48 protein-coding genes, 1 tRNA gene, 5 pseudogenes and 2 riboswitches (2 of these 56 cut by a window edge) are annotated in these 57,671 nt (G+C 40.5%); of the genes and pseudogenes, 29 read left to right on the forward strand and 25 right to left on the reverse strand.

Annotation, left to right across the window (positions count from 1 at the left end; genetic code table 11):
* Both ACU5DF_RS18610 and ACU5DF_RS18615 read left to right on the forward strand, forming a co-directional pair.
* Positions 1–786, forward strand: the end of a protein-coding gene (locus ACU5DF_RS18610; protein WP_446713838.1) for an aminopeptidase P family protein. It extends 1,008 nt beyond the left edge of the window; 786 of the gene's 1,794 nt are visible here — the last part of the coding sequence; the start codon falls outside the window, past its left edge; the stop codon is at positions 784–786.
* A gap of 260 nt (positions 787–1,046) precedes the next feature.
* Positions 1,047–3,495: pseudogene (locus ACU5DF_RS18615) on the forward strand (family 20 glycosylhydrolase).
* A gap of 304 nt (positions 3,496–3,799) precedes the next feature.
* Here the strand turns inward: ACU5DF_RS18615 and thiH are convergent.
* The 13 genes and pseudogenes from thiH to ACU5DF_RS18680 form a co-directional block, all read right to left on the reverse strand.
* Positions 3,800–4,936: a 2-iminoacetate synthase ThiH gene (thiH, locus tag ACU5DF_RS18620; protein ID WP_446713839.1), complete on the reverse strand. Its 1,137-nt coding sequence runs from the start codon at positions 4,934–4,936 to the stop codon at positions 3,800–3,802.
* 14 nt (positions 4,937–4,950) lie between these two features.
* Positions 4,951–5,721: a thiazole synthase gene (locus ACU5DF_RS18625; RefSeq protein WP_446713840.1), complete on the reverse strand. Its 771-nt coding sequence runs from the start codon at positions 5,719–5,721 to the stop codon at positions 4,951–4,953.
* A 1-nt stretch (position 5,722) separates the two neighbouring features.
* Complete coding sequence (gene thiS / locus ACU5DF_RS18630) at positions 5,723–5,935, reverse strand: sulfur carrier protein ThiS (protein WP_446713841.1); 213 nt, start codon at positions 5,933–5,935, stop codon at positions 5,723–5,725.
* Positions 5,928–6,785 carry a HesA/MoeB/ThiF family protein gene (locus ACU5DF_RS18635; protein WP_446713842.1) on the reverse strand — a complete coding sequence of 286 codons (858 nt, stop codon included), beginning with the start codon at positions 6,783–6,785 and terminating at the stop codon, positions 5,928–5,930. Before ACU5DF_RS18635 ends, thiS begins: the two co-directional genes overlap by 8 nt.
* Positions 6,778–7,431, reverse strand: a pseudogene (gene thiE, locus ACU5DF_RS18640) (thiamine phosphate synthase); the annotation flags it as partial. The gene ACU5DF_RS18635 and the pseudogene thiE, both read right to left, overlap by 8 nt.
* A gap of 111 nt (positions 7,432–7,542) precedes the next feature.
* Positions 7,543–9,477: a phosphomethylpyrimidine synthase ThiC gene (thiC, locus tag ACU5DF_RS18645; protein WP_446713843.1), complete on the reverse strand. Its 1,935-nt coding sequence runs from the start codon at positions 9,475–9,477 to the stop codon at positions 7,543–7,545.
* A gap of 190 nt (positions 9,478–9,667) precedes the next feature.
* A riboswitch (TPP riboswitch) is annotated at positions 9,668–9,779 on the reverse strand.
* Between the two features lie 123 nt (positions 9,780–9,902).
* A complete protein-coding gene (locus ACU5DF_RS18650; RefSeq protein WP_446713844.1) occupies positions 9,903–11,282 on the reverse strand; it encodes a voltage-gated chloride channel family protein in 1,380 nt (459 codons plus the stop codon).
* A 124-nt stretch (positions 11,283–11,406) separates the two neighbouring features.
* Positions 11,407–11,474: riboswitch (Fluoride riboswitch) on the reverse strand.
* Positions 11,475–11,576: 102 nt separating this feature from the next.
* Positions 11,577–11,771 carry a hypothetical protein gene (locus tag ACU5DF_RS18655; protein ID WP_446713845.1) on the reverse strand — a complete coding sequence of 65 codons (195 nt, stop codon included), beginning with the start codon at positions 11,769–11,771 and terminating at the stop codon, positions 11,577–11,579.
* Positions 11,772–11,854: 83 nt separating this feature from the next.
* Positions 11,855–13,243, reverse strand: coding sequence for a glycoside hydrolase family 1 protein (locus ACU5DF_RS18660; RefSeq protein ID WP_446713846.1), 1,389 nt, complete (start codon positions 13,241–13,243; stop codon positions 11,855–11,857).
* 1,026 nt (positions 13,244–14,269) lie between these two features.
* Positions 14,270–14,346: transfer RNA gene (locus ACU5DF_RS18665), tRNA-Trp, on the reverse strand.
* A 118-nt stretch (positions 14,347–14,464) separates the two neighbouring features.
* Positions 14,465–14,989 (reverse strand): menaquinone-dependent protoporphyrinogen IX dehydrogenase, encoded by a 525-nt coding sequence (gene hemG, locus ACU5DF_RS18670; RefSeq protein ID WP_446713847.1) that lies wholly within the window; start codon positions 14,987–14,989, stop codon positions 14,465–14,467.
* 32 nt (positions 14,990–15,021) lie between these two features.
* A complete protein-coding gene (locus ACU5DF_RS18675) occupies positions 15,022–16,479 on the reverse strand; it encodes a TrkH family potassium uptake protein (protein ID WP_446713848.1) in 1,458 nt (485 codons plus the stop codon).
* Between the two features lie 53 nt (positions 16,480–16,532).
* On the reverse strand, positions 16,533–17,147 hold the full coding sequence (locus ACU5DF_RS18680; protein WP_446713849.1) for a YigZ family protein: 615 nt from the start codon (positions 17,145–17,147) through the stop codon (positions 16,533–16,535).
* A 243-nt stretch (positions 17,148–17,390) separates the two neighbouring features.
* On the opposite strand from ACU5DF_RS18680, the gene fadB reads away from it, so the two are divergent.
* From fadB to acuI, 3 genes are all read left to right on the forward strand, one after another.
* A complete protein-coding gene (gene fadB, locus ACU5DF_RS18685) occupies positions 17,391–19,568 on the forward strand; it encodes a fatty acid oxidation complex subunit alpha FadB (protein ID WP_446713850.1) in 2,178 nt (725 codons plus the stop codon).
* Between the two features lie 13 nt (positions 19,569–19,581).
* On the forward strand, positions 19,582–20,745 hold the full coding sequence (gene fadA, locus ACU5DF_RS18690; RefSeq protein WP_446713851.1) for an acetyl-CoA C-acyltransferase FadA: 1,164 nt from the start codon (positions 19,582–19,584) through the stop codon (positions 20,743–20,745).
* 782 nt (positions 20,746–21,527) lie between these two features.
* Positions 21,528–22,508 (forward strand): acrylyl-CoA reductase (NADPH), encoded by a 981-nt coding sequence (gene acuI, locus ACU5DF_RS18695; RefSeq protein ID WP_446713852.1) that lies wholly within the window; start codon positions 21,528–21,530, stop codon positions 22,506–22,508.
* Between the two features lie 151 nt (positions 22,509–22,659).
* Here acuI and yiaA read toward each other — a convergent pair whose 3' ends face one another.
* The 3 genes from yiaA to ACU5DF_RS18710 form a co-directional block, all read right to left on the reverse strand.
* Entirely contained in the window at positions 22,660–23,094 is a 435-nt protein-coding gene (yiaA, locus tag ACU5DF_RS18700) for an inner membrane protein YiaA (RefSeq protein WP_446713853.1), read from the reverse strand.
* Positions 23,095–23,266: 172 nt separating this feature from the next.
* Positions 23,267–24,208: a LysR family transcriptional regulator gene (locus ACU5DF_RS18705; RefSeq protein ID WP_045100844.1), complete on the reverse strand. Its 942-nt coding sequence runs from the start codon at positions 24,206–24,208 to the stop codon at positions 23,267–23,269.
* A gap of 176 nt (positions 24,209–24,384) precedes the next feature.
* The gene (locus tag ACU5DF_RS18710) at positions 24,385–24,576 is read right to left on the reverse strand and encodes a hypothetical protein (protein ID WP_045100843.1); all 192 of its coding nucleotides are present in this window, start codon (positions 24,574–24,576) and stop codon (positions 24,385–24,387) included.
* 189 nt (positions 24,577–24,765) lie between these two features.
* Between ACU5DF_RS18710 and tusA the strand changes: the two genes are divergently transcribed.
* Complete coding sequence (gene tusA, locus ACU5DF_RS18715; protein WP_045100842.1) at positions 24,766–25,017, forward strand: sulfurtransferase TusA; 252 nt, start codon at positions 24,766–24,768, stop codon at positions 25,015–25,017.
* A 60-nt stretch (positions 25,018–25,077) separates the two neighbouring features.
* On the opposite strand, the pseudogene ACU5DF_RS18720 reads toward tusA, so the two are convergent.
* From ACU5DF_RS18720 to glyQ, 4 genes and pseudogenes are all read right to left on the reverse strand, one after another.
* A pseudogene (locus ACU5DF_RS18720) lies at positions 25,078–25,340 on the reverse strand (hypothetical protein).
* Positions 25,341–25,448: 108 nt separating this feature from the next.
* On the reverse strand, positions 25,449–27,113 hold the full coding sequence (locus ACU5DF_RS18725; protein ID WP_446713854.1) for an alpha-amylase: 1,665 nt from the start codon (positions 27,111–27,113) through the stop codon (positions 25,449–25,451).
* Between the two features lie 154 nt (positions 27,114–27,267).
* A pseudogene (gene glyS, locus ACU5DF_RS18730) lies at positions 27,268–29,350 on the reverse strand (glycine--tRNA ligase subunit beta).
* Positions 29,351–29,352: 2 nt separating this feature from the next.
* Positions 29,353–30,285 carry a glycine--tRNA ligase subunit alpha gene (glyQ, locus tag ACU5DF_RS18735; RefSeq protein ID WP_060993456.1) on the reverse strand — a complete coding sequence of 311 codons (933 nt, stop codon included), beginning with the start codon at positions 30,283–30,285 and terminating at the stop codon, positions 29,353–29,355.
* 218 nt (positions 30,286–30,503) lie between these two features.
* Here glyQ and ACU5DF_RS18740 point away from each other — a divergent pair, with 218 nt between their 5' ends.
* Positions 30,504–31,751, forward strand: coding sequence for a valine--pyruvate transaminase (locus tag ACU5DF_RS18740; RefSeq protein ID WP_446713855.1), 1,248 nt, complete (start codon positions 30,504–30,506; stop codon positions 31,749–31,751).
* Positions 31,752–31,984: 233 nt separating this feature from the next.
* Here the strand turns inward: ACU5DF_RS18740 and ibpA are convergent, their stop codons facing one another.
* From ibpA to dnaA, 5 genes and pseudogenes are all read right to left on the reverse strand, one after another.
* Entirely contained in the window at positions 31,985–32,419 is a 435-nt protein-coding gene (ibpA, locus tag ACU5DF_RS18745; protein ID WP_023604444.1) for a small heat shock chaperone IbpA, read from the reverse strand.
* Between the two features lie 426 nt (positions 32,420–32,845).
* Positions 32,846–35,263, reverse strand: coding sequence for a DNA topoisomerase (ATP-hydrolyzing) subunit B (gyrB, locus tag ACU5DF_RS18750; RefSeq protein ID WP_446713856.1), 2,418 nt, complete (start codon positions 35,261–35,263; stop codon positions 32,846–32,848).
* A 17-nt stretch (positions 35,264–35,280) separates the two neighbouring features.
* Positions 35,281–36,362: pseudogene (recF, locus tag ACU5DF_RS18755) on the reverse strand (DNA replication/repair protein RecF).
* A gap of 14 nt (positions 36,363–36,376) precedes the next feature.
* Positions 36,377–37,477 (reverse strand): DNA polymerase III subunit beta, encoded by a 1,101-nt coding sequence (gene dnaN / locus ACU5DF_RS18760; protein WP_045100834.1) that lies wholly within the window; start codon positions 37,475–37,477, stop codon positions 36,377–36,379.
* A 31-nt stretch (positions 37,478–37,508) separates the two neighbouring features.
* Positions 37,509–38,918, reverse strand: a complete 1,410-nt coding sequence (gene dnaA, locus ACU5DF_RS18765; protein ID WP_045100833.1) for a chromosomal replication initiator protein DnaA — start codon at positions 38,916–38,918, stop codon at positions 37,509–37,511.
* A 298-nt stretch (positions 38,919–39,216) separates the two neighbouring features.
* Between dnaA and ACU5DF_RS18770 the strand changes: the two genes are divergently transcribed.
* The 22 genes from ACU5DF_RS18770 to ACU5DF_RS18875 all read left to right on the forward strand — a co-directional run.
* Positions 39,217–39,969, forward strand: a complete 753-nt coding sequence (locus tag ACU5DF_RS18770; RefSeq protein WP_446713857.1) for an amino acid ABC transporter substrate-binding protein — start codon at positions 39,217–39,219, stop codon at positions 39,967–39,969.
* A 153-nt stretch (positions 39,970–40,122) separates the two neighbouring features.
* Entirely contained in the window at positions 40,123–40,794 is a 672-nt protein-coding gene (locus tag ACU5DF_RS18775; RefSeq protein WP_045100831.1) for an amino acid ABC transporter permease, read from the forward strand.
* On the forward strand, positions 40,791–41,528 hold the full coding sequence (locus ACU5DF_RS18780; RefSeq protein WP_045100830.1) for an amino acid ABC transporter ATP-binding protein: 738 nt from the start codon (positions 40,791–40,793) through the stop codon (positions 41,526–41,528). The genes ACU5DF_RS18775 and ACU5DF_RS18780 overlap by 4 nt, the downstream gene beginning before the upstream one ends.
* 184 nt (positions 41,529–41,712) lie before the next feature.
* On the forward strand, positions 41,713–41,847 hold the full coding sequence (rpmH, locus tag ACU5DF_RS18785; protein ID WP_012548915.1) for a 50S ribosomal protein L34: 135 nt from the start codon (positions 41,713–41,715) through the stop codon (positions 41,845–41,847).
* Between the two features lie 16 nt (positions 41,848–41,863).
* On the forward strand, positions 41,864–42,217 hold the full coding sequence (gene rnpA / locus ACU5DF_RS18790; protein WP_045100829.1) for a ribonuclease P protein component: 354 nt from the start codon (positions 41,864–41,866) through the stop codon (positions 42,215–42,217).
* A complete protein-coding gene (yidD, locus tag ACU5DF_RS18795; protein WP_080889771.1) occupies positions 42,184–42,441 on the forward strand; it encodes a membrane protein insertion efficiency factor YidD in 258 nt (85 codons plus the stop codon). Before rnpA ends, yidD begins: the two co-directional genes overlap by 34 nt.
* Before the next feature lie 2 nt (positions 42,442–42,443).
* Positions 42,444–44,069 carry a membrane protein insertase YidC gene (gene yidC / locus ACU5DF_RS18800; protein ID WP_045100828.1) on the forward strand — a complete coding sequence of 542 codons (1,626 nt, stop codon included), beginning with the start codon at positions 42,444–42,446 and terminating at the stop codon, positions 44,067–44,069.
* 98 nt (positions 44,070–44,167) lie between these two features.
* Positions 44,168–45,535 (forward strand): tRNA uridine-5-carboxymethylaminomethyl(34) synthesis GTPase MnmE, encoded by a 1,368-nt coding sequence (gene mnmE, locus ACU5DF_RS18805; protein WP_446713858.1) that lies wholly within the window; start codon positions 44,168–44,170, stop codon positions 45,533–45,535.
* Between the two features lie 73 nt (positions 45,536–45,608).
* Positions 45,609–46,043 (forward strand): FMN-binding protein MioC, encoded by a 435-nt coding sequence (gene mioC / locus ACU5DF_RS18810; protein ID WP_446713859.1) that lies wholly within the window; start codon positions 45,609–45,611, stop codon positions 46,041–46,043.
* Positions 46,044–46,466: 423 nt separating this feature from the next.
* A complete protein-coding gene (mnmG, locus tag ACU5DF_RS18815; RefSeq protein ID WP_446713860.1) occupies positions 46,467–48,356 on the forward strand; it encodes a tRNA uridine-5-carboxymethylaminomethyl(34) synthesis enzyme MnmG in 1,890 nt (629 codons plus the stop codon).
* 1 nt (position 48,357) lies between these two features.
* Positions 48,358–48,987 (forward strand): 16S rRNA (guanine(527)-N(7))-methyltransferase RsmG, encoded by a 630-nt coding sequence (rsmG, locus tag ACU5DF_RS18820; RefSeq protein ID WP_045103236.1) that lies wholly within the window; start codon positions 48,358–48,360, stop codon positions 48,985–48,987.
* A gap of 15 nt (positions 48,988–49,002) precedes the next feature.
* Positions 49,003–49,800, forward strand: a complete 798-nt coding sequence (locus ACU5DF_RS18825) for a ParA family protein (RefSeq protein WP_446713861.1) — start codon at positions 49,003–49,005, stop codon at positions 49,798–49,800.
* Complete coding sequence (locus tag ACU5DF_RS18830; RefSeq protein WP_446714278.1) at positions 49,793–50,683, forward strand: ParB/RepB/Spo0J family partition protein; 891 nt, start codon at positions 49,793–49,795, stop codon at positions 50,681–50,683. Before ACU5DF_RS18825 ends, ACU5DF_RS18830 begins: the two co-directional genes overlap by 8 nt.
* A 181-nt stretch (positions 50,684–50,864) precedes the next feature.
* Positions 50,865–51,254 carry a F0F1 ATP synthase subunit I gene (locus ACU5DF_RS18835; protein WP_446713862.1) on the forward strand — a complete coding sequence of 130 codons (390 nt, stop codon included), beginning with the start codon at positions 50,865–50,867 and terminating at the stop codon, positions 51,252–51,254.
* A gap of 8 nt (positions 51,255–51,262) precedes the next feature.
* Positions 51,263–52,060: a F0F1 ATP synthase subunit A gene (atpB, locus tag ACU5DF_RS18840; RefSeq protein ID WP_446713863.1), complete on the forward strand. Its 798-nt coding sequence runs from the start codon at positions 51,263–51,265 to the stop codon at positions 52,058–52,060.
* Between the two features lie 45 nt (positions 52,061–52,105).
* Positions 52,106–52,363, forward strand: coding sequence for a F0F1 ATP synthase subunit C (gene atpE / locus ACU5DF_RS18845; protein ID WP_004411110.1), 258 nt, complete (start codon positions 52,106–52,108; stop codon positions 52,361–52,363).
* Between the two features lie 56 nt (positions 52,364–52,419).
* The gene (gene atpF, locus ACU5DF_RS18850) at positions 52,420–52,890 is read left to right on the forward strand and encodes a F0F1 ATP synthase subunit B (protein WP_045103231.1); all 471 of its coding nucleotides are present in this window, start codon (positions 52,420–52,422) and stop codon (positions 52,888–52,890) included.
* Positions 52,891–52,907: 17 nt separating this feature from the next.
* On the forward strand, positions 52,908–53,441 hold the full coding sequence (gene atpH, locus ACU5DF_RS18855) for a F0F1 ATP synthase subunit delta (protein ID WP_446713864.1): 534 nt from the start codon (positions 52,908–52,910) through the stop codon (positions 53,439–53,441).
* A gap of 13 nt (positions 53,442–53,454) precedes the next feature.
* Positions 53,455–54,996: a F0F1 ATP synthase subunit alpha gene (gene atpA, locus ACU5DF_RS18860; protein WP_045103229.1), complete on the forward strand. Its 1,542-nt coding sequence runs from the start codon at positions 53,455–53,457 to the stop codon at positions 54,994–54,996.
* A gap of 45 nt (positions 54,997–55,041) precedes the next feature.
* Positions 55,042–55,908, forward strand: a complete 867-nt coding sequence (gene atpG / locus ACU5DF_RS18865) for a F0F1 ATP synthase subunit gamma (RefSeq protein WP_045103228.1) — start codon at positions 55,042–55,044, stop codon at positions 55,906–55,908.
* Between the two features lie 33 nt (positions 55,909–55,941).
* Positions 55,942–57,345 carry a F0F1 ATP synthase subunit beta gene (gene atpD / locus ACU5DF_RS18870; protein ID WP_045103227.1) on the forward strand — a complete coding sequence of 468 codons (1,404 nt, stop codon included), beginning with the start codon at positions 55,942–55,944 and terminating at the stop codon, positions 57,343–57,345.
* 18 nt (positions 57,346–57,363) lie between these two features.
* Positions 57,364–57,671, forward strand: the 5' portion of a protein-coding gene (locus tag ACU5DF_RS18875; RefSeq protein WP_045103226.1) for a F0F1 ATP synthase subunit epsilon. Its footprint extends 115 nt past the window's final position; the window shows 308 of its 423 coding nt (coding positions 1–308); its start codon is at positions 57,364–57,366; its stop codon lies off the right edge, out of view.

The following is a 57,671-nucleotide window of genomic DNA, read 5'->3' on the forward strand; positions in this document are numbered from 1 at the left end:
TTACATAATGAAGCGGTTCTTGCTGACAAACTTCAAGGCTTCCGTGAAGAAGATAAAACACTGGTCGATCTAAGCTTTGATACTATCTCAGCAGCTGCTGGCAATGCAGCAATGTGTCACTACAATCATGAAAACCAGCCAGAACCAGGTAAGCTGCAAATGAACAGTTTGTACCTTGTTGATTCAGGTGGTCAATATCCTGATGGCACAACAGACATCACTCGCACACTCCCTGTTGGTACACCAAGTGATGAAATCAAACAGCAATTTACTTTGGTATTAAAAGGTCATATTGGTTTAGCTTCAGCTCGATTCCCTAAAGGTACCTGTGGTCACCAATTAGATATCCTTGCTCGTCAACATTTATGGGCACAAGGCTACGATTACGATCACGGTACTGGTCACGGTGTTGGTCATTTCCTAAGTGTTCACGAAGGCCCTCAAGGGATTTCTAAGAAAGTAAATACCGTCGCTCTACTTCCAGGTATGGTGCTATCTAACGAACCAGGTTATTACCGTGCTGATGAATTTGGTATTCGAATTGAAAACTTAGAGCTTGTAGTTGAGATTGAAACTAAAGGAGATTTCTCTGTACTTGGTTTTGAATCATTAACACGCTGCCCTATAGATAAGCGTCTAATTAATGTTGATATGCTAAATCGTCCAGAACTAACATGGTTAAATGAATACCATCAGAAAGTATGGAGTGAAGTCAGCCCATTAGTCGACGGTGAAGTAAAAGAGTGGCTTAGACAGGCCACTGCTGAATTAAGTTACAGCAATTAATTACGCACAAAAAAACAATTTAAAGCCACGCTAATAGCGTGGCATTTTTTTTGACGAAAATAAAGGTTCCACGTGAAACATGCTACAGTTCAAATTTATTATGTAATCTGATGTATCAAAAAAAATACCTTGCCGCACAACATCTCATTAATGACAAGACACTCAATATCACTGATACAGAACGATAAACGGATCACATACAGATAACCTATTATAAGTAATCCTTCTCTCGAACTTAAAGGATTATAGGATTACACATAATGAAAAAAACACTTTTAACTCTTACCGTTTCAAGCCTTCTTTTTAGTGCATCATCAATCGCCTCAGCACCAAATACCGACTTAAATTTGATGCCATATCCACAATCTGTAGAGTTAAAATCAGGTCAAGTATCTATTAATAGTGATTTCAGTATTTATATTGATGGTTACAAATCTGAACGTATTCAACAACTAGCGCAACGTATCATTCAGCGTGTAGAAGCTCAAACAGGATTACCATTACTAACACCATTTGCAACCTCAAAAAAAGAAGCCACATTAGTTATTGATGTTAGCAAGGCAGCAAAAAACAAAATCCAAGATAACGATATTGATGAATCGTATGAGTTAACCATTAATAAAAACCAAATCGTCTTAGAATCAGATCGCCCTTACGGTGCAATTCGTGGCGCAGAAACATTTCTTCAATTAATTAACACAACCAAAGATGGTTACTTCGTTCCTCAAATTAATATTGAAGATGAACCTCGCTTCCCATGGCGTGGGGCTTCATTTGACTCTTCTCGTCACTTTGTCACCATCGATACAATTAAACGTCAAATCGACGGCTTTGCTTCAGCAAAAATGAATGTCTTCCATTGGCAACTTATGGGATGACCAAGCTATCCGAATTCAAATCGAAAGCTACCCTAAATTATGGGAAAAAACCGCGGACGGTGATTTCTATACCAAAGATGAAATAAAAGACGTTGTTGAATATGCACGCCTACGCGGTATTCGAGTGATCCCAGAAATCTCACTACCAGGTCACGCCTCAGCAGTTGCACACGCTTACCCTGAATTAATGTCTGGTGAAGGAAAGCAATCGTATGACCAACAACGCGCTTGGGGTGTATTTGTTCCTCTAATGAATCCAATTAATCCTGAACTCTATGTCTTCTTCGACAAAGTATTCAGTGAAGTGACTGAACTATTCCCTGATGAGTATATTCATATTGGTGGTGATGAACCAAACTACCAACAATGGAGTGACAATAAAGAAATCCAAGCATTCATCAAAGAGAACAATATTGATGGCAACCGTGGCCTACAGTCATACCTAAATGCACGTATTGAAAAAATGCTAAACGGCAAAGGTAAGAAGATCATGGGGTGGGATGAGATTTGGCATAAAGACCTACCAACCTCAATTGTGATTCAAAGCTGGCGTGGTCATGACAGTATTGGTCGAGCAGCAAAAGAAGGTTATGCCGGGTTACTATCAACTGGCTTCTATTTAGATCAACCACAACCAACAAGTTATCATTATCGTAACGACCCTATGCCAAAGGGCCCGCAAGTCGATGACCAACTGAACACTGGTGAAACATTCGAAACCTACACTTGGCAGAAACCAAGAGGTAAAGGTGGCCCGCGTAAAGGGACGCTAACCATTATTACTGATAAGAATGGTGATGCTCGTGCCTTTACCGATTACAACGGCAAGTCACGTGCAAAAGTCGATATCATTGAATATACCAAAGGTGAATCATTCCGTGGTCACTTTGATAACTTCATGTCTTACACTGAATTTAATCTAACCTTTGATAATGGCAGCATTGAAAAAGAGAGCTACCAACTTGTTGGCAATGTTCGTTGGCCAACAACAGGTGAAATGACAGCAAGCTCATCAATCAAAGACTCAGAGATCCCAACACCTAATGGTGGTTACCCTGTTGCTTTAGATAAGAATGAACAAAAACTTATTCTTGGTGGCGAAGCCGCTATCTGGGCAGAGAACTACGATGACCTGACCGTTGAAGGTCGAATTTGGCCTCGTACTTATGCGGTTGCTGAACGTTTATGGTCTGCTGAAGAGTTAACAGATGAAGACAGCATGTATCAACGTCTTCAAGCAATGGACAACTGGGCAACTATTTCTGTTGGTCTACAGCATCAAACTAACAGTTATAAACAATATCTACGAATAGCCAATGGTGGTGATGTCTCTGCATTAATGAGCTTTGCAAATTACGCAGAACCCGCGCAGTACTACGCACGTAATTGGGCGAAGTTTAATTCAACCGAGCCTAAGGGTGAGCTATACAATCAATATGAAAGATTGAATCGTTTTGCTGACGCCGTTCCTGTAGAAAGCTTTGCGGTATTAGAGATGATGAAACTTGCAGAAACAGCAGTAAACAATAAGGCTGATTTAAAAGCGTTGAAGCAGCACTATCAAACCGTTCTAGAAAGTTCACAAACATCAGAAGTGATCTTTAGCAATAATATCGCCTCTATTGATACTGTACCATTAGCTGCAAAACATATTGAAGTAGCTACAGCAACATTAGCCGTTATTCAAGAGCTTGAAAAAGGTAAGAAGCCGACATCAAAGCAGCTGGATAACCTATTAACCATCACTACCAATGCATCAGGAATGTACGATGAGATGATTGTCGCTATTGTTCGTCCGACAGAAGAGTTAGTTCGCCAATTACGTAAATAGCATTTTAACTAGCCTGTAATCAAACGACATAAGTACCACTCACATTGAGTGGTACTTTTATTTACTGAGTAGCCAAAGACATTCGATTACCGTTTCACTCTGGAAGCGACATTTTTTAAACTCAATCACCTCATCTGCGTAAATAAACACATACATAGGTACCATGATTAAAACAATAAAAAAAATCGATATAATGAAATTACCAGGTGATATTATCATTTGATGCCCTAACGAGTACTTAAACTTAGCATAGGATAATGAATACGAAAGGCAACAATAATAAGTACACTCAATTCACAGTTTATTATTTTTCATACTGAGCCGCTTCTATACTTTGAAATTCTCGCTCCCAATCTTTCCATACTGGCTCAAACCCCCTAGCCTGAACCGCACTAGCAACAGACAAAGCAGACCTTTCATCATTAATAGAGAACTGTTCAAGCTCTTGCTCATCATTAGCGTACCCACCAGGTTGTGTTTTCGACGCAGCTGAAATTGAAGTGATACCTAATGGTAATACATTATCCCTAAAATGTGCAGATTCTCGAGTAGATAGCGACAATTCAACTTCAGAATTTAATAATCGGTGAGCGCAAATTAACTGCACTAATTGCTTATCACTCATGATTGACTTGGGTTGCAATGCCCCTTCACACGGACGCAACCTTGGAAATGAAATCGAATAACGTGTCTGCCAGTATCGTCGCTCTAAATAATCCAAATGTGCGGCTACAAAAAAGCAATCCGTTCGCCACTCTTCTAACCCAATCAACGCACCAATACCAATTTTGTCTACCCCAGCTTTTGCTAATCTATCTGGTGTTTCTAAGCGATATTCAAAGTCCATTTTATTACCACGAAGATGATGTTCAGCGTACGTCGATGGATGGTAAGTTTCTTGATAAACCATCACCGCATCTAAACCTAGTGTTTTTAGTTCTGCATACTCCTTTTGTTCGAGCGGCTGAACTTCCATTGCCAAGTAATTAAACGACTGCTTTATTTGTGGCAATGTTTGGCGAAAGTAATCCATTCCCACTTTGGTTTCATGCTCTCCTGTCACCAAAAGAACACTGTCAAAGTTCATCGCTTTAATTGCTGTAATTTCTTGTGCTATTTCATCTTGGTTAAGTGTCTTTCTCTTAATTCGGTTCTCCATTGAAAAACCGCAATAAGTGCATGCGTTAGCACAAAGGTTAGAAAGGTATAAAGGAATATAAAACCCAATGGTATGTCCAAAGCGCTGACGAGTTAAACGAGCTGATTCTTGTGCCATTTGCTCAAGATAACTTTCTGCCGCAGGGGAAATCAACGCTTTAAAATCCTCAAGATCGCGTTTAGGTTTATTCAGAGCTCGCTCTACATCTTTTGTCGTTTTACTGTAAATAGAGAGCTTCACATCATCCCAATTCAACTTTTCCCATTCATCGGTAAATGTCATTTTCACTCACCTTATCAATCTAAAAATGCAGTTAATGGACTGGATGCTACTGCTTGGGTATTTACTGGCGCTAAACCATTCTCGTAAGCGAGTCGTCCTGACTGAACCGCCAACTTAAAAGCAGTTGCCATTGCTATGGGATTTCTTGCTGCGGCAATAGCGGTATTCACAAGTACCGCATCAGCTCCCATCTCCATTGCAAATGCAGCATGAGATGGCGCACCAATACCAGCGTCAACCACAACAGGAACCCGAGCCTGATCGATAATAATTTCTAAAAAATCACGACTCGCAATTCCTTTATTTGATCCAATAGGAGCGCCTAAAGGCATCACGGCTGCACAACCGACTTCTTCTAAATGTTTACACAAAACAGGGTCAGCATGACAATAAGGTAAAACGATAAAACCTTGGCGAACTAACTCTTCAGCTGCTTTTAATGTCTCAATTGGATCCGGCATTAAATATTTAGGATCAGGGTGAATTTCTAATTTTAGCCAGTTAGTGCCTAATGCTTCACGGGCAAGTTGAGCAGCAAAAATAGCCTCTCTCGCATTCTTTGCTCCTGACGTATTCGGCAATAAATTGATACCAGCATCAACAATTGGTTTTAGAATATTGTCTTCTGGGTTATTCACTTCAACACGCTTTAACGCCATGGTTGATAATTCAGTACCAGATTCTATAAGTGCTTTTTGCATAACATTTGAATTAGGAAACTTTCCTGTCCCCGTAAATAAACGTGATGAAAATAATTTTCCAGCAATGGTTAACCGTTCACTCATCTTAGCCTCCTGCTATCGCTTGAAATAATGAGATGCTTTCACCATCAGAAAGCCCACGAGTCTGCCACTCTGCTCTTGGTATTATTTGGTTATTCATCGCTAATGCGCAACCTTGAGTGTCTACCTTATACTGGGCAAAAAAAGAATGAATGGAGTGTATTCTCTCTATCCGATAAGCCACAGTATTCAACTCTATTGTTATTAGATTACTCATAGACAAATTCTCCATTAATACACTCTTTGCTTTGCAATACTTCACGTGAAACATGATGAAACGCTTGAGATGGACAACAGACAGAGCAAGTGTTGTCTTTAGGGATATCAATGCAGGACCACTGCAGTGTTCTGCCATCAAACTGATGAATGGTGCTCCACTTAATCCAGTTTGGCTGAGTAAGATATTTGATGGCTTCTAACGCCTGTAGATTTCCTATCATGCCAACTACTGGACCAACAATACCAAATGACTGACAATTTTCCGTTTGCTGGCTTTCAGTAAATGGAAACAAGCAATGGTAGCAAGCAGATGCTTTTTGATTACCCCGTTGCTGATTAGAGAACATCATCAACTGCCCTTGCCATCCAATTGCAGCCCCAGAAATAAGAGGAACCTTATTCTTCACACAGGCTGCATTAATTTCATGACGAGTAAATAAGTTATCACTACAATCGAGAACGACATCAACTTGGTTAATGAAACGAGACAATTCAGGTTCGTTTAAACGGTGACTGATAACCTCAACCGTAACAGCACTGTTTAGTTCTTTTAATTGTTGCGCCATCGCAATGGCTTTGTTTTGACCAAGGTTAGATTTACGGTAAACCACTTGACGTTGTAAGTTGCTTATTTCAAGTTTATCGCCATCCGCAATAATTAAGGTTCCAATGCCAGCAGCCGCCAGATACATACTAACGGCAGAACCAAGGCCTCCACTACCAACCATTAATACCGTACTGTTTCTTAACGATAGCTGACCTTTTTCACCAATGTCAGGTAACATGATTTGGCGGCTATATCGAAGGAAGTCTTGATCATTGAGCCCTTCCATTAATAAGTTACTCATAAGCAACCTCTGGCTCTTTCATCTCTCTTGGCGTACTAAGGATCGCAGCAAACTTGGTTACCACTTTTTCGACGTTACTCGCCTGAGTGATGGCTCTAACTACCGCAATACTGTCTACTCCGGTTTGCCATACTTGTTCCGCTACAGAAAGGTCAATACCGCCAATCGCAACGGTTGGAGTATCCCCCGCTAACCGTTGGTTTTTTGCCAAGTTAACTAGGCCTTGCGGCTGTGATGGCATATCTTTGGTTGGTGTTGGGAATATATGACCAAGCGCTAAATAGCTTGGATTTAGGGCTTTTACTTTTAATAACTCACTATCATCATGAGTAGATAAACCCAAACAAATACCAGCATCCGATATTGCCTGCAAATCTGCTATTTCTATATCTTCTTGCCCAAGGTGAATACCAAAAGCACGGTGTTTAATCGCTAGCTGCCAGTAATCATTAATAAACACTTGAGCGTCATATTGTCGGCCAAGCTCTATCGCTTTAACTATTTGTTCTTCTAAATCTAACTGTTCTGGATTCTTAATACGTAACTGAATGGTTTTCACCTCAAGCTTAAGTAAGGTTTCAATCCATGACACATCATCAACTACAGGGTAAAGACCAAATTTATTTCTATCAATCTTAGGAAAAGTAAACATACTCATCTCTCCTCATTTCTTCGATAAACAAGTGATGTTTCACGTGAAACACCACTGACTATTATTGATACAACTTCAATATTGATTTCAAAGAAAGATGATGAGCTATTCAGTTTCTACCGCTGGATGATAAAGCTCAGAACCTGAGGCTTTAAACTCTTTGGATTTCTGACGCATACCTTCAAGTGGATCATCTATCATTTTAATCTCAATGGCTTGGTCTAATGCCACTTGCTCAGTATCTTTAGCGTATTCACGAACTTCTTGTGAGATTTTCATTGAACAGAACTTAGGTCCACACATGGAACAGAAGTGAGCAACCTTGCCAGACTCTTGCGGCAGTGTTTCATCATGAAACTCACGTGCTGTGATTGGATCAAGTGATAGATTAAACTGGTCTTCCCAGCGGAATTCAAAACGTGCTTTTGATAAGGCGTTATCTCGGATTTGAGCTCCCGGATGCCCTTTAGCTAAATCTCCTGCGTGTGCTGCTAACTTATAAGTAATCAAGCCTGTCTTCACATCGTCTTTATTAGGTAAGCCTAAATGCTCTTTTGGCGTTACATAACAGAGCATTGCACAGCCATACCATCCAATCATGGCGGCACCAATACCTGATGTAATATGATCATACCCCGGAGCAATATCTGTGGTTAATGGGCCTAAGGTATAAAATGGCGCTTCATGGCAATGCTTAAGCTGCTCGTCCATGTTCTCTTTAATCATATGCATAGGAACATGGCCAGGGCCCTCGATGATAACTTGCACATCGTAATCCCACGCGACTTTGGTTAACTCTCCTAAGGTTCTTAATTCAGCAAATTGCGCTTCATCGTTAGCATCGGCAATAGAACCGGGACGTAAGCCATCCCCCAAAGATAAGGCAACATCGTACTTAGCACAGATTTCACAGATCTCGCGAAAGTGCGTATATAAGAAGCTTTCTTGGTGATGAGCCAAACACCACTTCGCAATGATTGAGCCACCGCGCGAAACAATACCCGTCACTCGCTTTGCCGTCATTGGAACATAACGAAGCAGTAAACCGGCATGAATGGTAAAGTAATCAACGCCCTGTTCTGCTTGCTCAATTAAGGTATCTCGCATCACTTCCCAATTTAGGTTTTCAGCCACACCGTTCACTTTTTCAAGTGCTTGGTACATAGGAACAGTACCAATTGGCACAGGACTATTACGTAAAATCCACTCACGCGTTTCGTGAATATTTCGCCCAGTAGATAAATCCATTACGGTATCGCCGCCCCAACGCGTTGACCAAACTAGCTTTTCAACTTCTTCTTCAATTGATGAGCTCACTGACGAGTTACCAATATTGGCGTTAACTTTAATTAAGAAGTTACGACCGATGATCATTGGTTCCGCTTCTGGATGATTAATATTTGATGGGATAATAGCGCGGCCTTCTGCCACTTCTTTACGAACAAATTCAGGGGTAATTTCTTTAGGTAAGTTAGCCCCAAAACTGTGTCCGGGGTGTTGATGATTTAACTGTTCATCTGCAAACTTTTGACGCCCCATATTTTCACGAATCGCAATGTATTCCATTTCTGGGGTGATGATTCCCTGACGAGCGTAATGCAGTTGAGTTACACACTGCCCTTGCTTAGCTCGTCGGATCGTTGGTAGGTTTCCATAACGAAGCTCGTCTAAGGTATCATCTGCCAATCGTTCTTGAGAATAAACCGAACTAACGCCATTCAGCATTTCGGTATCTCTACGTTCTTCAATCCAACGCTCACGCAGTTTCGGTAAACCTTGATAAACATCGATATCGTAATTTGGATCAGTATAAACACCAGAGGTGTCATAGACTTGAATAGGTTCATTTGCCGTTAGTGTTGGATTCTCTTTTGTCCCACCAACTAAACTGTCAGCCAAAGAGATTTCACGCATAGGGACGCGAATATCAGGACGAGATCCTTCGATATAGACTTTACTTGAGTTTGGGTATGGTTGAACCGACAGCGATTCAATATTGGTTTTAGCATCTAAACGTGCTTGTTTGCGACTTGACGACATAGCAAAATTCCTTGATAAAAATAGAATAATTGCTTGTCGGATTTGAGTTGTAGCAAGAGGTTCTTAGTTTGAGATACAACAGAGGGTAAACCTGCGTATCTATATGCTATGAATTAAACAAATAAATTAACGCTAAAATTTAGCTACAATTTATCATTAAATCATTCGGTTAGTGACTAACAAACTAAGATAAAAATTATCTCTTGTTCCCTTCGCAGGTATTAGCCTGATCAGGTTCTACGGATCCCGCAATGCGGTCTCAGCTCGTACTATAAAAGTACTAAGCACTCCGACAAGTTTCTTTCAGATCTTAGAATCAAAATCTGAACGTGTTCGGAGTATAAAGAAAGTATGGAAGAAATGAAATGTTCTTTTTGTCGAGAAGCACATTAGGTTCTAATCTATAGAATACGTTCCACGTGAAACTATTTCTCTTTCTTCGTTAGCTTTTTTGCTAAATGTTTTAACCATGAAGAATTATAATCACGGTATGATCCAATTTTATTAGAACCATCATGATCGCGACCATGCTCTAATGTCTTAGATACAGCAACACGCTGAGAAGAATAGATACCAGTATGACCACTAAAGTAATACGCGGTATAACACGCTAATGCAAAGTAAGGTAAGTAATCAGCACCAAACAACTCAACCCCCATAATAGTGCAAGCTAAAGGTGTATTAGTAGCAGCTGCAAATACCGCTAAGAACCCTAACGCAGCAAACAGATCAACGGGAGCACCCATCACCCACGCTAAGAAATTACCTAAGGTTGCCCCAACAAAAAATAACGGGGTTACTTCACCGCCTTTATAGCCAGCCGCCAACGTAATTGCTGTTAATAACAGTTTTAGAATCCAGCTATACCACTCAGCACCACCCGCAGTAAACGCCGAGGTTATACTCACACCGCCATCACGGCTTGGATATACGCCGATACCAATGTAATCGTAATTACCAATAAGTTGAGTAATTACAATAACCATTAAGCCACCAACCACTACGATTAAATATGGATTTTTAAGCGTGGCATTGAATAAATCTTTAAAGCCGTGAGTTAATTCACCAAACAAGTAACCAGCCAAGCCAAACGCAATCGCAGCCACAATGACTTTAGCCATTAGTACCAAATCAATATCAACCGCATGACCAAACAAAGTACTTACTTGATCAAAGCTAATTAAGTAATGGGTATGATGAGCACCCCATGCAGAAGCGACTACATTAGCTAAAATTGCAGCAAGTAACGCAGGTATAATCGCATTGAATTTAATACGCCCAATAAATAACACTTCAAGCGCAAAAATAGCACCAGTAAACGGGGTACCAAAGATAGAGGCAAAACCTGCTGCAACACCAGCAGTGAGCATCATTCTTCGATCTTGCTCTGAGAGCTTCAATACTTTAGATAACCAATCGGTCGTTGCTCCACCGATTTGAACCGCCGTACCTTCTCGACCAGCCGAGCCACCAAATAGATGCGTAATTACAGTAGTAATTAAAACCAATGGTCCCATACGAACAGGGACACCCTCACCTGCTTGATGGATCTCATCCATAATTAGGTTGTTTCCACCTGCAGAGTTTTTGCCCCAATTACGGTAACTATAGACAATCACTAAACCTGCCAACGGTAAAAGATAAATTAACCAAGGATTGGCAACACGAGCTTGAGTTGCTTCACTTAACAGCCATAAAAAAAAGGCATTAAATGAGCCGACTAGCAAAGCGACAGGAATGACAAGTAATGACCAACGGATCACTTGAAATAGATTTTGAAAATTACGATTAAGAGGATGTGCCATGAGTTCTATCTTTTAATAGTGATGAATCAAAAGGATAGACTATCTTAGGAGAGAAGAGAAATAACAAACGGCTCTACTATAGACGGATCTACCCCATAATGATCAGAGTCATCCGATCGGGTACGCTACAGTAGGAATCATTATCTCTAAAATTAGAGCGGTTAAAGGTGGAAATCCATCACCCGTATTTGGTATCACAGCCAAATAACAAGTTAAATGCTACTCCTATCCTTTAATGATGGCAAACAAAAAGGCGCTAAATTTAAGCACCTTTTGTATTATTCAGTAAATCATTTACCAAGTTAATACCGGAGTATAGCCACTCACCATGTTTGCCATTTTAGTATTAACGCTTTCGAATCCTTTCCAAAGTTTTTTTGTTACGTCTGTTTTTTTATTTCTTGGTTGTTGCGAACCGAACATTACTTCATTCAGCATTTTTTTTGCCGCGATTTCACCAAGATAAACAGAACCTAAATCGTAACCCATTTTATAAAACCCTAGAAGATTAATTAAGCTGCGAATTCTACTACCTACGCCCCAAAAAACAAGACATAGATCACATTAAATAATTAGATTAATGAATTTCCATTAGTTTTAATTACATTCTGATACCAGTAAAAGCTCTTTTTAGGGAGCCGTTGTAAGTTTCCCTCACCGTTATCATTACGATTGACATAAATATAACCATAACGCTTATCAAGTTGAGCTTCTGAGTTACTGACTAAATCAATCGGTCCCCACGAGGTAAACCCCATCAACTCCACACCATCAAGAACCGCTTCGCGAGCCTGAACTAGATGATCATTCAAGTAGGCGATTCGATAATCATCTTCAATGGTATTTTCTTCTGTTACTGTATCTTTCGCACCTAAACCGTTTTCAACAATGAACAGTGGTTTTTGATAACGATCGTGTAAGAAGTTTAATAAGATGCGTAAGCCTTTCGGATCAATCAACCATCCCCACTCACTTGCTTGTAAATGTGGGTTAGGAACACTCGCGATAATATTACCAACCTCTTTTTTCTTTGGATCTGCACTTGCACATCCGCTGGCGTAATAACTAAATGAAATAAAATCAACGCTTGCTTTGGCTAACTCTTCTAAATCGCCATCTTCCATATCAATTGTGATCTCGTTTTCACGGAAGTAGCGCAGCATATAACCTGGGTATTTCCCACGAACTTGTACATCACCAAAGAATAGCCATTGGTTATTCTCATGCATTGCAGCCAACACATCATCAGGGTGACAAGTGTATGGGTAGTTAATTGCACCAAGTAACATATTGCCAATTTTAGACTCTGGCAGCATTTGATGACATAAGTTAACCACACGAGCACTCGCCACTAATTGATGATGTATCGCTTGATAGATACTTTGCTCATCAGCCTCATCAGGTAGCCCTACACCGGTAAATGGTGCATGTAATGACATATTGATCTCATTGAATGTCAGCCATAATTTTACTTTGCTTTGGTAACGTTCAAACACTACCTTGGCGTATCGTTCAAAAAAATCAATAACCTTTCTATTGCTCCATCCGCCATAATTTTCAACTAAAGCGTAAGGCATTTCATAATGTGAAAGAGTCACAAACGGCTGAATGTCGTACTTAGCTAATTCATCAAAAATAGCATCATAGTAAGCAAGCCCTGCTTCATTTGGTTCTGCATCATCTCCATTTGGAAAGATACGTGTCCACGCGATAGACAGACGTAGACAGTTAAATCCCATTTCATCAAACAATTGAATGTCTTCTGGATAACGATGATAGAAATCAATAGCTAGATCTTTTATGCCATCAGTTCTATTTTCTCTTGTTTGTGACGGGCTAAGAATACCATTAGGGAGCATATCTGATGTTGATAAGCCTTTACCATCCGTTTGAAATGCGCCTTCAATTTGGTTCGCAGCAATTGCCCCGCCCCATAAGAAGTCTTTTTGAAATGTAGTCATGAGTTGTCTCTGCTTATACTCAATAAATTAATTCTATTATGAATATAGTCAATAAGTAAGAATAAGTCTGAGAGCCCACTCTCATCACATGTTCTTTTCTCAAACTACAAATAGCAAAAAGGCTCATACCTTTCGATACAAGCCTTCTCTAAATATGACAGAAATTCAAACTCCCAGCACGCGCGTTCTTATGGCGGGGGAATCCGCGGCTCTTTTCTCAAACTCCAGATAGCAAAAAGGCTCATATCTTTCGATATGAGCCTTCTCTAAATATGGCAGGGGTGGAGAGATTCGAACTCCCAACACGCGCGTTCTTATGGTGGGGGGAATCCGCGGCTCTTTTCTCAAATCGCAAATAGCAAAAAGGCTCATACCTTTCGATATGAGCCTTTTCTAAATATGGCAGGGGTGGAGAGATTCGAACTCCCAACACGCGCGTTCTTATGGTGAGGGGAATCCGCGGCTCTTTTCTCAAATGCCAGATAGCAAAAAGGCTCATATCTTTCGATACAAGCCTTCTCTAAATATGGCAGGGGTGGAGAGATTCGAACTCCCAACACGCGCGTTCTTATGGTGGGGGGAATCCGCGGCTCTTTTCTCAAATCGCAAATAGCAAAAAGGCTCATACCTTTCGATACAAGCCTTCTCTAAATATGACAGAAATTCAAACTCCCAGCACGCGCGTTCTTATGGCGGGGGAATCCGCGGCTCTTTTCTCAAACTCCAGATAGCAAAAAGGCTCATATCTTTCGATATGAGCCTTCTCTAAATATGGCAGGGGTGCAGAGATTCGAACTCCCAACACGCGCGTTCTTATGGTGGGGGGAATCCGCGGCTCTTTTCTCAAATCGCAAATAGCAAAAAGGCTCATACCTTTCGATATGAGCCTTTTCTAAATATGGCAGGGGTGGAGAGATTCAAACTCCCAACACGCGCGTTCTTATGGTGGGGGGAATCCGCGGCTCTTTTCTCAAATCGCAAATAGCAAAAAGGCTCATACCTTTCGATATGAGCCTTTTCTAAATATGGCAGGGGTGGAGAGATTCGAACTCCCAACACGCGGATTTGGAATCCGCTGCTCTGCCAGTTGGAGCTACACCCCTGTTGTGCGTGCTATTGTAATGACTTTCACAAGAAAATCCATAGCTAACATGCTAAAAAACAGCATCTAAACTAAAATTTCTATCTCTATCGCACAATTCTTTTCAAAACGAGTGAAAATTAACCTTTTTTAATCTTTTCAACAAATTGATCGACACGCAACCAGTTTGTATATTCAACTTCTTTGGTTGGATCCGTCTCCCCACCCGTCATTCTCATGATGAGTTGAATCATAAAGCGATCAAAAAAATTATAACGAGGATAAAATAACGCACCAGCAAACGTATCTTGCAAAGCGGGAACCCAAGAAGACTTCAATAAGAACTTCTTAAAATATGCACTGGTTTCTGGGGTATCTTTACCCTCTTTACGAGCAGTCAGATTCACAATAAAAAATGCAGCTTGAGCTTGTTCCAAAGCCACTTGATGCTGAGTGATAAACTGATACAACTTCTTATTCAAGTGACCGTAACGGATAGAAGCACCGATCACTACACGATCATAATCTGAAAATGAAACCGTTAACGGCTGATGTAAATCTACTAATTCACATTGGACACCACTTCCTAACTTAGTCGCAATGTAATCCAATATCTTAATGGTTTGACCTTCACGGCTTGAGTGAAGAAGCAATACTCTTTCCACAGTAACCTCTTAAAACTTTTTAATACTAAAAACTAACTACGCCAAAACGTCGGCGTGAACAAAATAAGTAAGGTAAAAACTTCCAAACGACCAAATAGCATTGAGATAATTAAAATCCATTTTGCAGAATCATTTACCTCACCAAAATGCACCGCAACCTCACCCAAACCTGGGCCTAAGTTATTTAATGTCGCCGCAACCGCAGAGAAAGCGGTTAACTCATCAAGACCTGTCGCAATTAATGCCAGCATACAGATAACAAACACCAAAGCATAAGCAGAAAAGAACCCCCATACCGCATCAACCACTCGTTGAGGTAACGCTTTACTACCAATTTTAATAGTAAAAATAGCTCTTGGATGAATAAGACGCTTTAACTCACGCATACCCTGAAGTGACAACAGTAAAATACGAATAACTTTCATGCCGCCGCCCGTTGAGCCAGCACAACCACCAATGAAAGATGAAAATAACAGTAATACAGGTAAAAACAGTGGCCACTCAGAAAAACTGGTTGTTGTGAAACCTGCAGTTGTTGAAATTGATACGGTCTGAAATAGAGCCTGATCAACCGCTGTCCCTATCGAATCATAAGTACTGTGTTTGAGTAACAATAAAAAGGTGATAAGAAACAATAGTACCTGAATAAAGATGAACGCTCTAAATTCTGGGTCTTTCCAATAATATTTAGGATGTACGCCACCAGAAGCAAATGCGGCAAAATGCAATGAGAAGTTACAGGCAGAGATAAGCAAAAATACCACTGTAATTCCATTAATCACTGGGCTATTGAAATACCCCATACTCGCATCATGAGTAGAAAATCCACCAATAGCAATGGTTGAGAAACTGTGAGAAATCGCATCAAACCAATCCATGCCTGCAGCCCAAAACGCTAAAGTACAAGCAATCGTTAAGGTTAGGTAGATATACCAAAGTACTTTTGCAGTTTCTGCAATTCGAGGGGTCATTTTAGAATCTTTCACAGGGCCTGGAATTTCGGCACGATATAACTGCATACCACCGATACCCAACACAGGAAGAATCGCAACAGCCAAAACGATGATACCCATACCACCAAACCATTGAAGAAGTTGACGATAAAATAGAATCGCTTTTGGCAAATGGTCTAACCCCGTAAGAACGGTCGCCCCTGTTGTCGTTAACCCAGAAAATGATTCAAAAAAGGCATTGGTTATCGAAATATCAGGAGAGCCAGAAAGCAAAAATGGCAACGCACCCGCACTGCCGATTACCATCCAAAAAAGTACAACGATGAGAAAGCCATCGCGAGATTTTAATTCGCGTTTATGCTGTCGGTTTGGAAACCAAAGCGCACCGCCTCCAGCCAATAATAAGAAAAAGGTAATAACAAACGGAACACCTGCACCATCACGATAAATAAACGCGACAAGAGCTGGAGCCAGCATAAAAAAACTAAAAACCGCGAGTAAAATACCCACGATTCGAATAATTGAACGAAACTGCATGATTTATTGAACGCTTCGCGTCACTCACATCCTAATGGTTTATATGAACTGAATTACTGGGTTGGAAATTCAATTTTGGCACCGCTTTTGTTAATTAGCGCGGTTTTAAATTCACTAATAACGCGTCTTTCTAACTCGACAGTCATGATCACTCTATCACTATAATCCGCAGCCACTTGTTGTCCTTCAAATTGATGCAACAAGGTTTCGACTAAACTCACTAAATTATAATCACAATGTAAAACCACAGTATCGGTAATGCGTTTTTCTTCAGTTTCAATTAGCTTTAATGCTTGTTGTACACCGCCGCCATAAGCTCTTACTAGCCCACCAGTACCAAGCTTGATCCCACCAGAGTAACGAGTCACCACCGCTGTAATTTCACCAATTCCACTGCCACTTAGTTGAGCAAGGATAGGTTTCCCTGCTGTGCCTGAAGGTTCGCTATCATCACTAAAGCCCCATTTCATGGAATCGTCAGGTCTTCCAGCCACAAAACCCCAACAGTTATGCCTAGCATCAGAATGTTTCGTTTTTATTTCTGCCACAAACGCTTTGGCTTCATCAATAGATGATGTTCTAGCGAGATAGGTAATAAAGACACTTTTTTTTATCTCTTCTTCAAATACTGCCATCGCTTTTGGTACTTGATATGGCTGATCATTCATAGACTACACTGATACTAGAAATGGAACCTTAAAGTGTATCACTTATAACGACATTTACGCTTTCTATGCTGATATTTATTCGCTAATCGAAGAAAGTAAATTTGTGATCAACCAAGACAAACGTAAACAAAATGTTAAATTTAGTTTGATATCTGTGCACTTTAACACCACTATTAACTGGTCAAACCAGATTATTATAATAACGAATACTCGGATCTGGTTCTTATTTCATGGAGATAGAAAATGATTTATCAAGGTGAAAACCTCTCTGTAGACTACATCGAATCAGGCATTGCTCACTTAGTGTTTAATGCGACAGGCAGTGTAAATAAGCTCAACCTTGCCACTATACATTCACTTGGTGAAGCTATTGATGCGCTTTACGAACAAAAAGAATTAAAAGCACTCTTACTTTCATCAGGTAAAAACGCCTTTATTGTGGGAGCAGATATTACTGAGTTTCTTGGATTATTTGATACCCCACCAGAAGAACTGAGTGAGTGGCTTCACCAAGCCAATGTCATCTTTAATAAACTAGAAGACCTTCCTGTTCCTACATTAACCGCGATTACTGGGTTTGCTCTGGGTGGCGGTTGTGAATGTGTATTAGCTACCGATTTTCGTTTAGCAGATGAAACAGCATCTATCGGATTACCTGAAACACAACTTGGTATTATGCCTGGCTGGGGTGGTTCAGTTCGTTTACCTCGCTTAATTGGTGCCGATCCAGCGATGGAAGTAATCACTACAGGTAAACCAAAACGAGCTAAAGACGCATTAACATTAGGTATGGTTGATGGTGTTGTTTCACGTGAAACCTTGATAGACGCGTCTGTTTCTATGCTTAAACAAGCTATTGCAGGTGAGTTGAATTGGCAACAACGTCGAGAACAAAAGAAAGCACCTCTGCAACTGTCTCCACTAGAAGCCGCAATGTCATTTAATGTCGCTAAAGGCATGATCATGAAAATGGCAGGGAAACATTACCCTGCACCAATTACCGCAGTTAAATCCATTGAACAAAGTGCTGGCATGAGCCGTGATGAAGCACTTGCCATTGAGAACAAACACTTTGTTGCCCTCACTCGAACCGAAGTGGCTAAATCATTGGTCGGTATTTTCTTAAACGACCAATTTGTTAAGAGTAAAGCAAAACAAGCGGTTAAAAACAGTGAACCAGTCACAAGTGCAGCCGTACTCGGCGCTGGGATCATGGGCGGTGGTATCGCTTATCAATCAGCCTCAAAAGGCGTTCCTGTTTTAATGAAAGACATTGCTCAACCTTCGTTAGATTTAGGCATGAACGAAGCCTCTAAACTCTTGAATAAGCAATTAGAACGCGGACGTTTATCTGGTTTGAAAATGGCACAAACACTTTCTTCCATTACTCCATCTTTAAACTATGGTGGAATCGAAACTAAAGACATCATTGTTGAAGCAGTCGTTGAAAATCCAAAAATCAAAGCGGCTGTTTTAGCTGAAGTAGAAGGTGAAGTTAATGAGGGAACCATTTTAGCCTCGAATACCTCGACCATTCCGATTTCATTGCTAGCTAAATCATTAAAACGTCCAGAAGACTTCTGTGGTATGCATTTCTTCAACCCTGTACATCGCATGCCTCTGGTTGAAGTTATTCGTGGTGAAAAAACCTCACAACAAACGATTGATCGCGTCGTTGCGTACGCTTCACAAATGGGAAAAACCCCGATTGTTGTTAATGATTGCCCTGGCTTCTTTGTGAACCGCGTACTTTTCCCATATTTTGCAGGCTTTAGTTTACTGCTCCGTGATGGTGGAGATTACCAACAAATCGATAAAGTGATGGAAAAAGAGTTTGGCTGGCCAATGGGACCTGCTTACTTACTTGATGTTGTTGGTATTGATACAGCTCATCACGCCCAAGCTGTCATGGCACAAGGTTTCCCTGATCGTATGGCAAAAGACGGACGCGATGTGATTGATGCGATGTTTGAAGAGAGCCGTTACGGTCAGAAAAATGGCACTGGATTCTATGCTTATACCGTCGATAGAAAAGGAAAACCAAAGAAAAACGTAGATGAAGGCACCAGTGCAATCATCGCAACAGTAACAGACACTACTCAACCTTATACCTCAGAGCAGATCAGCGCTCGTATGATGATCCCAATGATTAATGAAGTGATCCGTTGTTTGGATGAAGGCATTATTGCTTCACCAGCAGAAGCTGACATGGCATTAGTGTATGGATTAGGTTTCCCTCCATTCAAAGGTGGCGTTTTCCGCTATCTTGATGCGATTGGATTATCAACCTATGTAGAGATGGCGAAAGAGTTTGAACAACTCGGTGCGGTTTACCAAGTACCAGAAAGTATCAAACAAAAAGCAGCGGCTGGAGAATGTTATTACCCTGCCCCTAAATCACCATCACCTGCATCAGTTTAAGGAAGAATTTATCATGAAAAATGTCGTTATTGTTGATTGTATCCGAACACCGATGGGGCGTTCTAAAAATGGGGTATTCCGTCATACTCGTGCCGAAGACCTATCTGCACATTTAATGAAAGGTCTAATAGAACGAAACCCAAAGGTCGATCCAAATCAAATCGAAGATATCTATTGGGGCTGTGTTCAACAGACCTTAGAGCAAGGCTTTAATATTGCTCGTAATGCGTCGTTATTAGCAGGCTTACCCAAGTCTATCGCTGCAACTACCGTAAACCGTTTGTGCGGTTCATCGATGCAAGCTCTACATGATGCCTCTCGTGCCATTATGGTGGGTGATGCTGACATTTGCATTATTGGTGGTGTTGAGCACATGGGTCATGTACCTATGAATCACGGCGTTGATTTCCATTCTGGATTATCAAAAAGTGTTGCTAAAGCGTCTGGCATGATGGGGTTAACCGCTGAAATGCTAGGTAAGATGCACGGTATTACTCGTGAGCAGCAAGATGCGTTTGCCGTTGCTTCACACCAAAAAGCACACAAAGCAACGATTGAAGGTCACTTTGATTCTGAAATTTTACCGATTGAAGGTCATGATGAACATGGTGCTCTAACATTAGTAAAGCACGATGAAGTTATTCGCCCTGAAACAACGCTTGAAGGTTTGGCTGCCCTACGACCTGCATTTGATCCCGCTAATGGAACGGTCACTGCAGGGAGTTCATCTGCTCTGTCTGATGGCGCTTCAGCAATGCTAATAATGAGTGAAGAGAAAGCCAATGAACTCGGTTTAACCATTCGAGCTAAAGTTCGTTCAATGGCGGTATCTGGTTGTGATCCATCAATCATGGGTTACGGACCTGTACCCGCCACTCAAAAAGCCCTTAAACGAGCAGGTTTGTCGATTGATGAGATTGATTTGTTCGAATTGAATGAAGCGTTTGCAGCTCAATCACTACCATGTATCAAAGACTTAGGCTTGATGGACGTTATGGAGGAGAAGATTAATTTAAATGGTGGAGCAATTGCTTTGGGCCACCCATTAGGTTGTTCTGGCTCACGTATTGCCACTACGTTAATCAATAACATGGAACGTACAGGTGCTAAACTGGGTGTCGCAACCATGTGTATTGGTCTTGGACAAGGTATTGCTACCGTGTTTGAGCGCCCTTAAATATCTTGCACTAAAAAAACAAAACGTAAAAACTAAAAAAGTCGCCTTCTTGGGCGACTTTTTTCGAGGTGATACTTTAATTTAGTATCAATTTTTCATCTTATTTTTTTAAGATGATTTTTGTATCACGCGCTTGGTGGAACCAAAAACGCTTTCTGCCTGTTGATTTAGACATGAGATATCCTTCTTAACTTTAGTATAAACATGCATCAATACGATGCGCTTGTTTAGCCTGAGAAGAGATATTTATCTTATGTAATTTATACATAGAGAAGTTGTACGTTCTTTACCTCATCAATCTACTTATCTTTAAAATAACGGTTTAAAAAAGTAGATAGCCCAATAACGATATTAGGTATAAAGCCAACGTATTTCACAACTTCGATAGCACACGGTCATATTACATTATAAATAGATCCAGTTAGGCTTATTCGCTGCTAACGATCTGCTGAAATGTTCAATTATTAATAATTGGAAAAGTGAAATGAAACACGGAGATAATAGCTTTTTCGAAGATATTTTTCTGAGGGTTTTACTTGTACTTATTGCTTGTATTAATAACTCTATACATCAGAGCAAGGAAGCAAAATAGCACGATCTAATAAAAAGTAAAGATCTTATTTTCTTTTTATTGCAAAAAATATCGCCAGAAGATCTATGCAAAAAATGCATATTAGTCATGTTTAAGTATCATTTTTTTTATTTGACTAACTCACCTACACTTATCTCATTGGTCAAACACACCGTTTGATAGTCGTTATTTATCCTTATTGGAGTTCGTTATGTTTAAAGCACTAGTTCTGAATCAAGAAGAGAGAAATACCATTGCTGCCGTTACTGAGATCGACGAGTCTCAACTGCCTGAAGGTAACGTGAAAATCGATGTAAACTACTCTTCTCTAAACTATAAAGATGGCTTAGCGATTACTGGTAAAGGACGCATTGTTCGTAACTTCCCTATGGTTCCTGGTATTGATTTAGCCGGTATTGTGTCTCAATCAGATGATCCTCGTTATAAAGCAGGCGATGAAGTTGTACTTACTGGTTGGGGTGTTGGTGAAGGTCACTGGGGCGGCATGGCTGAAAAAGCGAGCCTAAATGGTGATTGGTTAGTGCCTATGCCAAAAGGCTTAGATGCAAAAAAAGTAATGGCTATTGGTACTGCAGGCTTTACAGCTATGTTATGTGTTCAAGCGATTGTTGATGCAGGCATCAAACCAGAAGATGGTGAGATCCTAGTAACAGGTGCAAGTGGCGGTGTAGGTAGTGTATCTATCACTCTTCTTAACCAATTAGGTTACAAGGTTGCAGCGGTAACTGGCCGAGCTTCTTCAAATGGCGAGCTGCTTAAATCATTAGGCGCATCGCGCATTGTTGAGCGTAGTGAACTAGAAGAGCCAGCAAAACCATTAGAAAAACAACTATGGGCAGGCGCAATTGATACAGTTGGTAGCAAAGTCTTGGCTAAAGTCTTAGCGCAAATTGATTATAACGGTGCAGTAGCAATATGTGGTCTTGCGGGTGGCTTTGATTTACCAACAACGGTAATGCCATTCATTTTACGTAATGTTCGCCTACAAGGTGTAGATTCAGTAATGTGTCCTCGTGAAAAACGCATCAAAGCATGGGAACAACTGTCAACTCTTCTACCTGACTCATTCTATGCTCAAGCAACTAAAGAAGTCTCTCTTGATGAGGCAATTCAAGCAGCAGAAGACATCACTAACGGTCAGATCACTGGTCGTGTAGTAATCAAAATTTAGTCTTATCAACTAAAAAAGAATTTAACGCTAAGCCCTACCTAGCTGAGCGTTAATGTGAAAACATCAGTAAACCAAGGCAGCCTAATCGCTGCTTTTTTTATTTCGAGTTCAAATTAGGTGATACCTATGTAAGGCTTGAGTAGTCCTAGTATTACTCTATGATCTCTTCGGTGGTTTCTATTATTTCATCACCACTTGCTGCAATGTCTCTCACATTTTTTTGCACTGTCACAACGGAGAATAAAGAGAGTGTATAGGCCATTGCAAAGAATCCCTTTTCACTTAACAGTAGTTCTGCATTTCTTAATCCAACGGCAAGTAAGGCTATCGCAGCAATTAGAGCAACTCGACAGCACATGGTGTACATGACTGTAATATTCATGCCTTCTTGCTTATCTCTTATGGTTTTTTGTAGAGAAATCGCAGCAAATAAGCCTAATAGCAGTAAAGAGAGATAATACCCTTTTTCATTTAACTCCATATTTGAGTACCACAATCCGAATAAATACGCTGTAGTACCAATAATAAAAGCCCCCCACGAAGCCATAACAAATGAATTGGTTGGTTTCTGGTATATCTGTTCCATCACTCTCTCCCTCAAAATCACTACGTTAGGACAGAGCTAACCCAAAATCGAATTAAGTTCATAACTCTGGGAAGCATTATTCAATATGGATATTATCAATTACATTTAAATACGGGATCAATGCTGCTATACCGCCCCACTATAATACCAATCAAGATAAGCAGTAGTCGTCTTAAACAAAGCCAATATCTTCAATGCGCTTTTCAATTAACTTTCCACACTCTTCTTTTACTACGCGTCTAAGCCATGTTTGTGCTGATGAAGAGTCACAACGAGAATGCCAGATCAAAGAGTAATCAAATGGAATGAACTCAAACGGTAAAGGTTTAATGACTAGCTCATAACGATCTGCCACTAAATAAGCGAGATCAGCCGGAACCGTAATTACTAACGGCATTTTATCTACAATCGCGAGGGCCGCTTCTAAATGATAAGCTCTCAGCACAAGTCTTCTCTCTCTTTGTCCCAATAGTGCATTATCCAATAATGCTTTTACACCATCACTAATAGCTATCATTGCATGAGGTAATGATAAGTAATCATCAAGAGTTAAACGAGTTCCAGCAAGCGGGTGGTTTTTAGAAAGCAAACATAGCACCCCTACTTGCCCTAATACTTCTTGTTTCAATGGTAATACGGAACCAATCGGACGGCAGATCGCCATATCCACTTTTTCTGTACTTAATTGTTTAAACAAGTTCTCATGATTAAGAGAAGTAAACTCCAATGATATGTTCGGTGCTTGTTCGTAAATCTTAGGAAGAGCGTAAGGCAGGATCGTTTGCATCGCATAATCTGTGGTCGCAATTAAAAAATGCTGATCACAATGCATTGGGGTAAAGTCACTAGGGGTTAGTAACTGACGTAAAGATTCTAAAGGTTGATTTATCTGTGCATTAATCTCTAGTGCTTTTTGGGTAGGAACTAGGTGTTGCCCTTGACGGGTAAATAACGGGTCACCAAGCAAATCTCTTAATCGACCTAAAACACGACTCATTGCTGATTGGCTTAAACTCAATCTTATGGCCGCTTGGCTAACACTGTTCTCTTCTAATAAGACTCTGAGTGCAATAAGTAAATTCAAATCTCGACGATAAACTTCTTCTAATTCCATTATCTAACCTAATCAGCATAACTGTTCAGTGAGTGTAACTGTTTTTTGAACAAAAAAAATCCCGCAATTTATACACTTCTTATTTAGAACTAAGAGTGATAAAAAACGGGAAAGCTGGAGAGTAAATATATATATTGGTTTATCTGTTGGCTATTGTTACGTTGTAAGGCGTGCTTCTAATAATCTTGCTCTTCTGCTGCTTCACTTTCTGTCCATGTCTTTAGCTCTACGGTTAAGGCAATCATTACCGAGGCAAGACTTACTAATGGGAACAGACTCATGTTCTCAGGTGTACGTAGAACTAAAGAGCAAATAGTTACAAAGCACAATACACAATAAATAGTTAGGCGATCAATTTGAGTAAGCATAATGGCGATCCTTCTGTTGCTTTTTCTATCCATAACTAGAATGGCTAAGACAACAAACTAATCGTCCAATGTTGAATTTGTTGTTAACAAAATAATTTACTCTCTTTTCAGTTCTTTGCCAACGTGTATTGATTATTTTTTTTACAGCAGTATGATCTTAGTCGCCTTTAATTGTAATGAGATACAGTAATGACCATCAACTTTGATACAGCAACCAAAACACTAGAAGCAGAAGGACTACGCTGTCCTGAACCTGTAATGATGGTTAGGAAAACAATTCGACAGATGCAGGATGGGGAAACGTTACTAATTAAAGCGGATGACCCATCTACCACTCGTGATATTCCAAGTTTTTGTCGCTTTATGGATCATGAACTTATAACGGAAGATACCAGTACTCTTCCTTATCGGTTTTTAATCCGCAAAGGACTTCCAGTTTAGAAATGATAAAGGCGACTGCACTTGTCGCCTTTATTTACACAACTATCATAAGTAGTCGATTTATTGAGTTTGTGTACTGATATCTCGTACTTGCTTTTGAATATTTTCAATCTCATGTTGCAAGTTACGCATCTCTCTTTTTTCATTGGTAATACATAGTGAACACGAACCCAAGCATCCACAGATAATGCAGTAGTGACAATCGCCCCGACTACCATGGGCACCCACATATCGGTTAACACCATACCTAATAAATTAAGCGCTAACGCTACTGTAAATAAGTAACATTGGCTTTGCGGTGATATAGCTAAAAAGCGAGTCATGATAAGCTCCTTTCCTTAAGAAACATCTACCAATACAACCTGTCCTAAAGATAGATTATCACCTCTAGAATAAAAGCAATATGGCAAGCATCACACTCTGATTTTTAATTATTCTCCGGTGTATACCACCATCACTTTATCTGTCGAATTTTCACGAGTAAAAGCATAATATAGGCTGTTTTTTACCATTTTCTTCTCACCATTTGATAATGAAGAGTGATTTGATCTAAACGCTAATAGCTTTTTCCAGTGAGATTGTAATGATAAACGTAGACCTGTCATTTCATCCCAATTCATTTCACTATAAATATCACCAGATTTTGCACTTTCATCGCCATACCAGATTAAAGCACTGCCTTCTGATAACAGTAATGCTGAGGCACTGTCGCGATATTGTGCATAATTACCACTACTTAACTCTGGCTTATTCTCTTGGTCAAACCACGTTAATGTCGTCAAACTTGGTAAGCTTTGTTCCATCTCTTGATAATTAGAAATAGTTAAGCAACCTTGTTGGTATTGTTCAATAGGAAAACTTTTAACAATAGAATGATTAGGTTTGTCTAAATCAATTACTTGAAAAGAAGATAACTCTACCGCCTTGTATGGATTGCTCTCTTTCCACTGTTTAAATGCATCATTACCTGCCTGCTCTATTTTGTATGTTAACTCAGGAGTAGATTGAGCTAAAACTATGCCATCAATGCCAAATTCAGTAACCCAAGAGGTGATCCATTGCGTAAGAAGTTCATCTTTAGTTTGGTGACTAAGTGTCACCTTCGTCGTTGGTTTATTAAAGAAAAATTCAGGTACTACACTATCGTTGAACTTTGTATTTTCAGAAGCTATCTTTTTTGATTGAGAATGAGTAAACCATACCTCTGGCCACCACTCAGAGACTTGACCATTCTCATCCTTAAATTCATCAAGATAATGAGTTAGATTTTCACCTTCTTTAGGTTGCCATTCATTCCAGTAACTTGGCAAGTTAGCCTCTTGATTTGGCTGAATGTCAAATTGTTGTAAATCAGCCAATGTCGGTTTAGACGGTTCAGTGTCCATGCTCCATATAACTTTCATTCCTAACTGGTGCGCTAAGTCAACAAAGGCACGCATCTCTTGTTCGCTGCCCATATTTGTATCTAACTCAGTCCAATCTAACGTTGAACCTCCTACATACGGATACACGGGATTATTACCATATTCACTTGGTAACCATCCATGTACTTGTTCTAAAGGGGTTGATATCCACAATACATCAACACCTAACTCTGCTAGATAATCTAGCTTTTGAGTCAACCCAGCGATATCGCCACCTTTAAAACCGTACTTCGATTCCTGACGTCCGTAGCTATGATCATTCCAACTGTTACCATTATAAAAACGATCAGTTGCGACATAATAAAAAGTTGCACTATGCCAATCAAAAGAAGATTTTTTAGCTTGAGACTCTAATAAGAGCACTCCTCCACTATGACGACTAGGGGTTAATGTCACTGTTCCATTTTTAACTGGTGCGATATTGCCGGAGTACGCATCAGTAATTACCTCACCTTCGGACCAAAAATCTGATACCGAAACTGTAACTGGTTGGATCCCTAACGTTGGGCAAATCTGCTCATAAGATTCAGAAACTTGAACTGGAGTTTGGACTGCTGAAATCGGTTCAGGAATTGAGATCGATGTTGAGCTATCTGTTGATGGTAATGACGTGCTTTGACATCCAACCATTAAAGACAGAGAAATAAGGGTTGCACATACAGATAATTTCATCGAAATCAGCAGCCTAAATAAAAGAGAAGAAGCTCAATTGTAGTCACTGTTATCTCGATTATTAACCTCTAATTCTCGAAAATATGATATTTGAGCAAAATTGAGCAAAAAAATACCCCGCAAAGCGAGGCATTTCATTAAATAAAGCTATTTATTACTTCTGAAGCAATGAAATATCTGCAATATCTAAGAACAAGTTACGTAGCTTATTAAGCAGCGTTAAGCGGTTAATCTTAAGCGCTTCATCATCAGCCATAACCATAACACCATCAAAGAAGGCATCAACAGGTTCACGTAGCTCAGCTAGGCGGCTTAATGCTTCTTGATAATTACCAGCAATAAATACTGGTTCTAGTGCTTCAGCTAGGATCTCAACTTTCTCTGCCAATACTTTCTCTGCATCTTCTTGAAGAAGAGCCAGATCGATTTCTTGAGCCAGTTCACCATCGAATTTAGCAAGGATATTACCTACACGCTTATTCGCAGCCGCTAGGGATTCAGCAGCGTCTAGTTCACGGAAGTGAGATACCGCTTTCACACGCTTATCAAAATCAGCTGGCTTAGTCGGACGACGAGCAAGTACCGCTTGGATGATGTCTACGCTGAAACCTTCATCTTGATACCATGCGCGGAAACGACCTAGCATGAAATCAATCACGTCAGTGTCTACGTTTGCATTCGTTAGCTTAGTTGTACCATCTTCTAGAGCAAATAGAGATTGCGCTTTAGCCACTAGATCAACTAGGTCTAAGTTGTAATCTTTTTCAACGATGATACGTAGGATACCAAGAGCTGCACGACGTAGTGCAAATGGATCAGAACCTTTTGGTGCTTGACCAATACCAAAGATACCTACAAGCGTATCTAACTTATCAGCCATTGCTACTGATGCAGATACGTCAGTACTTGGTAGATCATCACCAGCGAAACGAGGCATGTATTGCTCGTAAAGTGCTAGTGCAACTTGTGCATCTTCACCATCGTGAGTTGCGTAGTGCATACCCATAACACCTTGAGTATCTGTAAATTCAAATACCATTTGATGTCATTAAGTCACATTTAGCAAGTAGACCTGCACGTTGAGATTTCTCAACATCTGCACCGATTTGTTCAGCGATGTAGCCAGCAAGCTCAGTAATACGATCTGTTTTGTCTTTGATTGTACCCAATTGCTTCTGGAAGATAGCTTGCTCTAATTCAGGAAGACGGTCGATAAGCGGACGCTTACGGTCTGTATTGAAGAAGAATTCAGCATCAGCAAGACGCGGACGAACCACTTTCTCATTACCTTCGATAATGTGACGAGGTTCTTTAGATTCGATGTTAGTAACAAAGATGAAGTTAGGAAGTAGGTTCTTCTCTTGATCGTATACTGGGAAGTACTTTTGATCGCCCTTCATTGTATAAACTAGCGCTTCTGAAGGAACGTTTAAGAACTCTTGCTCGAACTTAGCGGTTAATACCACTGGCCATTCAACAAGAGACGTTACTTCTTCAACTAACTCATCTTCTAGATCCGCAATACCGCCAACCGCTTCTGCTGCTTTTTTAGCACCAGCAAGGATGATCGCTTTACGCGCATCGTAGTCAGCCATTACTTTACCGCGCTCTTCTAAGATCGCAGGGTATTGGTCAGCAGAATCAATCGTAAACTCGCTTTCACCCATGAAACGGTGACCACGGATAGTACGAGCAGAAGCAACACCTAGGATAGAGCCTTCAACTAATTCATCACCCAATAGGATAGTCAGTGTTTTTACTGGACGAATAAATTGAATGTCTGAGTTACCCCAACGCATTGCTTTAGGAATTGGTAAGCCAGCAAGTGCTTTTGCTGCTAATTCAACAACAAGCTCTTGTACCGGTTGGCCTTTCACTGATTGCTTATGAAGCAGCCATTCGCCTTTGTCTGTTTTTAGACGCTCAGCCTGTTCAACCGTAATACCATTACCACGAGCCCAACCTTGAGCTGCTTTGGTTGGATTACCGTCAGCATCAAATGCAGACGCGATAGCTGGACCACGTTTCTCAACGATTTTATCCGCTTGGCCTTCATCTAATTCAGCCACTTTAAGCGCTAAACGACGAGGAGTTGCGTACCATTTAACACCTTGGTGTGCTAAATCAGCCGCTTTAAGACCTGCTTCAAAATTAGCAGCAAACGCTTCAGCTAATGAACGAAGTGCTTTTGGTGGAAGCTCTTCAGTACCTAATTCGATTAAAAAATTCTTCGCCATGATTACTTCTCCTCAGTTGCTGTCGGTTTATTAGAACGACACATAGGGAAGCCTAGCGCTTCACGTGATGCATAGTATGCTTCTGCAACCGATTTAGTTAGGTTACGAATACGAAGAATATAACGCTGACGCTCTGTTACAGAGATAGCTTTACGAGCATCTAACAGGTTGAATGCATGACCTGCTTTTAGAATGCGCTCGTACGCTGGAAGAGGTAGCGGCTTTTCAAGCTCAAGCAATTCTTTACACTCTTTCTCACACTGATCGAAGAAACCAAATAGGAAATCAACATCTGCGTGTTCAAAGTTGTAAGTCGATTGCTCAACTTCGTTTTGGTGGAAGATGTCACCGTAAGTAACCACACCTTGAGGACCATGGTTCCATACAAGATCGTAAACCGAATCTACTTCTTGGATGTACATAGCAAGACGTTCGATACCATAAGTGATTTCACCAGTAACAGGTTTACACTCAAGACCACCAACTTGTTGGAAGTAAGTAAATTGCGTTACTTCCATGCCGTTTAGCCAGATTTCCCAGCCTAGACCCCAAGCGCCCAATGTTGGGTTTTCCCAGTTGTCTTCTACGAAACGAATATCATGAACAAGTGGATCGATACCAAGCACTTCTAAAGAACCTAAGTACAGCTCTTGAATGTTATCTGGAGAAGGCTTTAACGCTACCTGAAATTGATAGTAGTGCTGCAGACGGTTTGGGTTCTCACCATAACGGCCATCCGTAGGACGACGAGATGGTTGAACATAAGCGGTAGCCATTGGCTCTGGGCCAAGTGCACGCAGACATGTCATTGGATGAGATGTACCTGCACCCACTTCCATATCTAGTGGCTGTACAATAGTACAACCTTGTTGTGCCCAATAATCCTGCAGCGCGAGGATCATTCCCTGGAAGGTTTTGATATCGTATTTTTGCATAATTTAATTCGCGCGATGGTTGATAAATATAACCAAGAAGTATACCTCGCTGACCCCTTTGGGAGTAGCAAAAATAAGCACTTTATGTAAAATCACGTTGAGTTTACAGCCTAATGAGTGAAATAAGGGCTCATCTTGGCTCTTTATCTCTGTTTGGCGTTGAGGTATGTTGTTAAAACAATCAATACATCCACTCTCTAATTATCACGGTAGTCGTAATGAAGTTTACTCAATTTGGCGAAAAATTTACTCGTTACAGCGGGATCACCCAACTAATGGATGACCTAAATGATGGCCTACGCACTCCTGGAGCAATCATGCTCGGTGGCGGTAACCCTGCAGGCATTCCCGCCATGCTCGACTACTTTAAAGACGCCTCACAAAAAATGCTCGATTCTGGTGAATTGGTTGCAGCGATGGCTAACTATGATGGCCCGCAAGGTAAAGACAGCTTTGTGAAAGCACTAGCTAACCTACTTAAAGAAACCTACGGTTGGGATATCAGCTCTAAAAATATCAGTTTAACTAATGGTTCTCAAAGTGCATTTTTTAGCTTATTCAATTTATTAGCGGGTACTTATGCTGATGGATCTAAAAAGAAAATTTTATTGCCTCTAGCACCTGAATACATTGGTTATGCAGACTCTGAATTAGAAGTTGATAGCTTCATTTCTTATCGTCCAGAGATTGAGTTGCTCGATAATGGTCAGTTCAAATACCATGTTGATTTTAGTCAACTGAAAGTCGATGACTCGGTTGGCGCTATCTGTATTTCTCGCCCGACCAACCCTACTGGCAATGTAATTACTGATGATGAAGTGATTAAGCTGGATAAACTAGCGCGTGAAAATAATATTCCATTAATTCTCGATAATGCTTATGGCACCCCTTTCCCGAATATTATCTTTGAAGAAGTCACGCCATTTTGGAATGAAAATACCATTCTTTGTATGAGCCTTTCTAAATTAGGTTTACCGGGCTTACGCTGTGGCATCGTGATTGCCAATGAGAAAATGACGGAAGCGATGACCAATCTAAACGGCATTATCAGTTTAGCACCAGGAAGCATGGGACCAGCATTAGGCCTGCACATGATTGAGTCTGGTGATTTATTGCGTTTAAGTGAAGACGTAATACAGCCGTTCTACCGTCATAAATCTCAAGCCGCAGTTAAGATGCTACAAACCGCGATTACCGATCCTCGTTTTCGTATTCATAAACCTGAAGGCGCTATTTTCTTATGGTTATGGTTTGATGGGCTACCAGTCACAACGATGGAACTGTACAAACGCTTGAAAGCGCGTGGCGTATTAATTGTTCCGGGAGAGTATTTCTTTATCGGCCAAGACGACAATTGGGATCATGCTCACCAATGCTTACGCATGAACTACGTACAAGATGAAGCCATGATGCAAAAAGGCATCGATATTATTGCAGAAGAAGTACTGAAGGCGTATTCAGAGTAGATAAAAAGCGGTGAGTTATGGTACTCATGATTCATTGCTTTTGTAATTAACTCAACTAATGGTTTGTTGCTTTGGAATCAGCAATTCTGTTTGTCATCGCTAAATGAACCACTCCTACCGATGCCATTTATTGGTGATGGAAAAGCAATAAGCCATTAATTAACGAATAATCTAGCAGACACAAAAAAGGCGCTATCACAGCGCCTTCATTTCAAATTCTTACCAATCTACGATTAGCTTTCCAGTAAATTATTGCCGTTAATCGCAATCTTACGTGGTTGCATCGCTTCTGGAATTTCACGTTCTAAATCAACATGCAGCAAACCATTTTCCATGGTTGCACCCACCACTTTTACGTAATCCGCTAATTGGAATTTACGCTCAAAGTTACGCTCTGCAATGCCTTGGTATAAATAGGTTTTAGTTTCATCAGCATCAGGACGTTCACCACGCACAATCAGCATGTTTTCGTGTTGAGTTAAATCGATCTGTTCTTCAGCAAAACCCGCCACCGCCATGGTTATACGGTAGTTATGTTCTGATTTTTGCTCGATGTTATACGGAGGGTAACCGCCATTTGTTTTTGCCGTGTTGTTTTCCATTAGATTGAAAAGACGATCAAAACCAATTGCTGAACGGTACAGTGGAGTGAAATCTACATTACGCATAATACTATCCTTTACTTTAAGCAATAGTGAGTACAACTACCCCAAACTTGGGTCCTTAGTTGCCTCTATCAAATTATAAGACTTTCCATTTTGGACAAGTCATTTCTCAGAAGACCCTTTCGGCATCCTCTTCATAACTAGATATGTGGCCCAGTGATTTTACTTTCAAGAGATGCTGGCTATTTATTTTTCGATTTAAACCAAAAATACCGCTAACCCTCTGAACAATAAATAAAAATAAACCCCAAATTCCAGACAAAAAAAAGCACCGCCAACAGCAGTGCTTCTTAATTTTCAACTTAGCATTTATGATTCTAGATGAAGTCAGTTCGTTCTAATTCAAGAAGAAGGCGCGGAGCTTATGAACATAAGTGAGCACCTTCGACGCAGAAGTAGGACTAACTGGCAAAATATAGAATTAAAAATTTATACGTCTAAGTTAGCTACACGTAGTGCGTTCTCTTCAATGAAGTTACGACGCGGCTCAACATGATCACCCATTAACGTAGTAAACAACTCATCCGCACTTACTGCATCGTTGATAGTTACTTGCATCATACGGCGGGAATCAGGATCCATCGTTGTTTCCCAAAGCTGCTCTGGGTTCATTTCACCTAGACCTTTGTAACGCTGTAAGTAAACACCACGACGAGAGTCTTTAATTAACCATGCAATCGCTTCATCCAGTGTTTCTACTGGTTGCTTACGCTCGCCACGTTGTGCATAAGCACCTTCTTCAATCAGACCACTAAGCGCTTCTGATAAATCAGCAATACGACCGTACTCTTTCGAGTTAAGCAGATCTGCACTTAATACGTATTCATGCTGAACACCGTGAGTACGAACAACAAGCTTAGGCTGGTGAATGTTTAACTCTTCATTAAAATCTAGAGCCGGATTATATTGGCTTGCACCTGTTTCATGCTCGTTAAGATCAGCAACTAATGCCTCAGTCCACGCTCGAACTGTCGCTTCGTTTTCACACTCTTCTTGAGTTAAACGAGGCGTGTAAACTAAACGATTTAATAGCGGTAATGGGTAACGACGACTCATACGCTCAAGTAATTTAACCACACCATTAAAGGTACGAATTAAATTTTCAAGCTCTTGGCCGAAGATTGACTCATTTGGGTTAACAAATAACGCCGCATTGTCTAACGCTTGCGTGATTTGGTATTCACCCATCGCTTCTTCATCTTTAATATATTGCTCTTGTTTACCTTTTTTCACTTTGTAAAGTGGTGGTTGAGCAATGTAGATGTAGCCACGTTCAATCAGCTCAGGCATTTGACGATAGAAGAAAGTCAAAAGTAGAGTACGGATGTGAGAACCATCGACATCGGCATCGGTCATGATGATGATGTTGTGGTAACGTAGTTTATCCGGATTGTATTCGTCACGACCAATACCACAACCTAATGCAGTAATTAGTGTTCCAACCTCTTGAGAAGAGATCATTTTATCAAAACGTGCTTTTTCTACGTTTAGAATTTTACCTTTCAGCGGAAGGATCGCTTGGTTTTTACGGTTACGTCCCTGCTTGGCTGAACCGCCAGCAGAGTCCCCTTCCACTATATATAGTTCAGATTGTGCAGGATCTTTTTCCTGACAATCAGCAAGCTTACCAGGAAGACCTGCAATATCTAACGCGCCTTTACGACGAGTCATTTCTCGAGCTTTACGAGCCGCTTCACGTGCACGAGCCGCATCAATGATTTTAGAACAAACCATTTTCGCTTCACCTGGGTTTTCCGCTAAGAATTCAGCTAATTTTTCATTCATTGCCGATTCAACCGCAGACTTCACTTCTGAAGAAACCAGTTTATCTTTAGTTTGGCTTGAGAACTTAGGATCAGGCACTTTAACAGAAACAACAGCAGTTAGGCCTTCACGAGCATCATCACCTGATGCTGATGATTTTGCTTTCTTAGAAAAGCCTTCTTTGTCCATGAACGAGTTCAAAGTACGTGTTAACGCAGAACGGAAGCCAGATAGGTGAGCACCGCCATCACGTTGTGGGATGTTATTGGTATAACAGAAGATGTTCTCTTGGTAAGAATCATTCCACTGCATTGCTACTTCAACAACAATACCGTCTTCTTTACGCTCTGAATCAAAATAGAATATTTTTTGGTGAACAGGCGTTTTATTACGGTTTAAATGAGTAACAAACGCTTGAATACCACCTTCAAACATAAAGTGATCAGATTTATCTTCTTCACGCATGTCTTGTAGAATAATAGACACACCAGAGTTCAAGAAAGAAAGTTCACGTAGACGTTTAGCTAAGATGTCATACACAAACTCAACGTTTGTGAATGTTTGATCACTAGGCCAAAAACGAATTTTAGTACCTGTCGTGTCTGTTGTGCCCACAACCGCTAATGGCGCTTGAGGTTCACCGTGACAATACGTCTGTTGAAAGATTTCACCTTTACGATGAATCGTTAGTTCAACTTTTTCAGACAATGCGTTTACAACCGAAACACCTACGCCGTGAAGACCGCCTGATACTTTGTATGAGTTATCATCGAACTTACCACCAGCGTGAAGTACCGTCATGATAACTTCTGCTGCTGATACGCCTTCTTCTTCGTGGATTTCAGTTGGAATACCACGACCATCATCACTAACAGAAACAGAGTTATCTTCGTGAATCGTTACAATAATATCATTACAGTGACCAGCAAGAGCTTCATCGATTGAGTTATCGACAACCTCAAACACCATGTGGTGAAGACCAGTACCGTCGTCGGTGTCGCCGATATACATACCCGGACGCTTACGTACCGCATCCAGACCTTTTAGTACTTTAATACTCGATGAATCATAATTTTCTGACATGAGTTACTCTCGCGTTTTTATCCTTGGGCTATTTTGCCATGTTCTATCTTGAACATCTTGCTTTCTTCATCATGCATATCTGCAATCTGATCAGCAGTTATTGAACTGATAAACACCTGTGCCTTTGTCTGTTTCAAATATTGAGCCAGCAATTGGCGGCGGTGACTATCCAGTTCAGAAGCAAAATCGTCTATTAAATAGATGCACTGCTTTCCTGTTGCCTCAGTTAAATGTTGTCCTTGCGCTAATCGTAACGCACATACCATCAACTTAAGTTGACCACGAGACAACACATCCTCAACAGGAGTGCCTGCAACTTTAATTCGTAAGTCGGCTTTATTTGGGCCGCCGACGGTATAGCCCAGCTGTTTATCGCGCTCAAAGTTTTTCTTGAGCAAATCTGCGTATGGGGTTTCTCTGTCCCAACCGCGATAGTATGACAGCTTTATGTCATATTCTGGTAAGAATGCCTGACATATTTGTTGAGTCGCTTCAGATATGTGATTGATATAGTCTACACGCCATTGATCTATTTTTTCAGCCAATTGCGCAAGTTCTAAATCCCAGTAGCTTAACTCTCGATAACTGTGTGCCGTTTTTAATAATGCATTACGCTGTTTAGTAAGTCGCTTCACTCGGCTCCATGCATCATAAAATGCAGGTTCCACGTGAAACACTCCCCAATCAATAAATGCTCGGCGAAATTTAGGGCCATCAGTAACTAACTCAAATCCTTCAGGATGGATCAGCTGAAGTGGTAAAACCTTAGCTAATTGTGCCAGTTTTTGACCACTTTCTCCGCCTATTTTAACTTCTGTTGTTCCATCACGCTGTTTATTTATGCCGATAGGTAATTCAAACTGCTCTGGTGTGATAAAACGCCCATGTATCAAAAAAGCTCGTTACAGTCATTTCGAATAATTCGACCAGTTAACGAACTTTTAAATGAACGACCGTGCCCTAGTAAGTATATCGCTTCTAGAACACTGGTTTTTCCACTGCCATTCGCACCAGTAACGAAGTTAAATCCTGATGATAATTGAATGTCGCACGTCTTTATATTGCGAAAATCATTAATAATTAAGCGTGATAATGGCATTGATAATTAATATCTTATAGACGGATTGGCATAACAACGTATTGTGCTTCATCATTAGCGCAATCTTCAACTAACGCACTTGCATTCGCTGTTGTCATTGAAATTCGCACACGCTCACATTTTAATGTATTCAATACATCTAATACGTAACTTACATTAAACCCAATTTCAATCTCGTCGCCTTGGAAATCTACATCTAAGATCTCTTCTGCTTCTTCTTGCTCTGGGTTGTTTGCTGTTATACGCATTTGGTTATTTGCTAAATTAACGCGAACACCACGGAATTTTTCATTAGATAAGATCGCAGCACGAGAAAACGCTTGGCGTAATTCGTCACAATCGGCTTCCAATGTTTTATTACTACTTTGCGGCATTACACGTCGGTAATCAGGAAAACGTCCATCAACAAGCTTAGAAGTAAACACAAAATTATTCACTTCGGCACGCACATTTGAATTACCAAATTGTAAGGTAACACTCTGATCTGGCGAGTCAAGAAGGCGAACCAGTTCTTGAATTCCTTTGCGTGGCATGATCACTTGCTGTTCAGGTAATTCAGGTCCAATCGGCATATTACATACGGCCATTCGATGACCATCCGTCGCAACTGAACGAAAGATATTACCTTGCGTTTCAAACATCATGCCATTGAGATAATAACGAACATCTTGGTTCGCCATAGAAAACTGTGTGCTTTCTATTAGCTTACGAAGCTGAGCTTGAGATAAAGTGATCTCAACGTCACTCTGCCAACCTTCAATGTTTGGGAAATCATTTGCTGGTAATGTTGCCAATGTGAATCGGCTACGGCCAGAACGAACCAAAATACGATCGCCTTCTAATACGATCGTAATGGCTGCACTATCAGGTAAACCACGACAAATATCTAAAAACTTACGTGAAGGTACAGTTACAGCACCTGCTTCAAAATCACCTTCTAGCGTTATTTTACTGATCAGTTCTACTTCTAAATCGGTTGCTGTCATCGACAGTTGACCATTTTCTACCTGAAGTAAGATATTACCTAAGATCGGTAATGATGGACGGCCACCAAGGGCACCAGATACTTGTTGCAGTGGTTTTAATAACAGACTGCGTTCAATAGAAAATTTCATAATACTCGTTTATGTAAAAGTAGATAATGACTTACGATGATAATGTACGAATTAGGTTAGAATAGTCTTCTTTAATATCATGACTCTCTTCACGCAATTGCGCTATTTTACGACAAGCATGAAGTACCGTCGTATGATCACGACCACCAAACGCATCACCGATCTCAGGCAAGCTGTGATTGGTTAATTCTTTTGATAATGCCATTGCTAATTGACGTGGGCGAGCAACAGAACGTGAACGACGTTTAGATAATAAATCAGCCATTTTAATCTTGTAGTACTCAGCAACGGTTTTTTGAATATTATCGATCGTTACTAATTTTTCTTGCAGTGCTAATAAATCTCGTAATGCTTCACGCACGAAATCAATGGTAATAGCACGACCAGTAAAGTTAGCATTAGCAACAACGCGATTCAATGCACCTTCTAATTCACGCACATTTGAGCGTAAACGCTTCGCAATAAAAAAAGCAACTTCATCGGCTAAATGAATCTGATGATCTTCTGCTTTCTTCATTAAAATAGCAACGCGAGTTTCTAATTCTGGCGGTTCAATCGCAACCGTAAGACCCCATCCAAAGCGTGATTTTAAACGATCTTCTACGCCGTTAATCTCTTTAGGGTATCTATCTGATGTCAAAATGATTTGCTGATTACCCTCTAATAATGCATTAAAGGTATGAAAGAACTCTTCTTGAGAACGCTCTTTATTAGCAAAAAATTGAATGTCATCGATAAGTAAAGCATCAACACTACGATAATAACGCTTGAACTCTTCAATAGCGTTATTCTGCAATGCTTTCACCATATCCTGAACAAAGCGCTCCGAATGCATATACACAACTTTAGCATTTGGTTTACGAGCAATAATAGCATTACCCACAGCCTGTAACAGATGGGTTTTACCCAGACCTGTACCGCCATATAGAAACAATGGATTGTAAGCTGTACCTGGATTATCTGATACTTGCCGTGCGGCTGCTAATCCCAGTTGGTTTGATTTACCTTCAACAAAGTTCGTAAACTTATGCTTAGGATTGACGTTTGAACGATGATTTAAATCTGCTGCAATAGGCTCTGAACCTGCTGATTCCCACGGTTTATGTACCGATTGACGTGCTTGAAGTTGCGCTGGTGCCGATGTAGCTGCTGCCACATCCGCAGCACTTTGTTTAGGTACTGGAGGCGCAGAGACAGGTTTGCTACCTACCTCAAAACGTAAAGTAGGGATATCACTACCACAGAACTCATTTAATAATGAGTTAATACTATTTAAATACTTATCACGCACCCAATCGAGAACAAATCGATTTGGCGCAAATAGCGTAAGGGTATTGTCATTTAATTCTGCTTGTAGGGGTCTAACCCACATACTGAATTCTGCGGAAGGTAATTCTTCTTGAAGGCGCTGTAAACACTGCAGCCAAAGCGATGAAGACACGGACAACCCCACTCATAATTAATTTTAAAAAGGTCATCGATTTTATACTGTGGATAACTATTGTGCCAGTATTAGATCGATGATCCAGTGAATAAGATCGGAGTTATTCACACCGATCACGCTTTTTTACCTAGATCGACACACTTTTTACCTAAGTTATACCCAAATCCATCAACAATGGATGAAAAATAGACGCTACTGATCGTTTAGTTATTACAAATAACCATAGGGTATTTAGAGAGGTCACTCGCAAAAAAAGTACTATGCTTATCACTGATGAATAATGGGAGTATCAATCATGAAATGGACAAAGAACATTCTTACAGGATTAGCGTTAACCTTAGCCGCAACACAGTTTGCACAAGCGGCAACCGAAGTAAAAGTAGGGATGTCTGGTCGTTATTTCCCATTCACCTTTGTTAAGCAAGATAAACTACAAGGTTTTGAAGTCGATTTATGGGACGAAATTGGTCGCCGTAATGACTACCAAGTTGAATACGTAACGGCGAGTTTTTCGGGCTTATTTGGCCTATTAGAAACCGGTCGTATTGATACTATTTCAAACCAAATTACCAAAACAGAAGCACGTGAAGCAAAATACCTTTTTGCAGACCCTTATGTTGTCGATGGTGCTCAAATTACCGTTCGTAAAGGTAACGACAGCATCAAGGGTATTGATGACTTAGCTGGAAAAACAGTGGCGGTAAATTTAGGCTCTAATTTTGAGAAATTATTGCGTGATAACGACAAATCAGGTCAAATAAACATCAAAACATACGACACAGGTATTGAGCATGATGTGGCACTAGGCCGTTCTGATGCGTTTGTTATGGATCGTCTATCTGCTGCTCAATTGATTAAGAAATCAGGATTACCTCTACAATTAGCAGGCGAACCTTTTGAAACCATCGAAAATGCTTGGCCGTTCGTAAAAAATGAAAAAGGCCAAAAGCTTCAACAAGAGGTGAATAAAGCCTTAGATGCGATGCGTGCAGATGGAACTCTAGCTCAAATATCTAAAAAATGGTTTGACGCAGATGTAACTAAGTAAGCCATACTAATCACTAAGTAAGCATTCATTGAAATGAAGAATAAACCCACTATATAGCGATAGCGTAGTGGGTTTTGTGTTTATTGCTTATCGAATATATAGTCAATACTGTTTACTCATCACTTTTCTTTATACCAATAACAGAGAGACATCATGGGATTTGATTTTGCATATATGATTGAACTCCTACCGATACTATTTAAGTATCTAGGTACGACACTAGAAATGGCGATATGGGGCCTATTCTTTGCACTAGCTCTAGCGTTAATTCTCGCTAACTTACGAGTCTTTAAAGTGCCGGTATTGGATCAGCTTAGCCAGCTTTACATCAGCTTCTTCCGCGGAACACCACTACTTGTTCAATTGTTCCTACTTTATTATGGTTTACCGCAAGTATTTCCAATTTTTGTTGGATTAGATGCTTTTAGTGCTGCTGTTATTGGTTTAACGCTCCATTTTGCAGCTTATATGGCCGAAAGTATTCGTGCCGCTATTATTGGTGTTGATCGCAGCCAAATGGAAGCAAGCTTATCTATCGGCATGACAACACCTCAAGCGATGCGTCGTATCATCCTTCCTCAAGCAACTCGAGTTGCTTTACCTTCATTAATGAATTATTTCATCGATATGATCAAATCTACCTCTTTGGCTTTTACTCTTGGTGTTTCAGAGATCATGGCAAAAGCACAAATGGAAGCTTCTTCTAGTTTTAAGTTCTTTGAAGCCTTTTTAGCCGTAGCTCTTATTTATTGGGGTGTTGTCGTTATTCTAACCCGAGTACAAACTTGGGCTGAAACTAAACTAAATAAGGCCTATGTGCGATGATAAAAATAACCAACCTACATAAAAGCTTTGGTGATACAGAAGTTCTCTCTGGTATTGATTTAACGATTAATAAAGGTGAGATAATTGCCATCATAGGCTCTAGTGGTACAGGCAAGTCCACCTTACTAAGATGTGTGAATTTTCTTGAAACAGCCGATAAAGGAATCATCAGTATTGATGATGTCAGCGTTGATGCTGAAAAAAATACCAAGACAGAAGTATTAGCGTTACGACGAAAAACAGGCTTTATATTCCAAAACTACGCTTTATTCTCTCATTTGACCGCACGACAAAATATTGCTGAAGGCTTAATAACTGTCCACAAGTGGAACAAAGCTGACGCACTTAAAAAGTCTCAACAAATATTAGATGATATAGGCCTTGGAGATAAGGGAGATAGCTACCCTGCCGCTCTTTCTGGGGGTCAACAGCAGCGCGTAGGTATTGGCAGAGCAATGGCATTAGAAGCTGAGCTGCTATTGTTTGATGAACCCACGTCAGCACTCGATCCTGAATGGGTAAATGAAGTGCTAGCATTAATGAAAAAATTAGCAACTCAACATCAAACCATGTTGGTCGTTACTCATGAAATGCAATTTGCTAAAGAAGTGGCCGATAAAGTTATCTATATGGCCGACGGAAAGATCGTCGAACAAGGAACGCCTGAGCAAATTTTTGGTTATCCACAGGATCCTAAATTACAAAAGTTCTTGAATCAAGTCGGGATCGCATAAAGATCCTTGCGCTCTCGCTCACAAAACGTATAATTCATCGTCCGGAAAATACGTGGAACCTCTTATTGACTATTTTTCTGTCAATGATTACAATTCCGCCTCTTTGTTGAGAGGCGTCGGAATGTACGTCCCACGCCGGGTTTAAATCAAACCTATAACTACTGATCAGTAATAAGGTAATACCATGAAACGCACTTTCCAACCTTCAGTTCTTAAGCGTAAACGTTCTCACGGCTTCCGTGCTCGTATGGCAACTAAGAACGGTCGTAACACAATCAACGCTCGTCGTGCTAAAGGCCGTAAGCGTCTATCTAAGTAATCAATAGATTATTTTGATGAATTACGACTTCTCTCGGGAGTTACGCTTGTTAACTCCCGAAGATTACAAATTTGTTTTCAAGCAAGCTCACCGAGCCGGCTCACCTCACTTCACCATTCTTGCCAGAGAAAATTCACTATCACACCCTCGTTTAGGTCTTGCTGTTCCTAAAAAGCAAATTAAAACTGCTGTTGGTCGCAATAAGTTTAAACGTATTACTCGTGAAAGTTTCCGCAATAAGCAACATACCTTACCTGCGAAAGACTTTGTGGTTATCGCTAAAAAGAGTGCTCAAGAACTGAGTAACGAAGACTTCAACAAGCTATTAGACAAATTATGGCAGCGCCTGTCTCGCCCTTCTCGTGGATAGCAATCGGTCTAATCCGTGTTTATCAACTCGTCATCAGTCCAATGATTGGACCTCGCTGTCGATTTACTCCAACGTGTTCACATTATGCAATTAGCGCACTAAAGTCACACGGTTTAGTAAAAGGGTGTTGGCTATCTGGCAAACGTCTATTAAAATGTCATCCTTTGAATGATGGGGGCTATGACCCCGTCCCACCCAAGCAGCATAAAGACAGAGAACAATAACGATGGATACCCAACGTAATATTCTGTTGCTAGCACTGGCTTTAGTTTCTTTTTTACTTTTCCAACAATGGCAAGTAGAAACTAATCCGCAGCAACCAGCTACAGTTAGTACCGTTCAACAAACACAGACGGATGGTGATGTTCCAACTTCTTCGACAGCAAGCAGTGATACTCCAGCAGATTCAGCACAATCTGATAAGCTGATTACAATCACAACTGATGTGCTTACTTTAAAAGTAGATACATTGGGTGGTGACATCATTGAATCTGTTCTTAATCAATACGACGCTGAATTAGACTCTGAAGCAAAATTCATTCTTCTTAAAAATGATGCGACTCACAGCTATATTGCTCAAAGTGGCTTAATAGGCCCTCAAGGTATTGATTCAAATGCTGGCCGTGCACAATTTACTACACAAAAAGCAGACTACGTTTTAGCTGATGGCCAAAACGAATTACGTATTCCTTTAACGCTAGAGAAAGATGGTATTTCTTATACTAAAACTCTTATCGTTAAGCGTGATAGCTATGCTGTTGATGTTGAATATACGGTGAATAACCAATCTTCAGCACCAGCAACAGTAGAGATGTATGCAAACTTAAAGCAAAACTTAATGGATGATGGTGGCAGCTTAACAATGCCAACATACCGTGGTGGTGCTTACTCAACAGCAGATACGCGCTACAAAAAATACAGCTTTGACGACATGGAAGATAAAAACTTATCTATCGACATGACAAACGGTCAAGGTTGGGCAGGCATGCTACAGCACTACTTTGCTTCAGCTTGGATCCCACGTAACGTAAATAGCGCAACACTAACTTCTCGTGTTGCTGGTGATTACGGTTACATCGGCGTTCGTATGCCTTCGGTAACTATTCCTGCAGGCCAAGAAGAAACGCTTTCAGCAACACTTTGGACTGGTCCTAAGCTACAAAAAGAAATGGCAGAAACTCAAGAATACCTAGATTTAACTGTTGATTACGGTTGGTTATGGTTCATTGCTTCACCACTTCACAAGCTGCTGTCTTTCATTCAAGGTATCGTTGTGAACTGGGGTCTAGCAATTATTGTTCTGACTTTCATCGTTCGTGGTGCAATGTACCCACTAACGAAAGCACAATACACTTCAATGGCTAAAATGCGTATGCTTCAACCTAAGTTGACAGCAATGCGTGAACGTATTGGCGACGACCGTCAACGCATGAGCCAAGAAATGATGGAACTTTATAAGAAAGAAAAAGTAAACCCATTAGGTGGTTGTTTACCAATTGTTCTTCAAATGCCTATCTTCATTTCTCTGTACTGGGCACTAATGGAGTCAGTTGAACTTCGTCATACTCCATTCTTTGGTTGGATCACGGATTTATCAGCACAAGACCCATACTACATCCTGCCATTACTAATGGGTGCAAGTATGTTCTTAATCCAGAAGATGAGCCCAACGACAGTAACGGACCCAATGCAACAGAAGATCATGACATTCATGCCTGTTATGTTCACCGTGTTCTTCTTATGGTTCCCATCTGGCTTGGTTCTTTACTGGTTAGTATCAAACATCGTAACGCTAATTCAGCAGACTCTGATTTATCGTGCACTTGAGAAAAAGGGCTTACACTCTAAGTAAGTTCACTTTCTAAAGAGATAAACAAAAGGCGGCCATTGGTCGCCTTTTTTGTTTTATCCGCTTACAATATGCTCAAGCAATAGACATTAAGAATAATCATGACATTACATACAGACACTATCGTTGCACAAGCAACAGCCCCTGGCCGAGGCGGCGTAGGCATCATTCGAGTCTCAGGCCCTAAAGCTCAACAAGTCGCTCTAGAAGTAGTAGGAAAGGCTCTTAAGCCTCGTTACGCTGAATACACCCCGTTTAAAGATAAAAACGGTGTAGAACTTGATCAAGGTATTGCACTTTACTTTCCAAATCCTCATTCATTCACTGGTGAAGACGTTCTAGAACTGCAAGGTCATGGTGGCCCTGTCGTTATGGATATGCTAATCAAACGTATTTTAAAAATCGATGGCATACGCACAGCTCGTCCTGGAGAGTTCTCAGAAAGAGCCTTCTTAAATGACAAAATGGACTTAGCACAAGCTGAAGCGATTGCTGATTTAATTGATGCCAGCTCTGAAGAAGCAGCAAAATCTGCCTTAAATTCACTTCAAGGGGTATTCTCAGACAAAATTAACACCTTAGTAGAATCACTTATTTACCTACGAATTTATGTTGAAGCCGCCATTGATTTTCCAGAAGAAGAGATCGATTTTCTTGCTGATGGCAAAGTTAGCGGTGATCTACAAGGGATCATTGATAACTTAAATGCTGTTCGTAAAGAAGCTAATCAAGGGGCGATCATGCGTGAAGGCATGAAAGTAGTTATTGCTGGACGCCCTAATGCGGGTAAATCTAGCCTACTAAATGCCTTATCTGGTAAAGACAGCGCTATCGTTACTGATATAGCAGGAACCACGCGTGACGTACTAAGAGAGCATATTCACATTGATGGCATGCCTTTACATATCATTGATACTGCTGGCCTTCGTGAAGCCTCTGATGAAGTAGAGCGTATTGGTATTGAGCGAGCTTGGGATGAAATAGCCCAAGCCGACCGAGTACTATTTATGGTTGATGGCACAACAACAGACGCTACCGATCCTAAAGTAATTTGGCCAGAGTTTCTTGACCGACTACCAGAAAAAATGGGCATGACAGTGATCCGTAATAAAGCAGATCAAACAGGCGAAGAGCTTGGTATCTGTCATGTTAACGATCCAACACTTATTCGTTTATCTGCAAAAACTGGCGAAGGTGTTGATGCTCTACGTGAACATTTAAAAGAGTGTATGGGTTTTTCTGGTAATCAAGAAGGTGGTTTTATGGCTCGTAGACGCCATCTAGAAGCACTAGAAAAAGCGGCTCAGCATCTTGATATAGGACAACAACAGCTTGAAGGCTATATGGCAGGTGAAATCTTAGCAGAAGAGCTTAGAATCGCTCAACAACACTTAAGTGAAATCACTGGTGAATTTACTTCAGATGATTTATTAGGCCGCATATTTACTTCATTCTGTATTGGTAAATAATACTACATTAATACTTACCTAGATCATCACACACAAATGGGCTGTAATAGCCCATTTTTTATAGGAAAAATTCATGAAAAACGTATCTATTATTACGGGGAGTACTCTTGGTGGCGCTGAGTACGTAGGCGATCACATTGCTGATTTATTAGAAGAAATGGATATTATGACAGATATCCATAATCAACCAAATCTTGCTGAAATTGAAGTGAATAGCTTCTGGATATTAGTTGTATCAACCCATGGAGCAGGTGATTACCCAGATAATATCAAACCTTTTATTCAACAGTTATCCGATAACGCTAGTAATATTTCAGAAGTAGAGTTTGGCATTATTGCTATCGGTGATTCGAACTATGATACCTACTGTGCAGCAGGTAAATCTCTACAAAACACCCTTCTTAAGCTCGGTGCAATAGAAAAATACCCACTTTTAGAAATTGATATAACCCAAAGCAGCATTCCTGAAGAACCTGCTGAGTTGTGGCTAAAACAGAACATTTGTTAATAATTCGATCTGTAAACGTAACAAAAGTTATTAAATAGAAAATAGCTACTATGTGGATAACTATGCAAAGATCCAGTGATCAACTTATAGTTATCCATTGAATAAGATCTAAGGCTCAACATGCGTGTGGATAAGTAAGCTATTTGTCCTCAAGTAATCCGATCGAAGATCAAAGAAAAGTAACAACTTTAGATCGATCCAAAGTATATGATCCTATTGATCATTTATCACTTATCCACAGAGATCGGCGATCTATATAATAGATCTAATAAAGGATCTCTTTAAAAGATCTTATATATATTAAGCGATCTTTCTTTTTTGAACTTCCTCACTTTTTCGTTTCTTTCCAAGCTAGAAAAAGGGTAAAATAGATCTCTTAAATTAAATTCTTCTCACTATTTTCATAACACCTAAGGTCTAATCATGTTTTACCAAGAAAACTTTGATGTCATTGTTATTGGCGGTGGTCATGCTGGTACTGAAGCAGCACTTGCTGCAGCTAGAACAGGACAAAAGACACTTCTACTCACTCATAACATTGATACATTAGGTCAGATGTCGTGTAACCCTGCAATTGGTGGGATCGGCAAAGGCCATTTGGTAAAAGAAGTGGATGCTTTAGGTGGATTAATGGCACAAGCCACTGATCATGCCGGTATTCAATTTAGAACACTAAATGCTTCTAAAGGCCCAGCAGTTCGAGCTACACGTGCTCAAGCAGATAGAGCGTTATACAAAGCGTTTGTTCGTTCAGTATTAGAAAACCAACCAAACTTAACTTTATTTCAGCAAGCAGTTGATGATCTGATCATTGAAAACGATAAAGTTATCGGGGCTGTTACTCAAATGGGCCTTAAATTCCGTGCTAAATCCGTTGTATTGACGGCTGGTACCTTTTTAGGGGGTCAGATACATATTGGCATGGAAAACTTCTCAGGAGGCCGTGCAGGAGATCCTTCTTCGATCACTCTTGCTCAACGTTTACGAGATCGTCCATTTAGGATCGATCGCCTAAAAACAGGCACTCCACCACGTATTGATGCTCGTACTGTAGATTTTTCAAATTTAGAAGCACAACCTGGTGACAACCCTACCCCTGTATTTTCATTTATGGGTAGTCGTGAGCAACAGCCAAAACAAATCAACTGTTTTATCACTCACACCAATGAAAAAACACATGATGTAATTCGTAAAAATCTTGATCGCAGCCCTATGTATGCTGGTGTTATCGAAGGTATTGGTCCTCGTTATTGCCCTTCAATTGAAGATAAAGTGATGCGCTTTGCTGACAAAGACAGCCACCAAATCTTTATTGAACCAGAAGGCTTAACGACTCACGAATTATACCCAAATGGTATTTCAACAAGTTTGCCATTTGATGTTCAATTGCAAATTGTTCGCTCAATGAAAGGGTTTGAAAATGCACACATCGTGCGTCCAGGTTACGCAATTGAGTATGATTTCTTTGATCCTCGTGATTTAAAATCGACTTATGAAACTAAATTTATTGAAGGTCTATTCTTTGCTGGCCAAATCAATGGCACAACCGGTTACGAAGAAGCCGCTGCTCAAGGTTTAATGGCTGGTCTTAATGCAAGTTTGTTTGCTCAAGGCAAAGAAGGCTGGAGCCCACGTCGTGATGAAGCGTACATGGGAGTATTAATTGATGATTTATCAACACTTGGTACTAAAGAACCATACCGTATGTTTACATCCCGTGCCGAATATCGTTTGTCTTTACGCGAAGATAATGCAGATCTACGTTTAACAGAGCAAGGCCGCGAACTTGGTTTAGTTGATGATGCTCGTTGGGCTCGATTTAATGAAAAAGTGGAAAATATTGAAAAAGAGCGTCAACGCTTAAAAGATATTTGGATCAACCCAAAATCAGAAAATATTGATCAAGTGAACTCGATCTTAAAAAGTCCGATCGTACGCGAAGCAAGCGGAGAAGATCTTCTTCGCCGTCCTGAAGTGACGTATTCAACATTGGTTTCACTTGAAAACTTTGCACCAGCAATTGAAGATTCTCAAGCGTCTGAACAAGTTGAAATCCAAGTAAAATATGCGGGTTATATTCAGCGCCAACGTGATGAAATTGAAAAATCATTACGCCATGAAAATACAAAACTGCCATTTAACTTGGAATACAGTAAAGTTAAAGGTCTTTCAAATGAAGTGGTTGCTAAATTGAGTGATGCAAAACCAGAAACACTCGGAGTAGCTTCTCGTATCTCAGGTATTACACCGGCTGCAATTTCTATTTTATTAGTTCATTTAAAGAAACACGGTTTATTAAAGAAAGGTGAGTAACGTGAGCGATTTATCTCAACAATTTGACCATTTAATTGCTCAAACAGAATTAAATGTTTCTGAATTGCAAAAAGAACAGCTACTTGGTTATGTAGCTCTACTTCATAAGTGGAATAAAGCGTATAACCTCACATCGGTAAGAAATCCGAGTGAAATGGTAATTAAGCATATTTTGGATAGCATTGTTGTTAGTCCTAATTTGCCTGGTGAACGTTTTATTGATGTCGGTACTGGACCAGGCTTACCTGGGATCCCATTAGCGATCATGAATCCTGAGAAATCATTTACTCTACTAGATAGCTTAGGTAAGAGAATTCGCTTTATTAAGCAAGTGATTCACGAATTAAAAATTACCAATGTAACACCAGTTCAGAGTCGTGTTGAAGAGTTTCAACCTGAAGAAAAATTTGATGCAGTCCTAAGTCGTGCATTTGCATCAATGACAGATATGGTAAATTGGTGTCATCATTTACCAAAAGAAGACGGTGTATTTTTAGCATTAAAAGGTATTTACTCTGAAGATGAAGCAAATGATCTTCCTGAGTGGTGTTCTGTTAAAAGTGTAACGACATTAATCGTACCGGAGTTAGAGGGTGAGCGACATTTAGTCACCTTAGCCGGACAGAAATAATGAAATGGGGTTAGTGTGGGAAAAGTTATCTCTATTGCGAACCAGAAAGGTGGTGTAGGCAAAACAACAACGGCGGTGAATCTTGCCGCTTCTATGGCTGCAACACATCGTAAAGTCTTACTAATAGACCTTGATGCTCAAGGTAATGCCACTATGGCAAGTGGTATAGACAAATACGATGTAGATGCGACGGCGTATGAGTTGTTGGTTGACGAAGTTCCTTTTGAGAAAGTCGTGATAGAAGAGACTTCTGGAGGCTATGATTTGATTGCAGCAAATGGCGATATTACCGCCGCTGAAATTAAATTAATGGAAGTATTTGCTCGTGAAATTCGCCTGCGAAATATGATTGCTTCGGTTCGTGGTAACTATGATTTCATCTTTATAGATTGCCCTCCTGCGCTAAATCTCCTTACAATTAACGCCATGGCTGCCTCAGATTCTGTATTAGTTCCTATGCAGTGTGAATATTATGCACTAGAGGGACTAACGGCTTTGATTGATACAATTGGTAAATTAGCCGCTGTAGTGAATGCTGATTTGAAGATTGAAGGTTTATTAAGAACCATGTTTGATCCTCGTAATCGCTTAGCAAATGATGTATCTGATCAACTAAAGAAACATTTTGGAGATAAAGTATATCGCACTGTTATTCCTCGAAATGTACGTTTAGCTGAAGCGCCAAGTCATGGTAAACCTGCAATGTATTATGATAAATACTCAAATGGTGCAAAAGCTTATTTAGCTCTTGCCGGAGAGATAATTCGCCGTGACGAAATGGAAAAAGAAAGGGAAACAGAAATTCATGGGTAACAAACGTGGTTTAGGCAAAGGGTTAGATGCCCTATTAGCGACAAGTTCGCATGCTCGTGAAAAAGAAACCGCTGCCGATCAAAGTGAAGCTATGTCTAAAGAGACTCAATTGATTGATGTAAGTATTCATCAGTTAAACCCGAGTCCATACCAACCTAGAAAAGCAATGGAAGAAGACTCTTTAGAAGAGTTGTCGGCTTCAATTCGTTCTCAAGGTATCATTCAACCTGTCGTTGTTCGTCAAATAGCAGAGCAACAATATGAGATTATTGCAGGTGAAAGACGTTTTCGTGCAGCTAAGAAAGCAGGCTTAAAATACGTTCCATGCGTTGTTAAATCGGTTGAAGATAAAGCGGTTATAGCCATGGCATTAATCGAAAATATTCAGCGTGAAGATTTGAATGTTATTGAAGAAGCACAAGCTTTAGAGCGTTTACAAAAAGAGTTTGAGCTTACTCATCAGCAAATATCAGATGTTATTGGTAAGTCTCGTACAACCGTTACTAACTTATTGCGCTTAAATGCGTTATCTAGTGAAGTTAAAGCTCTGGTTGAAAGTAAATCTCTAGAGATGGGCCATGCTCGCGCGCTTTTGGCATTAGAAAAAGATCCACAGATTGAACTTGCTAACCTTGTTATTAAGAAGAAGTTGACAGTTCGCCAAACAGAGCAGCACGTAAAAGCATTACTTTCACCAGAAAAAGAGAGTATATCTGTTAAGGAAGATCCTGAAATGACAGCAATGTCAGATAAGTTATCTTTAACATTAGGTTCTAAGGTTGTGATTAGCCGAAATTCATCCGGCAAAGGGAAGTTAACAATTAGCTTTGACGAGGCTCACAAATTAGAACAACTGATCGCAAAGCTAGAAAGCGAAGTGTGATATAAAACAGTGTTTCAAAGTAAAATCATATTTTACGTCGTAAAAGTTACTGCTTTGTTCTCATAAATGTAACTTTTTAATGCTATTTGATTGCATTCATATGGGTGCAACGTATAATTTTTGCAAAATCTTCGCCTTGTGTTGATTTATGTCAAGGCAAAGATGCTTTAAGGAAGAATACATGGTAGTTACGCTTGCTAAACCAGGGCGTTTGCTTGCAAAGCGATTGTTATTGATTCAGCTAAGTGTCACTACAGTTATGACAATAGGGATGAGCATAGCCGTTAGTGCTAGTTGGGGAATGTCAGCATTAGTTGGTGGTAGTATTTTTATTATTGCTAATTTAGTGTTTTCAAAATGTGCATTTATGTTCAGTGGGGCAAGAGCTGCTAAAATGGTTGCTGCTTTTTTCTATCTGGGTGAAGTGCTTAAAATTCTTATAACAATTGTTTTATTTTCTATTGTTTACGTGTATACAGAGGTGGAACTTGTTCCCCTCAAACTAACCTATTTGCTGGTACTGGGTAGTAATATCTTTGCACCAGTTTTCTTTATTAACAACAGGAAATAGGAAAAGTTATGTCTGCGTCAACGCCTACTGAATATATTAATCATCACCTGCAAAATCTCTCGTTAGGGAAATTAGGTATTGTTGATGAATTAAGTTTTTGGAATGTGCATATAGACAGTTTGTTTTTTTCTGTGCTAACAGGTGTGTTATTCCTTTGGGTATTTCGTTCTGTAGCTAAGAAATCAACGACTGGAGTACCAGGTAAATTACAGTGTTTCGTCGAAATGGTGGTTGAATTCGTTGATGGTAACGTAAAAGAGACTTTCCACGGCAGAAACCCTTTGGTTGCTCCACTAGCTTTAACCATATTTTGTTGGGTAATAATTATGAATGTCATGGATTTAGTTCCAATTGACTTCTTACCTTACCCTGCTGAACATTGGCTAGGTATCCCTTATCTTAAGGTGGTTCCTACTGCTGATGTAAACATTACTATGGCAATGGCTCTTGGTGTGTTTGCTTTAATGATTTACTACAGCATTAAAGTAAAAGGCCTAGGTGGTTTTGCAAAAGAATTGGCATTACACCCATTTAATCACTGGATTATGATTCCATTTAACCTACTTATTGAAGTTGTTTCGCTATTAGCTAAACCTCTTTCTCTAGGTATGCGTTTATTTGGTAACATGTTTGCTGGTGAAGTGGTATTTATCCTAATCGCTGCAATGTTACCTTGGTATTTACAATGGGTCGGTGCGTTACCTTGGGCTATTTTCCATATTTTGGTTATCTTAATCCAAGCATTTGTTTTCATGATGTTGACGATAGTTTATATGTCAATGGCTCATGAAGATGGCGATCATTAATTTAAATTTTTAATACAACTCTATCTATTCAATTGGAGAATATAAATGGAAACCGTTCTTAGTTTTTCAGCTATCGCAGTAGCTATTATTGTTGGTCTTTGTGCTGTAGGTACAGCAATTGGTTTTGCTATTCTTGGTGGTAAGTTTCTGGAAGGCGCAGCTCGTCAACCTGAAATGGCTCCAATGCTACAAGTTAAGATGTTCATCATCGCTGGTCTATTGGATGCGGTTCCAATGATCGGTATCGTAATCGCGCTACTATTCACATTTGCTAACCCATTTGTTGGTCAACTAGCAGGCTAATTTAGCCTTTTGCTAATTGAATTTTTGTAGCTGATTCTTAACGAGGGGTAGCTGTTGTGAATATGAACGCAACTCTGCTTGGTCAAGCAATCGCTTTTGCTATGTTTGTTTGGTTCTGCATGAAATATGTATGGCCACCAATCATGGAAGCGATCGAGGCACGTCAGAAGTTAATTGCTGACGGTTTATCTGCCGCTGAACGCGCAGCTAAAGACCTTAATTTGGCACAAGCCAATGCTTCTGATCAACTGAAAGAAGCAAAGCGCGCTGCAACTGAGATCATCGAACAAGCGAATAAGCGTAAAGGTCAAATTTTAGACGAAGCTCGTGAAGAAGCTCTGACAGAACGTCAGAAGATTCTTACACAAGGTGAAGCTGAACTTGAATCTGAACGCAAACGCGCTAGCGATGAACTGCGTAAACAAGTTGCAACTCTGGCTGTGATTGGTGCCGAGAAAATCTTGGAGCGTTCTATTGATGTAGAAGCGCAGAAAGATATTCTTGATAACATCACTGCGAAATTGTAAGTAAAAGGGGCCAAGATATGTCGACAATGACAACGATCGCACGCCCCTACGCGAAAGCAGCTTTTGACTTTGCGGTCGAAAAGAACGAATTGGACCAATGGGTTCAAATGCTAACTTTTTGTTCAGAAGTCGCAAGAAATGAAGACGTTGCTCAGTTGCTTGATGGTGCTGTTGCACCAGAAAAACTGTCAGAAATCTTTATTTCAATTTGTGGTGAACAATTGAACGAGTTTGGACAGAACCTGATTCATGTAATGGCTGAAAACGGCCGTTTGAAGGTTCTACCTGATGTGTTAGATCAATATATCTTTTTAAAACATGAGTTTGAAAAAATGATTGATGCTGAAGTTATTTCAGCAGTTGAGCTGACAGAACAGCAAAAAGCTGACATTAGTGCCAAACTTGAAGCTCGTTTAGAGCGTAAAGTGAAGCTGAATTGTAGCGTAGATGAGGCCCTACTAGCTGGGGTCATAATTCGAGCCGGAGACCTAGTCATTGATAACTCAGCACGTGGCCGTTTGAGCCGCCTGAGTGAAACATTGCAGTCTTGATGGGGAATGGAGCATGCAACTTAATTCCACGGAAATTAGCGATCTAATCAAACAACGTATTGAAAAATTCAACGTTGTAAGTGAAGCTCGCAACGAAGGTACAATCGTTTCGGTAAGCGACGGTATCATTCGTATCCACGGCCTTGCAGACGTTATGCAAGGCGAAATGATTGAATTACCGGGTGGCCGTTACGCGCTAGCACTTAACCTTGAGCGTGACTCAGTTGGTGCTGTTGTAATGGGCCCATATGCTAACCTACAGGAAGGCATGAAAGTAACAGGTACTGGTCGTATCCTTGAAGTACCAGTAGGCCCTGAAATGCTAGGTCGTGTTGTAAACACACTTGGTGAGCCAATTGATGGTAAAGGCCCTATTGATGCGAAACTAACTTCTCCAGTAGAAGTGATTGCACCTGGTGTAATCGATCGTAAATCAGTAGACCAACCTGTACAGACTGGCTATAAGTCAGTTGACTCAATGATCCCAATCGGCCGTGGTCAGCGTGAGCTAATCATCGGTGACCGTCAGACTGGTAAAACAGCTATGGCGATTGATGCGATCATTAATCAGAAAAATTCTGGTATTTTCTCTGTTTACGTTGCGATTGGCCAAAAGGCATCAACAATTGCTAACGTAGTACGCAAACTAGAAGAGCACGGCGCATTAGCTAATACTATTGTTGTTGTTGCTTCTGCTTCTGAATCTGCTGCGCTGCAATATCTTGCACCGTATTCAGGTTGTGCGATGGGTGAATACTTCCGTGACCGCGGTGAAGATGCTCTGATTGTTTATGATGATCTATCTAAGCAAGCTGTAGCTTATCGTCAGATTTCTCTACTACTGAAACGTCCACCGGGTCGTGAAGCGTATCCTGGCGATGTTTTCTATTTACACTCCCGTTTACTAGAGCGTGCTGCTCGTGTAAGCGAAGCGTATGTTGAGAATTTCACTAATGGTGAAGTGAAAGGTAAAACAGGTTCTTTAACTGCTCTACCTATCATCGAAACTCAAGCTGGTGACGTATCTGCATTCGTACCAACCAACGTAATCTCGATTACCGATGGTCAGATCTTCCTACAAACAGAACTGTTCACCGCTGGTGTTCGTCCTGCGGTAGATCCAGGTATCTCTGTATCTCGTGTAGGTGGTGCTGCGCAAACTAAGATCATTAAGAAACTGTCTGGTGGTATTCGTACTGCTCTTGCACAGTATCGTGAACTAGCAGCGTTTGCTCAGTTCTCATCTGATCTTGATGACGCGACTAAAAAGCAACTTGATCATGGTGAGAAAGTAACTGAGTTAATGAAACAAAAGCAGTACGCTCCAATGTCTGTTTTTGATCAAGCTCTAGTTATCTTTACAGCTGAGAAAGGTTATTTGAATGATGTTGAGCTTTCTAAGCTTGCTGATTTCGAAGAAGCATTGCTGTCGTATGCTCGTGGTCAATTTGCCGATCTAGCAACAGAGATCGACTCATCGGGTGCTTGGAATAAAGAAGTTGAAGCTCAGTTTGTTAAACTGGTTGAAGACTTTAAAGCAACCCAGACCTGGTAATTCGTTGGTGGCCTGTAATGGGTCACCCGAAAACGGAGAGTAACGATGGCCGGTGCGAAAGAAATTCGTAACAAGATCGGGAGTGTAAAAAGCACTCAAAAGATCACGAAAGCAATGGAAATGGTAGCCGCTTCTAAAATGCGTCGCTCGCAAGAGTCGATGGCAGCGTCTCGTCCATATGCTGAGACAATACGTAAAGTAATCGGTCATTTAGCGCTTGGTAGCCTTGAGTATCATCATCCATACCTTGAGGAGCGCGAAGCTAAGCGCGTTGGTTACATTATTATTTCTAGTGATCGTGGTTTGTGTGGTGGCTTAAACATTAACTTGTTTAAAAAAGTCATGGCAGAAATGAAAACATGGTCAGAAGATGGTGTTGAAATTGATTTAGCCGTTATCGGCTCTAAAGCAACAGCATTCTTTAATAGCTATGGCGGTAACGTTATTGCTCAAAACTCTGGTCTAGGTGATAAACCTAGCTTAGAAGAATTGATCGGTACTGTTGGTGTGATGCTTAAGAAATATGATGAAGGCCAGTTGGATCGCCTGTATGTAGTGAGCAATAAGTTCATTAATACAATGGTACAAGAGCCAACAATTGACCAATTACTTCCTTTGCCTAAATCTGAAGATGAAGCAATGAAACGCACTCATTCTTGGGACTATATTTATGAGCCTGAGCCTAAACCATTACTAGATGCTTTATTGATTCGATACGTTGAATCACAAGTCTATCAAGGTGTGGTTGAGAATTTAGCCTGCGAACACGTAGCGCGAATGATTGCGATGAAAGCGGCAACTGATAACGCTGGTGACATTATTGATGAACTGCAACTTGTGTATAACAAAGCCCGTCAAACGGCGATTACACAAGAGCTTTCTGAAATTGTTTCAGGCGCATCAGCGGTTTAAGCATAGGTATTTAAACAGTTTAGAGGATTAACGATGACTACAGGTAAGATCGTACAGATCATCGGTGCGGTAGTTGATGTAGAGTTCCCACAAGGTAGTGTACCTCGCGTATACGATGCTTTGAATGTTATTGAAGCAAAAGAACGTCTTGTTCTTGAAGTTCAACAACAAATCGGCGGTGGCGTTGTACGCGCAATCGTTATGGGTAGCTCAGATGGTTTACGTCGTGGTTTAACAGTAGAAAATACTGGTGCACCAATTACTGTTCCAGTAGGTACTAAAACCTTAGGTCGTATCATGAACGTTCTTGGGGACGCGATTGATGAGTGTGGCGAGATTGGTGCTGAAGAGCATTATTCAATTCACCGCGAAGCACCTAGCTATGAAGAGCAGTCTAACTCGACTGAACTTCTAGAAACGGGTGTTAAAGTAATCGACTTAATTTGTCCATTCGCTAAGGGTGGTAAAATCGGTCTATTCGGTGGTGCTGGTGTAGGTAAGACTGTCAACATGATGGAACTTATCAACAACATCGCACTACAACACTCTGGCCTATCTGTGTTTGCAGGTGTAGGTGAGCGTACTCGTGAAGGTAATGATTTCTACTTTGAAATGCAGGAAGCTGGTGTTGTAAACATCGAAAAACCTGAAGAATCAAAAGTAGCGATGGTTTACGGTCAAATGAATGAGCCACCAGGTAACCGTTTACGTGTTGCTTTGACTGGTCTAACAATGGCAGAGCGTTTCCGTGACGAAGGTCGTGACGTTTTACTATTCATTGATAACATCTATCGTTATACGCTAGCGGGAACTGAAGTATCAGCTCTACTAGGTCGTATGCCATCAGCAGTAGGTTACCAACCTACACTAGCTGAAGAGATGGGTGTTCTTCAGGAACGTATCACTTCAACTCGTAGTGGTTCTATCACTTCAGTTCAAGCGGTATATGTACCTGCGGATGACTTAACGGATCCATCTCCAGCAACAACGTTTGCTCACTTAGATGCGACAGTTGTACTTAACCGTAATATCGCATCAATGGGTTTATACCCTGCGATTGACCCGTTAGATTCAACATCTCGTCAACTTGATCCACTTGTTGTTGGTCAAGAGCACTATGATATCGCACGTAATGTACAATCTACATTACAGCGTTATAAAGAGCTAAAAGACATCATTGCTATCCTAGGTATGGACGAGCTATCTGAAGAAGATAAGCAAGTTGTATCTCGTGCCCGTAAGATTGAGAAGTTCTTAACTCAACCTTACCACGTAGCGGAAGTATTCACAGGCGACCCAGGTATTTACGTACCACTTAAAGACACATTAGCTGGCTTTAAAGGGTTATTAGCTGGTGATTACGATGACGTTCCTGAGCAAGCCTTCATGTACTGCGGTAAGATTGAAGAAGCGCTTGAGAATGCGAAGAAGCTATAAGGCTGATTAGGAGGCGATATGGCAGCAATGACCTTTCACCTGGACGTTGTAAGTGCTGAGAAAAAATTATTCTCAGGACTTGTTGAAACGATGCAGGTGAGCGGAAGCGAAGGTGAACTTGGTATTTTCCATGGTCACGCACCGCTGCTGACCGCTATCACGCCTGGTATGGTGCGTATTGTTAAACAACACGGTCACGAAGAGTACATTTATGTCTCTGGTGGCATGGTTGAGGTTCAACCTGGTTCGGCAACTGTTTTGGCAGATACCGGAATCCGTGGTGAAGACCTAGACGCAGCTAAGGCAGAAGAAGCTAAACGCAAGGC

Source organism: Aliivibrio wodanis, assembly GCF_052920805.1.

What these genes read in the sequence shown, in the direction of transcription:
- thiH (WP_446713839.1), bottom strand. Translation starts at nt 4,936, where the DNA reads ATGACATTTACCGATGAATGGGAAAAGTTGAATTGGGATGATGTGAAG.
- ACU5DF_RS18625 (WP_446713840.1), bottom strand. Translation starts at nt 5,721, where the DNA reads ATGAGTGAACGGTTAACCATTGCTGGAAAATTATTTTCATCACGTTTA.
- thiS (WP_446713841.1), bottom strand. Translation starts at nt 5,935, where the DNA reads ATGAGTAATCTAATAACAATAGAGTTGAATACTGTGGCTTATCGGATA.
- ACU5DF_RS18635 (WP_446713842.1), bottom strand. Translation starts at nt 6,785, where the DNA reads ATGAGTAACTTATTAATGGAAGGGCTCAATGATCAAGACTTCCTTCGA.
- thiC (WP_446713843.1), bottom strand. Translation starts at nt 9,477, where the DNA reads ATGTCGTCAAGTCGCAAACAAGCACGTTTAGATGCTAAAACCAATATT.
- ACU5DF_RS18650 (WP_446713844.1), bottom strand. Translation starts at nt 11,282, where the DNA reads ATGGCACATCCTCTTAATCGTAATTTTCAAAATCTATTTCAAGTGATC.
- ACU5DF_RS18655 (WP_446713845.1), bottom strand. Translation starts at nt 11,771, where the DNA reads ATGGGTTACGATTTAGGTTCTGTTTATCTTGGTGAAATCGCGGCAAAA.
- ACU5DF_RS18660 (WP_446713846.1), bottom strand. Translation starts at nt 13,243, where the DNA reads ATGACTACATTTCAAAAAGACTTCTTATGGGGCGGGGCAATTGCTGCG.
- ACU5DF_RS18675 (WP_446713848.1), bottom strand. Translation starts at nt 16,479, where the DNA reads ATGCAGTTTCGTTCAATTATTCGAATCGTGGGTATTTTACTCGCGGTT.
- ACU5DF_RS18680 (WP_446713849.1), bottom strand. Translation starts at nt 17,147, where the DNA reads ATGAATGATCAGCCATATCAAGTACCAAAAGCGATGGCAGTATTTGAA.
- fadB (WP_446713850.1), top strand. Translation starts at nt 17,391, where the DNA reads ATGATTTATCAAGGTGAAAACCTCTCTGTAGACTACATCGAATCAGGC.
- fadA (WP_446713851.1), top strand. Translation starts at nt 19,582, where the DNA reads ATGAAAAATGTCGTTATTGTTGATTGTATCCGAACACCGATGGGGCGT.
- acuI (WP_446713852.1), top strand. Translation starts at nt 21,528, where the DNA reads ATGTTTAAAGCACTAGTTCTGAATCAAGAAGAGAGAAATACCATTGCT.
- yiaA (WP_446713853.1), bottom strand. Translation starts at nt 23,094, where the DNA reads ATGGAACAGATATACCAGAAACCAACCAATTCATTTGTTATGGCTTCG.
- ACU5DF_RS18705 (WP_045100844.1), bottom strand. Translation starts at nt 24,208, where the DNA reads ATGGAATTAGAAGAAGTTTATCGTCGAGATTTGAATTTACTTATTGCA.
- ACU5DF_RS18710 (WP_045100843.1), bottom strand. Translation starts at nt 24,576, where the DNA reads ATGCTTACTCAAATTGATCGCCTAACTATTTATTGTGTATTGTGCTTT.
- tusA (WP_045100842.1), top strand. Translation starts at nt 24,766, where the DNA reads ATGACCATCAACTTTGATACAGCAACCAAAACACTAGAAGCAGAAGGA.
- ACU5DF_RS18725 (WP_446713854.1), bottom strand. Translation starts at nt 27,113, where the DNA reads ATGAAATTATCTGTATGTGCAACCCTTATTTCTCTGTCTTTAATGGTT.
- glyQ (WP_060993456.1), bottom strand. Translation starts at nt 30,285, where the DNA reads ATGCAAAAATACGATATCAAAACCTTCCAGGGAATGATCCTCGCGCTG.
- ACU5DF_RS18740 (WP_446713855.1), top strand. Translation starts at nt 30,504, where the DNA reads ATGAAGTTTACTCAATTTGGCGAAAAATTTACTCGTTACAGCGGGATC.
- ibpA (WP_023604444.1), bottom strand. Translation starts at nt 32,419, where the DNA reads ATGCGTAATGTAGATTTCACTCCACTGTACCGTTCAGCAATTGGTTTT.
- gyrB (WP_446713856.1), bottom strand. Translation starts at nt 35,263, where the DNA reads ATGTCAGAAAATTATGATTCATCGAGTATTAAAGTACTAAAAGGTCTG.
- dnaN (WP_045100834.1), bottom strand. Translation starts at nt 37,477, where the DNA reads ATGAAATTTTCTATTGAACGCAGTCTGTTATTAAAACCACTGCAACAA.
- ACU5DF_RS18770 (WP_446713857.1), top strand. Translation starts at nt 39,217, where the DNA reads ATGAAATGGACAAAGAACATTCTTACAGGATTAGCGTTAACCTTAGCC.
- ACU5DF_RS18775 (WP_045100831.1), top strand. Translation starts at nt 40,123, where the DNA reads ATGGGATTTGATTTTGCATATATGATTGAACTCCTACCGATACTATTT.
- ACU5DF_RS18780 (WP_045100830.1), top strand. Translation starts at nt 40,791, where the DNA reads ATGATAAAAATAACCAACCTACATAAAAGCTTTGGTGATACAGAAGTT.
- rpmH (WP_012548915.1), top strand. Translation starts at nt 41,713, where the DNA reads ATGAAACGCACTTTCCAACCTTCAGTTCTTAAGCGTAAACGTTCTCAC.
- rnpA (WP_045100829.1), top strand. Translation starts at nt 41,864, where the DNA reads ATGAATTACGACTTCTCTCGGGAGTTACGCTTGTTAACTCCCGAAGAT.
- yidD (WP_080889771.1), top strand. Translation starts at nt 42,184, where the DNA reads ATGGCAGCGCCTGTCTCGCCCTTCTCGTGGATAGCAATCGGTCTAATC.
- yidC (WP_045100828.1), top strand. Translation starts at nt 42,444, where the DNA reads ATGGATACCCAACGTAATATTCTGTTGCTAGCACTGGCTTTAGTTTCT.
- mnmE (WP_446713858.1), top strand. Translation starts at nt 44,168, where the DNA reads ATGACATTACATACAGACACTATCGTTGCACAAGCAACAGCCCCTGGC.
- mioC (WP_446713859.1), top strand. Translation starts at nt 45,609, where the DNA reads ATGAAAAACGTATCTATTATTACGGGGAGTACTCTTGGTGGCGCTGAG.
- mnmG (WP_446713860.1), top strand. Translation starts at nt 46,467, where the DNA reads ATGTTTTACCAAGAAAACTTTGATGTCATTGTTATTGGCGGTGGTCAT.
- ACU5DF_RS18830 (WP_446714278.1), top strand. Translation starts at nt 49,793, where the DNA reads ATGGGTAACAAACGTGGTTTAGGCAAAGGGTTAGATGCCCTATTAGCG.
- ACU5DF_RS18835 (WP_446713862.1), top strand. Translation starts at nt 50,865, where the DNA reads ATGGTAGTTACGCTTGCTAAACCAGGGCGTTTGCTTGCAAAGCGATTG.
- atpB (WP_446713863.1), top strand. Translation starts at nt 51,263, where the DNA reads ATGTCTGCGTCAACGCCTACTGAATATATTAATCATCACCTGCAAAAT.
- atpE (WP_004411110.1), top strand. Translation starts at nt 52,106, where the DNA reads ATGGAAACCGTTCTTAGTTTTTCAGCTATCGCAGTAGCTATTATTGTT.
- atpH (WP_446713864.1), top strand. Translation starts at nt 52,908, where the DNA reads ATGTCGACAATGACAACGATCGCACGCCCCTACGCGAAAGCAGCTTTT.
- atpA (WP_045103229.1), top strand. Translation starts at nt 53,455, where the DNA reads ATGCAACTTAATTCCACGGAAATTAGCGATCTAATCAAACAACGTATT.
- atpG (WP_045103228.1), top strand. Translation starts at nt 55,042, where the DNA reads ATGGCCGGTGCGAAAGAAATTCGTAACAAGATCGGGAGTGTAAAAAGC.
- atpD (WP_045103227.1), top strand. Translation starts at nt 55,942, where the DNA reads ATGACTACAGGTAAGATCGTACAGATCATCGGTGCGGTAGTTGATGTA.